Below are 57671 nucleotides of genomic sequence, written 5' to 3'. Positions count from 1 at the left end.
GCGCCGAAGGGCAGGGAACTGGCCCGTATCAAGGTGCAAGGCAAGAATCCGGAACATGCGGTGTTCAGTCCGGATGGCCGCTGGCTTTACGCCAGCGCCGAAGAGGCGGAGCAGGTTGATGTCGTCGATGTGGCGGCGCGCAAGCAGGTGGCGAGTATTCCTGTCGGCAAGCGGCCGCGCGGCATCGGCTTCCTGCCTGATGGTAGCCGCGCCTATGTGGCCAGCGAAATGACCGGCAAGGTTTATGTCATCGATGTGGCGGAGCGTCGTGCCGTGGCAGAAATCACCGCCGGGCAATATCCGGCGGGTATCGCCGTGCATCCGGATGGCAAGCGGGTTTTTGTCTCGAATGGGCGAGATCCGTCGGTGATGGCAATTGATGTTGCCAGCAATACGGTAGTGGCTACCATTGAGGTCGGCAAGCGGCCGTGGAACATGGCGATTACGCCGGATGGCAGCAAGCTCTACGTGGCCAATGGCCGTTCCGGGACGGTTTCGGTCATCGATACCGCCAGCTACCAAAGACGGCTCGACATTGAAGTCGGCGAACTTCCCTGGGGTGTGAGTATCCGATGAACAGTCAGCGTTATACCCTGCCAGCCATCGCCCTGCACTGGGGGCAGGCCATCCTTATCGCCTGGTTGCTCTGGCTCGGCTGGACCATGGTCGATCTGCCCAAAGGGGCTGAGCGCAGCGCCGCCTACGGCCTGCACAAATCCCTCGGCCTGCTGGCCCTTTTGCTGGTTGTTGTCCGACTTGCCTGGCGGCGCGGCCATCCGGCGCCGTCTGCTATTAGTGGGGGATGGGAGGCCAGGCTGGCAATGGTTACTCACTATGGGCTCTACGCCCTGCTCGCCCTGGTGCCGCTGGCCGGTTATCTGGCATCGTCGTTCACCACTTACGCCACCAAGTTTTTCGGTGTTGAGTTGCCGAGAATTGTTGCGCCCAGTGAATCGTTCAATGCCATTTTCAAATTGCTCCACGAAGGATTGGTCTGGGGCATTGCCGCGTTGATCGTCCTGCATGTGGCTGGCGCAGTGAAACACGCCATGTTGCGAGACGGCACATTGCAGCGCATGCTGCCCGGTAGGTTGTTCAGAAATTGAACAGTTGTTCCACAGCGGAGCAATATGTACTGACTAAAGCAATAAGCACATCCGTGCATTCCCCTTAAAAGCCACCTTCGGGTGGCTTTTTATTGTCAATTTCAGCGGGAGAATGGTCACGATATGCCCGTGATACGCTTGGCCGAACGAACGAACGAACGAAAGCAAGGCCATTAAATTTTTTGGCTGCGAGCAAAACCATGCGCTATCAAGGAAAAATCACCCGCTGGAAGGACGTTCAGGGCTTTGGCTTCATCACCCCGAATGGCGGGGGAGAGCTGGTTTTTCTGCACATCAAGGCGTTTACCCGTCGAGACCGACGCCCCTCGCTAGGTGAAATCGTCACCTATACGCTGGCAACGGATGCCACGGGCAGGGTCCGGGCAGAAAATGTCGCATTTGTCGTTGCATCGGTGCCTGCTGCATCTGATCGCAGCAGCAGGTGGAAGGGTGTGTCACCCATGTTGGCCGTGCTGTTTTTGCTGTCAGTCACTGCGTCCGCTGTGTTTGGCAAATTGCCACCCGCGCTTGCCGGGTTATATGCCGTGGCCAGTCTGCTGGCTTTTGTCATGTATGCCTGGGATAAATCGGCCGCCGTGAGCGGTCGATGGCGAACGCAGGAAAGTACCCTGCTCCTGATCGGTCTTGTCGGCGGTTGGCCGGGGGCTTTGCTTGCCCAGAAGGTGTTGCGCCACAAATCGCGCAAGAGATCATTCCAGGTGATCTTCTGGGCGACGGTGTTGATCAACATCGGCATTCTGGGCTGGTTGCTGACCGCCAAGGGGGCGGCTGTCATGCGGACTCTTCTGGTTGGCGGGGCTTAAACACGGGTTCGCTATTTCTCGCGCGCCGCCGGGATGGGGGGCGGAAAATACGCTATATGTATCAAAAACAATTTTACTGGTGAAATTGATTTTTATGGTCCATTATGGAGTCTGCGGGAGAGAAAAAAGGGAGATTACAAATGCGCCAAGGATGCCGCTTAATTCAGATTTTGCTGATCTTGGGGGCAATGCTGCTTGGTCCTCCGGCGTTGGCCGCAGATAAGGTGTTGCGTCTTGGTACCTTGCCTGTTGTCTCGTCTCGCGCCGCTTATGAAATCTACCAGCCCCTGATGGAGAGTCTGGAAAAGGGCTTGGCTTTGTCGTCTGTCCAACTCGAAACGCCACCCAATTTCCGAGGTATGTACCAGCGGATTCAGGAGAATGGCTTCGACCTTCTGATCAGCCCGCCACACATTGCCCGTTTGGCGCAAAAGCGACTGGGCTGGCATCCTCTGGTGATGTTCTTGCCGGAGCACCAAGCGATTCTGCTTGCCAGGGAAGCGGATGGACCGGCTAATCTCGATGCCTTGCGGGGCAGCACGATCGCCGTTCTCGATAACAATGCACTCGTGGCGATTGTCATGATGGACGCCTTGGCCAAGAGAGGTCTGCAAATGGGGCGGGATTTCAAGGTGATTGAAACGCGCAGCTATGACAGCAGCCAGATCGCCCTTACGCAGGGTGTTGCCCAGGCCATGGTTTTTCGCAGCCAGGGGTTTATCGACTCGAATGCTCGCAATCAGTTAAAAATTCTCCTCCAGGCCGGCGTCCTGCCCGGCTACGTGGTGATTGCATCCCCTGGTACGAACAAGCTTGAATTGCAGCGTCTGCGGACGCAATTGCTCGCATTTGGCAAAACTCCCGAAGCGACACCTTTTTTTCAAAAGCTTGGCTATGACTCATTGAGTACGGCGACCGAAGAGGCAATGCGACGCCTCGATCCGTATCTCGCGACGACCGAAGCGAAGCTGAAATAACGTCATCGGACGATCACAGCATGTGGAACCTCTCACTACGTGCGAAGTTGATTTTGGGTGCTGTAGTCATACAGTGCATCGTCCTGTCGCTGATCATCTATAACGCCAGCCGGATCACGCAGGAAGTTCTCAAGGAACAGATGCAGATCCGGATTGAAACGATCCAGCCGCTCTTGAACCTGGCGATCTCCGGCCCGCTTGTCCAGCATGATTACTCAACGCTCAATGACATCCTGCGAGAGCTTCGTCTGGCGCATACGGTTGAGCACATCGAGGTGATTGATACGGATGGCGTCGTTGTAGGGCAGGCCGGTGAAATCCCGCGTGGCGCTTACGATCCGATCCATGGTCGGCATGAAGGTGCTGGGAGCGATGAGCATGTTGATGTTGACATGGTCTTGTCGATCAACGGCGTGAGGGTTGGCAAAGTCAATATCGGCATTTCAACCAGTTTCCTGGTCGCGGCGCGTGAAGCACTGGCCCGCCAGAATGGAATGATTGCCATTGCCGGTTTGATTCTCGCGGGCTTCCTGTTCGCCCTGTTCAGCTGGTGGCTGACCCGCGATCTCCTTCGCCTGCGCGAGGCTGCGGAAAAGATTGGCCGTGGCGAATACGGTGTTCAAACAGGGGTTAAATCCGTCGAACACGACGAAATTTCCCAATTGGCCCAGTCTTTTGATGCCATGAGTTGGCAGATAAAGTTGAGTCATGAAGGCATGTCCCGGGAAATTGAGGAGCGTAAGCGAACTGAAATATTGTTGCGGGAGAACGAGCAGCATTTCCGGACCCTGGCTGATGGTGGATCGACGCTGATCTGGACCTCTGGCCTTGATAAGCTATGCAACTACTTTAATCAGCCATGGTTGCGTTTTACCGGTAGAACGCTGGCGCAGGAGGTCGGCAATGGCTGGGTTCAAGGTCTTCATCCTGACGATCATGAACATTGCCTGCAGACCTACGTGAGGTCATTCGATGCTCAGAAGCCGTTCAGCATGGAGTATCGGATTCATCATGCCGATGGCACGTATCACTGGATCAGGGATGATGGAAATCCGCGCTATGACAGCGATGGCAATTTCATCGGGTATATCGGGTTTTGCGTTGATATCACTGCGCAGAAGGAATCAGCGGCCGAACTCGAACAGCACCGCCATCACCTGGAGTCGCTCGTTGAAGAGCGAACCTCTGCATTGAATCTGGCCAAAGAGTCCGCTGTCGCAGCCAATCTCGCGAAAAGCACCTTCCTGGCAAACATGAGTCATGAACTTCGCACCCCCATGAATGCCATCATGGGCATGACCGATCTGGTGTTGAGGCGGGTCTCCGAACCCAAACAGATTGATCAGTTGACCAAGGTGAAGCAGGCTTCGGCCCATCTCCTTTCGGTGATCAACGACATCCTCGACCTCTCCAAGATTGAGGCCAACAAACTTACATTGGGTCAGGTGCGATTCAATTTCCCTCAGGTTCTTGAAAACCTGAGCATCATGATCGGTCAGCGTGTGGCGGAAAAAGGATTGAAGCTGTTCTTTGACCTGCCCGCAGACATCGCCAGGCTGCATTTGATTGGGGATCCTTTGCGTCTGGGACAGGTGTTGCTCAATTTGGCCGGCAATGCCGTCAAATTTACCGAGCACGGTTCCATCACGGTACGCATCAGGCAGGAGAAAGAGTCCACCGACGAGATTGTTTTCCGTTGCGAGGTGGAAGATACCGGCATTGGCATTTCAGCCGACAATCAGAAACGTCTGTTCGTGGCCTTCGAGCAAGCCGATGTCTCAATGACGCGAAAATACGGTGGCACCGGCCTGGGACTCGCGATCAGCAAGCGACTCGTTGAAATCATGGGTGGGACGCTCGGTATCGACAGTGTGCCGGGGCAGGGAAGTACTTTCTGGTTCATCGTGCCGATGAAAAAAACGAGGGATGCAGCGCCTGCTACGGCACCTGTTGCCGAGCAGTCGACTGAGCTGCTCCTCAAGACGATCCACGCTGGCGCTCGTATACTTCTGGCAGAGGATGAGCCAATCAATCAGGAGGTGTCGTGCAACCTGCTGGAAGATGTCGGGCTCACCGTAGAACTGGCTGAGGATGGGGCTGTCGCTGTCGCCATGGCGCAACGCAGTCACTACGACCTGATCCTGATGGATATGCAAATGCCGCAGATGAATGGTCTTGAGGCGACGCGCGTGATCCGCGCGTTGCCCGGCTATGCCGACACCCCGATTCTGGCAATGACCGCCAATGCGTTTGTTGAAGACAGAGAGCGTTGTATGGCGGCGGGGATGAATGACTTCATTACCAAACCGGTTGATCCAGATCATTTCTTTGAAACGATCCTGAGATGGTTTCAGATCTCCCTGCCTTAGGGGACATCGCTCAATCCCGTCGGTATAAGTAAAACCGATCGCTAAGATTGGGTCGTTCATGGCTTTTGGCGATTTTCCACCGAGGGAATTGCTGTTCTCCCTTGGGCGCCCCTTGGCGGGGCGCGGCATCGCTTATTCGAGAGCCAGGATCCACTGCACGGCGGCTTTCAGGTCGTCGTCGCTGATCTTGTCTGCCGGGTGGGGAATCATCGGGATCTGGCCCCAGTTGCCGGAGCCGCCATGGCGAACCTTTTCGAAGAGGACCGCAGCGATCTTGCTGTCGCCCTTGTATTTGGCAGCGACCTCCTTGTAGGCCGGGCCGACGCGTTTCTGGTCGACGGCATGGCAGGCGACGCAGCGGGCTTTCTTGACGATGGCTTCACCGTCGGCGGCATGGGCCGGCGTGACGCTGGCGAAGGTGGCGGCTGCGAGCAGGGGCAGCAGCAGGGTGGTGTGCAGTTGCTTGTTCATGAGAGTATTTCCTTGGATTAAACGATGCCAGCGGCCTGCAGTTCGGCCCATTCGGCGTCGGTAAACAAGCGCGAACGCGTGTGGAAAGCCTTGCCGGTATTGCCTTCGAGCGAGAAGGTACCGCCCGATCCCTCGATCACATCGATGATCAGTTGCGTGTGCTTCCAGTACTCGTATTGCGAGGCGCTGATATAGAACGGCACGCCGCCGATATCACCCAGATGGACGTCGTAGGGGCCGATGGTCAGGTCCGTGGGCAGGTAGCAGTTGGCAGCGCTGTTGTCGCAGCAGCCGCCGGACTGGTGGAACATCAGTTCCGGCCCGTATTGCTGTTTCAGGAGCGCGATCAGTTCAAGCGTTGCCGGCGTACAGATGACACGGTCGACCATGAAATTCTCCCAAAAGTGAATTTAAAAAAGGGGGGCGGTTACCCGCCCCCAAGAGTTGCCCGCAAAAACAATGCGGCCAGTGGAGGAGATGCTCGGTTTATTCCAACTCAGACCAGCCGTGACTTTGTCGACGCCGCATCGCCGTGCTAATCGCACTGTCTTCGGCCTGTCTTCGCGTCACGAGTGATCTGAGCATGGAATTAGAAGAAGCCCAGCTTGCTTTCGCTGTAGGAAACCAGCAGGTTCTTCGTCTGTTGATAGTGGTCCAGCATGACCTTGTGGGTCTCGCGGCCGATGCCGGATTCCTTGTAGCCGCCGAAGGCTGCGTGCGCCGGGTAGGCGTGGTAGCAGTTGGTCCACACGCGACCGGCCTTGATGGCGCGGCCCATGCGGTAGGCGACGTTGCCGTTACGGCTCCAGACGCCAGCGCCGAGGCCGTAGAGCGTGTCGTTGGCGATGGCCAGAGCTTCGGCTTCGTCCTTGAAGGTGGTGACAGCCAGCACCGGCCCGAAGATTTCTTCCTGGAAGATGCGCATCTTGTTGTGGCCCTTGAACAGGGTCGGCTGGATGTAGTAACCGCCAGCCAGGTCGCCTTCGAGGACAGCGCGGGCGCCGCCGATCAGGCATTCGGCACCTTCCTGCTTGCCTACGTCGAGGTAGGACATGATCTTGGTCATCTGCTCTTGCGATGCCTGGGCACCCATCATGCAGTCGGTATCAAGCGGGTTGCCCTGCTTGATGGCGGCGACGCGCTTGAGCACGCGCTCCATGAACTTGTCGTAGATCGATTCCTGGATCAGGGCACGGCTCGGGCAGGTGCACACTTCGCCCTGGTTGAAGGCGAACAGCACCATGCCTTCGATGGCCTTGTCGAGGAAGCCGTCATCCTTGTCCATGACATCGGCGAAGAAGATGTTGGGCGACTTGCCACCCAGTTCCAGCGTGGCCGGGATCAGGTTGTTGGCAGCGGCCTGGGCGATGACGCGGCCCGTCGAAGTCGAACCCGTGAAAGCGATCTTGGCGATGCGCTTGCTGGTGGCGAGCGGCATGCCGGCTTCGCGACCGAAACCGTTGACGATGTTGAGGACGCCCGGCGGCAGCAGGTCGGCGATCAGCTCGGCCAGGATCAGGATGGAGATCGGGGTCGATTCGGCCGGCTTCAGGACCACGCAGTTTCCGGCACCAATGGCCGGGGCCAGCTTCCAGGCCGCCATCAGGATCGGGAAGTTCCAGGGGATGATCTGGCCGACGACGCCGAGCGGCTCGTGGTAGTGGTAAGCCACGGTGTTCTCGTCGATGTCGGAGAGAGCGCCTTCCTGAGCGCGCAGGCAGCCGGCGAAGTAACGGAAGTGGTCGACGGTGAGCGGGATGTCGGCGTTCAGCGTTTCGCGGATGGCCTTGCCGTTATCAACGGTCTCGGCATAAGCCAGGGTTTCCAGATTGGCTTCGAGGCGGTCAGCAATCTTGAGCAGCAGGTTGGCGCGCTCGGCCGGGCCGGTCTTGCCCCAGGCATCAGCAGCGGCGTGAGCGGCGTCGAGGGCCAGCTCGATGTCTTCGGCGGTCGAACGGGCAGCCTTGGTGTAGACCTTGCCGGTCGTCGGGGTGATCACGTCGAAGTACTCACCCTTGACCGGGGCAACCCACTTTCCGCCGATGAAGTTGTTGTACTGGGCCTTGTAGGCGATCTTTGCGCCTGCGGCGCCGGGAGCTGCATAAACGGTCATATTTGTCTCCAGTGTTCTCGAATTGAATGGCTAACGGGGTAACTCGAAGCCGGCAGATTCGGTTGATTCGCGATGACGACCTGCCGTGGCTCGTGCCAAGTAATGTGCATGCCGTGTGCCAGGCGTTCCGATCAGCCTTCGAAAATAATTAAACTTAATAAAATCATTGTGTTGTGTATGAATCGGCTGGGGAAAAAGGACTTGCCGGGAAGTCGGTGCTGATCATTTGATCAGCAACTGCTCAAATGTGGAGCAGTGCTGGCGCGTGTGAATTTGCCGCTTTTTCCATCGGGCCTTCATCTGGCTCAGCATTTGTTCGGATTCGGCCTTGCCCTGAGCAAGCGTCCGGTGAAAGCAACGGGCGGGGATATCGGTGTCGATAGCAAGCAAGGCTCGGGCAGTGCCTTCTGGCTTACTGTCAGGTTGAGCAAGGCCGCCCGGTAGTTTTTGGCTTGCCGAGATTGTTCCGATATCTGCCAACATCGTGAGCCTTCTGCTGGATAGCAAAGCTCACGGGACTGCGGATTTATTTGGGTTTGCTTATGGCCGCAATAGACCTCAGGGCGGCTGCTGCACGGCTCAGGTTGCCGGCAATTTCTTTCTTGCCGGAGGCAATGCGGCCGAGTTTCTCGCCAAGTAACTTGACGGAGCCCAGATAGGCGGCCAGGGGCTCATCTTTCAGCTGCTTATTGCTTGGAACAGAATTCATGGTCCACTCCTGTGTCACTTGCTGGTGAGCAATCGGTCAGTCGGTCATTGGTAGATGAATAATGACCATGTTATCAGAATGGTTATTCATTTGAAATATGACAAAGGGCGTAAGCAATGAGGGTTTTCGGGTGGTCCGGTGCCTATTCCAGGTCTCGTCGTCACGGCGTCGGCACCTGTTGCCAGACAGCGATTTGTTGTTGGTTTAAGGGCAGGCATTGACGTCGGTCAATCCTGCCTGGGTGCAAATCTGGGGATAATGTCGCAACAGTAATAGGGTCTTTAAAGTGCCTACTCAACACCATGCTCTGGTTTCATTGCTTCTGCGGCTGCAGGGCTGGCGCCTGTGGGTAGTTGTGTCGTCAGGGGCCGTGCTCGGTGCGCTCCTGATCGTATCGGTGATGAGCCTGTTGCTGAAAGGCGAAGTGACCTGGGACTATGTGCTGACCGGTGTCGTCACCGCATGCATCATCGCGCCACCGAGCCTGGGCTTGCTGACTTACCTGCTGCGAGAAGTGGCCCGTAGTGAGTCGAAGATAGCGTTGCAGGAATCCCGCAGTTTATTGCAATCGATCATCGATACCGCGCCGATTCGTGTTTTCTGGAAGGATTGCGAGTCTCGCTATCTCGGCTGCAATCCTGCCTTTGCACACGATGCCGGGCTGCAGACGCCAGTTGATCTCATTGGACGGGACGACTTCGCCATGGGCTGGGCCAAGCAGGCCGAGCTTTACCGCGCCGACGACCGGCAGGTGATGGCGTCGGGAGTGGCGCGCATGAACTACGAGGAGCCACAGACGACGCCGAATGGCCAAACTATCTGGTTGCGTACGTCAAAGGTGCCATTGCTGGATGCATCGGGGCGGGTAATCGGTGTGCTGGGAATCTACGACGATATTACCGAGCGAAAAAATGCCGAGCAGGCCTTGCGGCAACACGAGCGGTATCAGCGCGCCTTGCTCGACAATTTCCCATTTGCGGTCTGGCTGAAGGACACTGAAAGCCGCTTCCTTGCTGTTAACGACCAGTTCGTGAAGCTGTTCGGGGCGAGTAGCGCCAACGATCTGGTGGGCAAGAATGATTTCAATATTGCTCCGCCCGAACTGGCGGAAGGCTATCTGGCTGACGACAGGGCGGTGCTCGCTTCGGGGCAGGCAAAAAATGTTGAAGAGGAAATCATTAACGGCAACGGCCTACGGCAGTGGTTCGAAACATACAAGTCACCGGTGGAACTTGATGGCAAGCTGCTCGGCACCGTCGGTTTTACCCGCGATATTACGGAACGCATGCAGATTGCGCATGAGTTGGCCCACCACCGCGAGCACCTTGAGCAGGAAGTGCTGCAGCGTACTGCCGCCCTCATCGAAGCCAAAATTGCCGCTGAATCTGCCAGTCGAGCCAAGAGCACCTTCCTGGCCAACATGAGCCACGAACTGCGCACGCCAATGAACGGCGTGATGGGCATGATAGACATGGCCAAACGCCGCATGGCCGATCCCAAGGGGCTGGATCAACTCGACAAGGCGCAGATTTCCGCCGAACGTCTGCTGGTTGTCCTCAACGACATCCTCGATCTTTCCAAGATTGAAGCCGAGCGCATGGTGCTTGAAGACGTGCCGCTGCGCTTGAGTCAGAGTGTGGAAAGCGTTGTCAGTATGCTTGAGTGCAAGGCCATGGAGAAAGGACTGCGCCTGGCTGGCGACATGCCCGTCGAGCTTGCACAAGCGCCGCTCAAGGGCGATCCGTTGCGGCTTGGCCAGGTACTCTCAAATCTTGTCGCTAACGCCATCAAATTTACGCAACAGGGCGCGGTCGATCTGCGCGTCCGCTCGGTCGGCGAAACAAGCGAGTCGGTACAAGTGCGTTTCGAAGTCCGTGACACTGGCATCGGTATAGACGCCGATACGCAGTCGCGTCTGTTCCAATCCTTTGAACAGGCCGACAACAGCATGGCCAGAAAGTTTGGCGGCACCGGACTCGGGCTGGCGATCTGCAAGCGGCTGGTCGCGCTCATGGGTGGGGAAATCGGCGTGGAAAGCTTCCCGGGGCAAGGCAGCAACTTCTGGTTCGTCGTTCCGTTCAAGAAGCGCGAACCCGCTGTCATGGTACCTGCAGCAAGCGCTGAAACCTTCTCGGCGGAGCAGGCGCTGGCCAAATATGCCGGCACACGTATCCTGCTGGCGGAAGATGAGCCAATCACCCAGGAAATATCGCGCGAACTGCTTGAAGATGCGGGATTGGTGGTGGATGTTGTCGGGAATGGCCAGGAGGCCGCCGAGATGGCCGGTCAGAACCGTTACGCCCTGATCCTGATGGATATGCAGATGCCGGTCATGAACGGCACGGAGGCCACGCAAGCCATCCGCGCCGGCTTGCTTAACCAGACTACGCCCATCATCGCGATGACAGCGAATGCCTTTGATGACGATCGCGAAGCCTGTCTAGCCGCAGGTATGAATGAGCACGTCAGCAAGCCCGTTGAACCGCAAAAGTTGTATGCGACTTTGCTCGATTGGCTAGTGAAACGCGGCGACTGATCATGCGCTTTGTTCGGCATGCCTGCGGTGCCAACAATACACGCTACGGATACCTAAAATGCAAAACCGGCCACACGGGCCGGTTTGTTGTTTCATCCTGCAAGTTGCAGCTTACATGGCGAGAATCCAGTTCACCAGCAGGCGGGCATTGCCTTCCGTGATGGCGACGGCATTGGGCGGCATGGAGAGGCCGCTGACCTTGTCTTTCCAGTGGCTGCTATAGGGGTTCGAGCCTTCGAGGACGACGCGGGTCAGGAATTCCGTGGCGCCGGGCTTACCCTTGTATTGCTTGGCGACATTGATCCAGGCCGGGCCGATCGGCTTGAGGCCATCCGGGCCGGGCTTGTCTTTTTCGATGCCGTGACAGGTCATGCAGCCGCTGGCAGTGGCCAATTTCTTCATCTCGGTGTCGTTCTTGGCATCGGCCATGGCTAACGGGCTGATCAGAAGGCTGCCCAGTAGCACGGCGGCGAGTTTGCGGTGACGGAACATGACTGTTTTCCTTATCGATATTGAATGAAGCAGAGAATGTCGGGCCGCTGTTCTGGCGGCCCGACATTAGCCTAGTTTAGCCCTTGTGGAGCTTGAAGACCCAGACGGAACCGCCTTGTTCGAGGTAGTTCACACGCTTGGCAACGTCGCCGCCCCAGAGCGGAACAGCACCGCCCCAGCCGGTCGTCACGGCGATCATCTGCTGGCCATCCTGTTCCCAGCTGACCGGCGGTGCAACGATGCCGGTGCCGACGTTGAAGGACCACAGTTCCTTGCCGGTCTTGGCATCAACACCCTTCAGGAAGCCTTCCGGGGTACCGTAGAACACCAGGCCACCAGCGGTGGTCAGGACGCCACCCCAGAGCGGAGCGTAGTTCTTGTTTTCCCAGACGATCTTGCCCGTGGCCGGATCAACGGCGCGCAGGGCACCGATGTAGTCGTCGTGAATAGCCTTGATGGTGAAGCCGGCGCCAAGGTAAGCCGCACCCTTCTTGTAGGAAACCGGCTCATTCCAGATGTCCATGGACCATTCGTTGGCCGGCACATAGAAGAGGCCGGTCTGCGGGCTGTAGGCCATTTGTTGCTGGTTCTTGCCACCCAGGAAGGACGGAGCCGAGAAGACGACCTTGCCCTTCTTGCCATCGGTACTGGCGGTCGGGTCGCCCGGACGGCCTTCTTCGATGTAGTTCGGACGGCCGGTTTCAAGATTGATGCCGGTGGCCCAGGTGATCTTCTTGACGAAGGGGAAGGCGTTGAGCAGCTTTCCGTTGGTGCGGTCATTCACGAAGAAGAAACCGTTACGGTCGGCCTTGCCGCCGGCCTTGATGATCTTGCCAGTCTTCGGATCCTTGTAGTCGAAGGAGACGAATTCGTTCACACCGTCAAAGTCCCAGCCGTCGTGCGGGGTGTTCTGGTAGTGCCAGGCAATCTTGCCGGTGTCGGCGTCGATGGCCACGGTGGAGGACGAGAACAGGTTGTCGCCCGGACGCAGGTGGCTGTTCCACGGGGCCGGGTTGCCGGTGCCGGCGAAGATCAGGTTGGTCTCGGGGTCGTAGGTGGCGCCATTCCAGGTGGCTGCGCCGCCGGTTTGCCAGAGGTCGCCGGTCCAGGTGGCGTTGGTGGTGCCGGAGATGCCGTTGTCAATGGCCTTGCCTTCGGCGTCGTAGCGATAACCCATGTGGCCTTCGACGGTCGGACGCGACCAGATCAGCTTGCCGGTCAGCGGGTCACGGGCGTCGATGCGGCCGACGGCGCCGAATTCACCACCGGAAATGCCGGTGATCAGCTTGCCGCGAGCGATGATCGGGGCAGCGGAGGCGGAGTAGCCAGCGGCGTAGTCGCCGATCTTTTCCTTCCAGACGACCTTGCCGGTCTCCTGGTTCATGGCGACGAGCTGGGCGTCGAGCGTGGCGAAGATGACGAGGTCGCCGTAGAGGGCGGCGCCACGGTTGATCACGTCACAGCAAGGCATGATGCCGTCGGGCAGGCGGTGTTCGTACTTCCACAGCTTCTTGCCGGTCTTCGCGTCGATGGCGAACAGGCGGCTGTACGAGGCGGTGACGAACATCTTGCCGTTGGCGATGACCGGTTGCGATTCCTGGCCGCGCTGCTTTTCGCCGCCGAAGGACATCGACCAGGCCGGGACCAGGTTCTTCACCGTCTTGGCGTTGATCTGGGTGGACGGGCTGAAACGCTGGCCCTGGGTGCCGAGGCCGAAGCTGACGACGTCACCGGGGGTCTTGGCATCATTGAGGATGTCGGCGTCGGTAACGCCGGCGCTGGCCTGGGTGCCAGCAAACGCTGCCGACATCAAAAGCGCGAGGGTAATGACTCTCCGCTTGAAAGGGGTATGACTGTGCATGGATTGTCTCCTTGATTATCCAATGGTTCCATCTCAGCAAATCGTGCTTTACACGGCCCGGCCGGATGGAATGACATGCTGGCGAGCCACCTCCATTCCCTGAATCGGCTCGCTGGCAGGGAACACAATCTGCAAGGGCTGTGCCAACCCGGGTCGAAATCGCCGGCGCTCCTGTTGGCGGGGCTGTAGAAGGGATGCCGGTGGATTTTCCGGGAGCAGTGGCATTGGCCGGCCGGCTGTTCCAATTGTCACCACCTGCTCCAAAGTTGCACAGCAGGGTTGCTCAGAGGCGACCCCCGTACCACGGCAACGGGCGAATTGGCACGCCAGATCGAGGATTCCGCAAAGTGGGCAGGTCTTGGCACGCGCTTTGCACACATGTTTGCTCAAAGAGCCCAACGGGCATTATGGAGCGAGACAAGGATGAAATACCCACTGACCATTGCGGCGATTGCGCTGGCGGCGCTGCTGTCACCAGCCGAAGCAGCTGCGCTGCGCGAGAGCGGTGATCCGCTCGACTCGGCGCGCTGGTCGGATATGCAGAAAGCCTTTCTGGCTGGCGCGCCGGTTCTCTTCGATCCACGCGTCAAGGTCAATTCGCCGTCCATCGCTGAAAATCCGATGCAGGTGCCGGTCACCGTCGACGCCACGGCGCTGCCGGGGGTGGTCGAAGTCCTGGTCTTTGCCGATTTCAATCCGATTGTCCAGGTGCTGCGCTTTTTTCCCGACGGTGCTCCGGCCTATCTCGGCTTTCGCGTCAAGTTGCAGCAATCGACGCCAGTACGTGCGGCAGCGCGTACCGCCGACGGCATCTGGCATGTGGGCGGGACCTGGGTGAATACGGTCGGGGGCGGGTGCACCGCACCGTCAGCCGCCGGTGGTTCGAAGGAGTGGCAACAGCGCCTCAATGAGGTGACCGGTCGCCAGTGGAGCGAAGGCCCGAATGCCGGGCGTGTCCGCCTGCGCATCGTGCATCCGATGGATACCGGGCTGGTCGCCGGGACGCCGGCCTTTCACCTGGAAGAGATCAATTTTACCGATGCCGCCGGCCAGCGCCTGATGCGCGTTCAGACCTACGAGCCGGTCAGCGAAAATCCGGTGTTTACGCTCAATCGTGGTGGGGCGGAGGGGGCGGTTGAAGCCTCGGGGCGCGATAACAACGGCAATGCCTTCAAGGCGAGGATCGGGCAATGAAGCAGCTACTCTGCGCCTTGCTCATGCTGGTCGCCATTCGGGCCGGGGCCGTTGATTTCGACTATCGGCTGAGCGCCACGCCGATTGCCGACAAGGTCTATGCGTTTATCGGCAGGAGCGAGGATTTCACCACGACCAACGGCGGCAACATCGTCAACACGGCCTTCATCATTGCGCCGCAGGGCGTCATTGTCATCGACAGCGGACCGTCGCTGCGCTATGGCCAGCAGATGCGCCGGGCCATCTCGGCAATTACCGCGCTGCCCGTCGTGCTGGTTATCAATACCCATCATCACCCCGATCATTTTCTCGGCAATCTGGCGTTCGCCGATATACCCATCGCAGCGCTGGCCGAAACCCGCCAGGGCATCGTCAGTGAGGGCAATGCCTTTGCCGAAAACCTCTTCCGGATGTCGGGCGACTGGATGAAGGGCACTGAAGTACTGGTGCCGGGCCGGACGTTGACGGCGGGTCGCCTTGAGGTGGCTGGGCGCAGCCTCCGTCTGGTTGCCCTTGATGGCCACACCGATGCCGATCTGGTCATCGTCGACGACGCGAGTGGCGTTGTTTTTGCCGGTGATCTGGTCTTCAATGGTCGGGCCCCGACTACGCCGCATGCCGACGTGGGGCACTGGCTGGCTGCGCTTGACCAGCTTGAGGCGCTGACCCGCCAGGCTGGCTTCAAGGTCCTGCTGCCCGGTCATGGCATGGCAACGAGCGACGCAGCACCGATTGGTCAGACGCGGGACTGGCTCAACTGGCTGAGTGCGACGATGCATGAGGCGGCAAAAGCCGGGCTGGACATGAACGACGTGCTGATGCGTCCCTTGCCGGCGGCATTCGCCAATCTGCCCCTGGCCACGAGTGAATATCGCCGCTCGGTCGGTCACCTGTTCCCGGCGGCGGAGCAGTCCGCCCTGGCAGGGGATAAGTGATGCATGCCGCGACCATAGACGCGCCAGAAATTCGTCCCGTGGACCGCCGATTCTGGATCATTCTGGGCGGCTCGATACTGCTCCACGCCATCCTCTTTGCCGTTACGTCATGGCAGCGCCAGCATGGCCCGGTCAGCCTGCCGCCGATACTCGCCTCGATCCGCCTGATGAACGTTTCCGAATTGCGACCCGTTGCCGTGACCACGCCGGCAAGTGTCCCCGAGAAGGCCCGGCCAGAAGCAAACCGGACGGAGCGGCCGACACCCTCCGTCATGCAGACTGCTGGGCCGTCCACCAGGCCGCTCCAGGTGCCGTCCCCCCAGTCGGTGCCGGTGACGGAAAGTGTCGCGGCAACAGCCATACCATCGGCACCCGCCCCCGAGTCGCCCCGTCCGGCCGCCCCGCTGCAACGTCCGCAAAGCGAGGTGCTGGATGGCTATCGCCAGCGCCTCGGCGAACTGTTGGCCCGTCATCAGGAATACCCCAGGGTGGCCGCCATGCGCGGCTGGGAGGGCGAGGTTCGCCTGCGCCTCAAGGTGGCCCGCAAGGGCAATCTGATCGGTGTGGTGCTCGATCATTCGAGTGGATTTGATGTCCTCGATCAGCATGCGCTGGCCATGCTCGAAGCCCTGGCCGGCTTGCCGCCCTTGCCCGAAGCACTGGAAGCCAATGAAATTTCGGTCGTCGTGCCGGTTAACTACAAGCTCAAGAAAACAACATGAAGTGCCAGACACCCCAACCCTCGCTGCTATCTGTCGCCCTTGCCATCGCTATTGCCCCGGCCTTCGCGGCCGATCCGGTCGTTACCACAGCGACCGTCGAAGTTATCGGTACCACACCGCTCTCTGGTATCGGCGTGCCGCGCCTGCATTTGCCAGCCAACGTTCAGACAGTCAGCGGCCAGCAACTGGAAGACCAGGAAAGCCTGAATCTGCCGGAATTCATGGCGCGGCAATTGCCCAGCGTGACGGTCAATGAAATCCAGGGTAACCCTTTCCAGCAAAACATCAATTACCGTGGCTTTACGGCATCTCCCTTGCTTGGCACCCCGCAGGGGCTGTCGATATATCTCGATGGCGTGCGCATCAACGAGCCCTTTGGCGATACGGTTAATTGGGAACTTCTGCCCAATTCGGCGATTGCCGGCATGGACCTGATTCCGGGTTCGAACCCGGCGTTTGGCCTGAATACGCTGGGCGGGGCGATTGCCATTCGTACCAAGGATGGTTTCAGTCACGCCGGCAGCAAGATGGAATTATCCGGTGGCAGTTTTGGTCGCAGCAATCTTGAACTTGAGCACGGCGGTCATAGCGGTGCCATTGGTTGGTACGTCGGGGGCGATTGGTTCCGCGAAGATGGCTGGCGCGATTTTTCCCATTCGGATGCCAAGCAGCTCTTTGGCAAGCTGTCGTTCCGACATGCGGCCGGTGAACTTGATCTCAGCCTGACCCGGGCGGTGACGCGGATGACCGGCAACGGCCTGGTGCCCGAGTCGATGCTGGCGGCCCGGCGGGAGCAGATCTTTACCCAGCCGGACATCACCCGCAACAATCTGACCCAGGTCGCCCTGAATGGCCGCCTGTGGTTGAGCGATGCACAAAGTTTGAGTGGCAACGTCTATTTCCGTCACAACAAGATCAGCACCCTGAATGGTGATCTCAACGACGAGTTTGCCGGTGGGCCATTCGATGGCTTGTCTGATGACGATTCCGGTGCCAACAACCGGACCCGCACGACCCAGCGCGGCACGGGGGCTTCGGGCCAGTGGAATCTGACCACCGAGCGCCAGCAACTGGGGGTTGGTGCATCGATTGATGTTGCCCGGATGAGCTTTGCGCAAACGCAGGAAATTGGCGTGATCAATGCCGCCCGGGGCGTCACCCCGACGGCCGATCCGGTCGTCGAAAACGCCCTGCACGGTACGACGCGAACGAGCAGCATTTTCGTCACTGATACGTTTGCCCTGGCCAAGAATCTTCATCTGACTGGCGCTGCACGCTACAACATGAGCCGGGTGACGACCCATGACGAGTTGAACCTCTCTCCGCCCAATCTCGACGGCGACCACAGTTATCACCAGCTCAATCCGGCCCTCGGACTGAGCTGGCAAGTCCTTCCGGCCCTCAACGCCTACGCCGGCTTCAGTCAGGGCAACCGGATTCCGACGCCGATCGAACTCGGCTGTGCCGACCCGGCCAATCCCTGCACCCTGCCTAATTCGATGGCCTCCGACCCGTACCTCAAGCAGGTCGTCGCCCGGACGCTGGAGGCTGGCCTGCGCGGCAAGATGGCCGGCGGCATTGACTGGAATGCCGGCGTCTTTCGCACATTGTCGCGCGACGATATCCTGTTCGTCGGCACCTCCCATAGTGCCGGCTATTTCACCAATTATGGCAAGACCCGGCGTCAGGGGCTGGAGCTTGGCCTCAATGGCAGCCAGCATCGTGTCGACTGGCAGATCAACTACAGCTACCTGAAGGCGAGCTTTCAGTCCGAAGCCTGCCTGCTCGCCGCCAACAACAGCTCGGCCGGCAGTGCCGCCGAGTGCCCGGCCAGCGACGAAATCTTCGTCAGGAAGGGTGACCAGATGCCCGGCCTGCCGAACCACAGCCTGAAACTCGGCCTGTCGTGGCGAGCGGTCGACTGGTTGCGTATCGGCGGCAATGTTCAGGCGTTTTCCGGCCAGATCGCCCGGGGCAACGAAAACAACCAGCATCAGGCCGGCACCGTCGCTGGTCAAGCCTTTGAAGGCGATGGCAAGATCCCCGGCTATGCCATTCTCAACCTGAACGCTGAAGCCCGCTTGGGTGGCGGTTGGCAGGTCTTTGCCAAGATCAATAATGTTTTCGACAAGCATTACGCGACGGCGGCGGCGCTGGCGATCAACCCCTTTGACGCAGCCGGCAGTTTTACCAACAGTTCTCCCGCCTGGCGCCATGAAACCTTCGTCGCACCCGGCGCTCCGCGTTCTGCCTGGGTCGGTGTGCGCTACAGTTTTGGCGACAAATGACCATGCCTGTCTGGCCGCTTTCCTCGACTAATCGCCGGCCCGCCCCCCTGAGTCTGCACACCCGGGTCGGCCTGGTCCTGACGGCGCTGGCCGCCAGCCTGCTGATCGTTCTGGCTGGTCTGTGGCTGCACGGCACGCGCAGTTCGATTCACGAAGAAGTCGAGGCGGCGAGCCGGGTGTCGGAGCAGTGGTTGCATGCGGTGCTTGGCGAGATGCACGATGTGCCAGCTGCGCAGCGCGGCGAACGGCTGGTTGGTGTGGCCCGCGCCATCGGCCGGGTGCGCGCCAATGCGATGGAGGTCCGCACGGTCGCCGGTGACACCATCTACCGCTCGCCGGGGCCGACCTACAAGGCCGGGCGTACCGTACCGGAATGGTTCGCCGGAATGCTGGCCAGTGAACTGCCGCCCCGCACCATCGCCATTCAAGGCTACACCCTGATCTTGCATCCCGATGATTCGCGTGCCGTGATCGACGCCTGGGACGATCTCCTGGCCATGGCTGGTTGGGCGCTCGCCTTGCTCGGTCTCATTTTTGTCGCGACGCGCAGTGCGCTGGGGCGGGCCCTGCATCCACTTGCCCAGATCATGCGCGCCCTCGATCGCACCGGGCGCGGTCGTTTCGATACCCGCCTTCCCGTCTTTCCGACACCTGAACTCGGCCGCATCTCACGCGCCTTCAACGGCATGGCTGACCGGCTGGGTGAGGCGGTCGACGAGAATGTCCGTCTCGAAAGTGCCCGCGAAGTGGACCGTCGCATGCAGGCCGGCCTGGAGGACGAGCGGCGGATCATTGCCCGCGAACTGCATGACGAACTGGCTCAGGGCATTACGGCAGTCCGCGCCCTGGCTGGCGCCATTGTCCAGCGCACGTCAGACGCACCAGCCTTGCATATTCCGGCCCAAGGCATCGTTGCTGTGACCGGGGAAATGCAGGATGGCGTGCGCAATATTCTCCAACGTCTGCGCCCGGTCGCCGGTAACGGGGTGGTGACGACGCTCGAACGCCTGCTCGCCAGCTGGCAAAAGCAGCATCCGGAGATCAGGCTGAACAGTCATCTGGTCTTGGGGGCGCTACCGGTGGCCGATGATCTGGCACTTACCGTTGTCCGCATCGTTCAGGAAGGCTTGACCAACATCATCCGCCACGCTGACGCTTCGCAGGTCGATCTGGCTATCAGGCGCGATGCGGGCTGGCTGCAGCTGACCCTGGTCGACAACGGCCGTGGACGTTCCGGCCAGCCTTCTGTCCAGGCTGGATGTGGCCTTGGTCTGGCCGGTATGGGCGAGCGTATCGCCCTGCTGGGCGGCCATCTTCAGTTCGAACAACCGGATGGGGGCGGCTTCGGTCTGGTCGCCCGCCTGCCGGATTCGTTGCCCCAACACTCCCCGGAGGAATTCGCATGAACAACACGCTGCAAGGCAAGCGCATCCTGCTCGCCGACGACCATGCGATGGTGCGCCTTGGCTTTCGTTGTCTGCTCGAAGGCGCTGGTGGCTGTGTGGTCGGTGAGGCCGAGAACGGTGAAAATGCGGTACGGCTATATGCCGAAACGACGCCTGACGTTGTCGTCATGGATGTCTCAATGCCCGGCATTGGCGGTCTGGCGGCGCTGGAGCGGCTGCTGGCCTGGGACGCCAGAGCCAGAGTCCTGATGCTTTCGGCGCACCACGACGATATCGTGCCTGTGCGCGCGCTTCGCCTCGGGGCCCGCGGCTACCTGTGCAAGCGGGCGGCGCCGGACGAGTTTCTGCGGGCTGTTGCCCAGGTGGCGAGCGATCGTCGCTATCTTGATCCCGAGTTGGCTCAGTCGGTCGCACTGGCCCAGCTTTCCGGCTCGGCCAGCCCGGTTGAGTCGTTGACCGAAAAGGAACTCGCTGTTTTTATGAAACTGGCCGAGGGTCGTTCGGTTAACGATGTGGCCGATGATTTCTGCCTGAGTCCGAGCACTGTCGGCACCCATCTTTACCACATCAAGCAGAAACTTAATGTCCAGAACGCCGCCGAACTGACGCTGGTTGCCGTGCGCAACGGACTGATTGAGGCCTGAGTGTCCGCGGATCCCTTGTTCCCGGCCTGTCGGCCACGCTGTGTCCGGCAGATGGCGGTTGGCGACGGGCACATCCTGTATGTCGAGGAGTGTGGCCCGGTCGACGGTGTGCCGGTTCTTTTTCTGCACGGCGGGCCGGGCGGCGGTTGTCTGGCTGAGCACCGGCGGCTGTTCGACCCCGGCATCTATCGCGTGGTCATGATCGATCAGCGCGGGGCTGGGCGCAGCCTGCCCAGTGGCGAGCTGGAGGCGAACACGACCCCCGATCTTGTGGCCGATCTCGATTACGTGCGTCAGGCACTGGGTATTTCCAGCTGGATTGTTTTTGGCGGCTCGTGGGGTAGCCTGCTGGCCCTGACCTATGCCCAGATTTATCCGGAAACTGTGCAGGGCTTGGTCATGCATGGCATCTTTCTTGGGTCGCACGATGAAATCAGTGCTTATGGCAGCGGTCTGGCTAGCCTGTTGCCACGTCTTGAGCAGGGCGATCCACTGGCCGCCTTTGCCCGGCGCATTCTTGGTGATCATCCTGAAACCGCCGAATTGGCTGCCCGCGTCTGGCTCAACTACCAGCGCAAGCTGATCGGCAAGGAGCCGCTGGTTGCACCTCCCGATGCCATGCAAATGGCCCGGGCACGCATCCAGATGCATTACCTGACGCGTGACTGCTTCCTGATGCCGGGCCAGTTGCTGGCCGGCATCGAGCGCATTCGCCACCTGCCGGCAGTGATTGTTCAGGGGCTGGCCGATCCGGTTTGTCCGCCGATGGCAGCCGAAGCGCTACACCGGTCCTGGCCGGAAACGACCCTGGTGCCGGTGGTCAGTGCCGGCCATGATGCGCTGTTGCCAGCCATGGCCCGTGCCTGCATCAAGGCGCTTGGCTGGGTGGCCGAATGCGCTGAGAGTATCGACTGAGGCTTTCCAGACCTAGCCCGATGGTGAACGGTATGATGCCGCCATGACCTCCATAGATATCGTTTCCGATCTCGTCTGCCCATGGTGTTTCATCGGCCTGCGCCGCCTTGATGCGGCTATCGCCGAGGTGACCCGGGCAATTCCCGATTTTGCCTGCGAGAAACGCTGGCGACCGTTTTTCCTGAATCCCGATACGCCGCCCGAGGGGGAGCCCTACCGGCCGTTTCTGGAAAGGAAATTTGGCGGGCCGGCGCTGGTCGAGGCACTCTTCGAGCGGGTGCGTGCGGCTGGCCGCTCCTGGGGTATCGACTATGCCTTCGAAAAAATCGGCATCCGCGCCAATACCCTGCAGGCCCATCGCCTGATTCACTGGGCGCAGCAGAGGGGCGATGCAGCCCCTCTGGTCGAACGGCTGTTTGTCGGCCAATTCCAGCGGGGCGAACATGTCGGCGATGTGGCCTTGCTGGTCAGGGTGGCCGTCGAATGTGGCTACCCCGAACGCGAGGTCGAGAATTATCTGGCTTCCGGCCAGGATACTGACCTGGTTCGCGCCATGGAACGCCAGTTCCGCGCCATGGGCATTTCAATGGTGCCGACCTTCATCGTCGATGGCCGGCATGTCATTGTGGGTGCCGAAGATCCATCCGTTCTGGCGGCAGCAATTCTCCAGTCGCTGGCCGGCAACCGGACGTAAAAAAGCCGGCTGGCGCCGGCTGTTTTTTACTTGGCGATGTCGAGCAATTCGACTTCGAAAATCAGCGTTGAGTTGGGTGGAATCCCCGGCACGCCGCGCGCGCCGTACGCCAGGTTGGACGGGCAGACCAGTTTGGCCTTGCCGCCCACCTTGATCTTCTGAACGCCTTCGGTCCAGCAAGGAATCACGCGGTTGAGCGGGAAAGTGGCGGGTTCGTTGCGCCGGTAGGAACTGTCGAATTCCTGACCGGTGGTCAGCGTGCCGCGATAGTGCACCTTGACCGTGTCGCTGGCTTTCGGGCTGGCACCGTTGCCTTCCTTGAGCATGGTGATGCCGATACCGGAAGCGGTCATTTCTTCCTTTGGTTCGGCTGCAGTGGCCTGACAGGAGAGCGCGAAGAGGAGGGCGGCGCTGGCGACGGAGAGTTTCTGCATGGGAGGGGCCTTCGTTGCGGTGGTTGAAAGAGATTGAGGTCGCACGTTAGCGGGAAGTTGCGCCGGTGGCAATCGGTGGGCGGCAGAAAGTCGGCCTGGATGGAGGTTGGGCCATCTCATGATTTTCATGAGGGCATTCTGGCGAAACCATCGTGGTGGTTGAATCGTCTTGTGCCGATAATCAGATTGAGGTCGGCGGTGATGGTCGACCAGAACATTTGGCGACAACCAGACTCTCGCATCAATCGGAAAAAGACAATATCATGAGACATACCCCCAAGCGCCTTGCTGTCATTCTGGCTGCTACCTTTCCCTGCCTGGCTGTTGCTGCAGAACCGGCGGCGCTGACGCTCGATTCGGTCGTGGTCAGCGGTAGCCGGGTTGAGCACAATTCGTTTGATTTGCCGGCGGCGGTGGATGTCGTCGATGCCGCGCGCCTTGGGGCCGATCAGGCGCGGGTCAATGCCTCTGAAGCGCTGGTCGCAGTGCCGGGCATAACGGTACAGAACCGCCAGAACTACGCGCAGGATCTGCAAATTTCGTCGCGTGGCTTCGGCGCCCGTTCGGCTTTTGGTGTACGTGGCATCCGCCTGATGGCCGACGGCATTCCGGCCTCGATGCCGGATGGTCAGGGTCAGGCGGCCACCTTCAATCTTGATCGCGCCGCGCGCATTGAGGTCCTGCGTGGGCCGATGGCGGTGGTGTATGGGAACCATGCTGGCGGCGTCATCCAGATGTTTACGCCCGATGGCAAGGGCGCACCGAGCGTTGAGGGCGGCTTCGTGGCTGGCAGCAACAACACCTGGAAGACCGATGTCAGCGCTCAGGGCGAAGTCGGCGGTCTCGGCTACGTGATCGATGCCTCGCATTTTGCCACCGATGGATATCGTGACCACAGTAAGGCCGAACGTGACCAGACCATGGTCAAGCTGACGTACAAGCCGAGCCAGGATGGCAAGCTGACCTTCGTCGCCAACACCTTCAAGCAGGATGCGGACGACCCGCAGGGCCAGAGCTGGGCTGGTTACCTGGCTAATCCGCGCAGCGTTTCACAGCCGACCCTGGACTACAACACCCGCAAGAGCATCGATCACATGCAGAGTGGGCTGACCTATGAGCATCGCTTTGGTGACCACTCAATGGTGCTGTCAGCCTACGCCGGGCAGCGCTCAACCATTCAGTTCCAGTCAATTCCGAAGTCGACGCAAACATCATCGGTCAAGCAATCGGGGGGCGTTATCGATTTCGACCGCGATTTTGCCGGTACGTCGGCCCGCTGGGTCGGCCGCTTTCAATTGGCCGGCGGCAAGCTGACGACGACGGTTGGCGTCGAGTACGAGCAATCGAGCGACGATCGGCGTGGCTATAACAATTACGTTGGCAGCGGTACGGTGTGTGGGGTTAACCTGAGTTGTGGCGTCATCGGCACGCTGCGCCGCAACGAGCGGGACCGCGTCAACAGCTTCGATCAGTACGCCCAGGCCGAGTGGCAGGGTGAGCGCTGGACATTCAGTGGTGGCGTTCGGCATAGCAAGCTCTCCTTCAATGTGGATGATGCCTATCTGAGCAATGGAAACGATGGCGGTAGTGTCAGCTACGACAAGACGACGCCGACCGTTGCAGCGATGTTCCGCCTGACCCCGACGGTCAATCTCTACGCCAGTGCGGCGCAGGGTTTCGAGGCGCCGACCTTCAATGAGCTGTTCTATTCCGGTGTCGGCGGAACCTTCAGCTATACCCTCAAACCGTCGACCAGCACCCATTACGAAACCGGCCTGAAGGCCTTTGTCGGTAGCGATAGCCGGGTTGACGTGGCTGTCTTCCAGATCGAGACGGCGGATGAACTGGTGGTTGATTCCAGCGTCGGCGGTCGCACCATCTATCGCAATGCCGGCCAGACGATGCGCCGCGGCATTGAAGCGGCGGTTGATAGTCGTTGGGCAGGCAATTTCACCAGCCGTCTCGCCTATACCCTGCTCGATGCGCGTTACGACCAGACTTTCTCCTCATCCTCCGGGGTCATTGCCGCCGGCAACCGCCTGCCCGGGGTCGCTGCCCAGAGCCTGTTCGGCGAACTGGCCTGGAAGCATCCGGCCAGTGGCTTCCATGCGGCTGTCGAGGGCATTGCACGCAGCAAGGTCTATGTCGAGGACACTAATGCCAAGCAGGCCGCTCCGGCCTACGCCATCGCCAATCTACGTTTCGGCGTCGATCGCCAATACGGCCAACTGAACCTGAGAACCTTCGTTCGTTTCGACAATATTTTCGATCGCCAGTACGTTGGCTCGGTCATCGTCGGCGACGGCAACAACCGATTCTACGAGGCGGCACCGGGTCGTACCTGGCTGGCTGGTGTCAGCGCCCGATATACCTTTTGAGCACCTCCATTCCCCCGCTCAAGCCCGGCCCCGGCCGGGCTTTTTTGCGTCTGATGAAACGATGAATACTGTTTATGGAGTGCTCAGTAATGCAGCAGTTGTCCAGAAACTGAGCGTGCCGAAAGTACTTTTCGATCTTCGCCGCCAAGGGGAAAAAGAACGTAAGTCCTGATGAGCCAAGGGTTTTCAGGGAATGGAGGCGGGTTTTTGAAGGCTGGCACGGGCTTCGCAATGGAATACCGCTGAACACTTTTCTCAGGGATGAGGGAGGGGTGCTTCGTATGGGGCGGATACGCGTCCAGATTTATCTACACAAAATGATTGAGGAGCAATTCAATGCAGAAAAAACTAATCGCGCTGGCCATTGCGGCGGCCACTTCCGGTGCGGTATTCGCACAAACCAATGTCACGATCTACGGTAACGTCGATATGGGTGCCATGTTCCGCCAGGGGCATAACGGCACGGTTGCCAACGGCCAGTCGCAGTACAGCCTGCAGAGCTCTTCTTCTCTGAGCTACATCGGTTTCAAGGGTGTCGAGGATTTGGGTAATGGCACGAAAGCCCTGTTCGACCTGCAATATCGCATCAGCCCGGACACCAGCACCGGTCTGTCGACGGCAGGCCACCAGTACGTTGGCCTGACCGGCGGATTCGGTACGGTAGTCGCCGGCTACCTGGATGGTATTCGTTACGGCATCTACGGCAAGTACAATCCGTTCGGCAACTACTCGATCGGCAGCCTGACGTCGATGACCACTCAGTACGACCGCGCGGCTAATGCGCTGGCCTACATCTCGCCTGCCTTTGCCGGCTTCACGGTGATCCTTGCTACAGCCACCAATACGCAGGGCGCCGAAGGCAGCCTGAACACCGTCCACTCGCCGATGACCGCGCCTACCCGCGGCAATAACGGTGACGACCGCTTGTTGTCCGCCAACCTGATTTATGCGAATGGCCCGCTGAGCATCGATCTTGACTACGAAACCACACGTGCTGTTGGTTATGACAAAGACCGCCTCTATGTTGCAACCACTGGCGCTTCATACGACTTTGGCGCAGTGAAGGTCAGCGGCGTCTACGACGTCATCAAGGGTGATGTAAACTCGTTCATCGGCGGCAACGCAGTGGGTCCTCTCCTGGGCGTTCCTGCTGGTCAGAGATATGATCGCCGCAACTGGTTCGTCGGCGCCACGGTGCCGCTCGGCAAGTTCTCCGTGCTGGGTTCGTTCGGTCAGGTCAAGGACAAGACCGTGTCCAACGCCGATGCATGGAAAATCGGCGTCGGCGCACGCTACGCCCTGTCCAAGCGCACTGAACTGTACGCTGACTACGCGCATATCAAGAACGACAGCGCTGCAGGTTACTCCATTGGTAACAATATCGTCGCGGGCGTTGGCGTCAACGGCCTGGCGATGGGTATGAAGCACTCGTTCTAAGCAATCGAATTGCCCGGACGCCTTGCGTTATTGTGAGTCGTCCGGGAGCAGGAATCTTGCGTCAGATGTCTTCATTACATCTGTTTGGGGCACCCTTCGGGGTGCCCCATTTTTTGTCTTGCTCAGACCGCCCGGTGATTCATCAGGGCCTTGAGCCCGTTCACGTTGAGAATCCGGATGTGTTTCTGCTGGACGGCGATGTGGCCTTCTTCCTGGAAGCGGGAGAAAGCGCGCGACACCGTTTCCAGCTTGAGGCCGAGATAGCTGCCGATTTCCTCGCGCGTCATGCGCAGGTAGAACTCGGCATGCGAGAAGCCGCGTGCGGTAAAGCGTTGTGAAAGGTTGAGCAGAAAGGCGGCCAGTCGCTCTTCAGCACGCATTGTGCCGAGCAGCATCATGACGCCGTGGTCGCGGACGATTTCGCGGCTCATGACCTTGTGGAAATGGTGCTGCAACGTGTGGATTTCCCGCGACAGTCCTTCGAGCCGCGAAAAGGGAATAGCGCAGATCTCGCTGTCTTCCAGGGCAATGGCGTTGCAGGTGTGGTGTTCGGTGCTGATGCCGTCAAGGCCGAGCAGTTCGCCGGCCATCTGGAACCCTGTTACCTGGTCGCGGCCGTCTTCGAGCAGCACGTCGGTCTTGAAAAAGCCGCTGCGGATGGCGTAGATGGCGTCGAAAGCCTCGCCGGCCCGGTAGAGATGGTCGCCGCGCTTGATCCGGCGCCGGGTCGACACCATGTCGTCGAGCTTTTCCAGCTCCTCGAGGCTAAGGCCAAGCGGCAGGCATAGCTCGCGCAGGTTACAATTGGAGCATGCCGTCTTGATGACCGACAGCGTGACTTCTTGATTTAACGGGTGTGTTTGAGGCATTCGCAACCTGCGTTCGCTTGATCCATGTCAACCATAAATTCGAACCTTCCGAACATAATCAGACCTACTTTTTTTGGCTGGCCCAATGAATTTCGCAACCGAAAACCTCGTCTTCGATCCCCAGATCATTCGCCGTTTTGACGTCAACGGTCCACGTTACACGTCTTATCCGACGGCCGACCGCTTCGTTGAAGCCTTTGATGCCGAGGCCGCCAACCTGTGGCTGGGCAAACGCAACATCGGCGGGATTAGTCGACCGCTCTCATTATACTTCCACATCCCTTTCTGCAACACCATTTGCTACTACTGTGCGTGTAACAAGATCATTACCAAGGATCATGGGCGCAGCGGCAAATATCTGAAATATCTGGCCAAGGAGCTGGATATGCAGGCGGCGGCGCTGGAAGGTCGCGATGGCGAGCACGAGGTCATCCAGTTGCATTGGGGCGGCGGTACGCCGACTTTCCTGTCGCATGACGAAATGCGACAGCTCATGGGCGAGACGCGCAAGCATTTCAAGCTGCTGGATGGCGGCGAATATTCGATCGAAGTCGACCCGCGCAAGGTCGATACGGCGACTGTTGCCCTGCTCGGCGAACTCGGCTTCAATCGGATGAGCGTCGGTGTTCAGGATTTCGACGAGCGCGTTCAGGTCGCGGTCAATCGTGTCCAGAGCGAGGAAGAAACCTACAGCGTGATCCGCGATGCGCGCGCCAATGGCTTCAAGTCGGTTTCGGTTGACCTGATCTACGGTCTGCCGCACCAGACCGTCATGGGTTTCAACCGGACCATCGAACGGGTTCTGGCGATGGACCCGGATCGCCTGTCGATCTACAACTACGCCCACATGCCAAGCATGTTCAAGCCGCAGCGCCGGATCAATGATGCCGACCTGCCGTCGGCCGATACCAAGCTGCAGATTCTGGCGCTGGCCATCAAGAAGCTGACTGATAACGGTTATGTCTTCATTGGCATGGATCACTTCGCCAAGCCGGATGACGAACTTGCCGTGGCTCAGCGTCAGGGCCGCCTGCATCGCAATTTTCAGGGCTATTCGACCTACGCCGACTGCGACATGCTGTCTTTCGGCATTTCGTCGATCAGCAAGGTCGGACCGAGCTACTACCAGAACGTCAAGACTGCCGACGAATACTACGATGCCATCGATACCGGTTCGCTGCCGGTGTTCCGCGGCATTGAGCTGACGGCTGACGATATCCTGCGCCGTTCCATCATCCAGGCACTGATGTGTCATTTCGAACTGTCTATCGAAAGCATTGAAAGTGCCCACCTGATCGACTTCCGCAAGTATTTTGAGGCCGAACTGGACGACATGAAGGAAATGGAGCGAGCCGGCCTGCTCAAGATTGACCGCGAATGGATTACCGTCCTGCCGCCGGGTCGCCTCCTCGTGCGCATCATTTCGATGGTTTTCGACCGCTATCTGCGGGCCGGGCGTCAGCGGGCGACGTACTCGAAGGTTATCTGATCGGTGGCGGGCGAGCGGTGTACACTGCTCGCCTCGCTTTGCCTGATTCCGCCCGATGCCTGATTCCGGCTTCCTTGCCCTTTTTCTCGTTGGCCTGCTCGGCGGCACCCATTGCGTCGGCATGTGTGGCGGCATCGTCGGAGCCCTGTCGATGGGTGCCACCGCCCGCTGGTCGATGCACCTTGCCTACAACGGCGGGCGCATCCTGTCCTATGCCGTGGCAGGTGCCATCGCCGGTGCTCTGGGTGCCGCCAGCATGGGGCTGGAGGGGCAGGTTCCGGCCCGGCTGTTCCTCTATTTTGTCGCCAACCTGATGCTCGTTGCGCTCGGGCTGTATCTGCTCGGCATCACCCGTGCGCTGGCCTTTACCGAACGAATCGGACAAAAACTCTGGCGTCATCTGCAACCGCTGACCCGACGCTTTATCCCGGCCCGCACTATTGCCCAGGCGTTCCCGCTTGGCTTGCTGTGGGGCTGGCTGCCTTGCGGCTTGGTGTATAGCGCATTGGCCAGTGCGCTGACAGCCGGTTCGGCGACGCGTGGCAGTCTGATGATGCTGGCTTTCGGTCTGGGGACGCTGCCCAATCTCCTGCTCGCCGGCATGGTACTGGCCCGATTGAACGAATTTTTGCATCGCGCTGTCATACGTATCTCGTCCGGCCTCTTGGTGCTAGGCTTTGGGCTATATGGATTTATTGGCTGGCTGAGATTGGCAGGTTGGCTTTAATCGGGACGTACATCATGAAAATTCTTTTGCCGGTTGACGGCTCGACCTGCTCCTTGCGCGCCGTAGACCATTTGATTACGCACGTCAGTTGGTTTCGCGAAGTGCCAGAGATTCACCTGCTGCATGTCCATGCCCCCATTCCAATCGGACGGGTTCAGGCCCATGTCGGCAAGGAGACGCTGCATGGCTACTATCTCGAAGAGGGGCAGGAACATCTGGCCGAGGCGCAAATGAAACTCAATGCGGCGGGACGCTTTCATACGACGCACATTCATGTTGGCCAGCCGGCCGAAGTGATCACAAGGGTGGCCGGTGAATTGGCTTGCGACCTCATCGTGATGGGATCGCACGGTCGGGGTGGCATGGCCGAGCTGATCATGGGCTCGGTGGCCAGTCGTGTCCTGCATCTGACCCCTTGCCCGGTTTTGCTCGTCAAATGACCGAGTCCGATGCCAGCCGGGTCGTCGAGTTTGCCATCGGCGGCATGACCTGTGCCGCTTGTTCGGCCCGACTGGAGAAAGTCTTAAACCGCCAGACTGGCATGCAGGCCAATGTCAATCTGGCCGCTGAACGGGCGCGAGTCCGTCTGTCGGCGGCCGCTGATGAGGCGGCGGTGCTAGCTGCCGTGGCCAAGGCCGGGTTCTCGGCGGCGGTGGTCGATAAGCAGACCCGGGAGCGGGAAAAGGCCGAAAAGCTGCAAGTCTATCGCCGTGAACTCCGCCGCTTCTGGATTGCCGTGGCCCTCAGCCTGCCGCTGGTTGGCCAGATGATATTCATGGTCGGCGACCATGGCGCCATGAACGAGTTGCCGCGCTGGCTGCAACTTGCCTTGGCGACGCCGGTGCAGTTCTGGATCGGCTGGCGTTTTTACGACGGTGCGTTCAAGTCCTTGCGTGGGGGGGGCGCCAATATGGACGTGCTGGTCGCCCTCGGTACCAGCATGGCCTGGGGATTTTCGACCGTGGTGACGGTGTTCGGGCTCAATCAGCATGTCTATTTCGAAGCCGGGGCGGCAGTCATTACGCTGGTCCTCCTTGGCAAACTGCTGGAGGCGCGCGCCAAGGCGCGGACTTCCGAGGCCATCGAGTCGCTGATCCGCCTGCAACCGAAGACGGCGCGCGTCGAACGGGATGGGCAGTGGGTAGACCTGCCGGTGGACAGCCTGATGCCAGGCGACGTCTTTCTCGTTCGGCCGGGTGAAAGCGTGCCGGTCGATGGTGAGTTGATCGATGGCGAATCGAGCGTTAACGAGTCGATGCTGACCGGAGAGAGCATGCCAGTGGGCAAGCACGTGAGGGACAAGGTTTTTGCCGCGACGACCAATGGTCATGGGGCGATGCGCTGTCGCGCCACCGGCGTGGGCGAACATACCTTGCTCGCCGGGATCATCCGCATGGTCGGCGAGGCGCAGGGCTCGAAGGCCCCGGTGCAGCGGCTGGCCGACCAGATTTCGGCGATTTTCGTGCCGACGGTGTGCGTCATCGCACTCCTCACTTTTGCCGGCTGGTGGTGGACTACCGGGCTGTTTGCCGAGGCGCTGGTCAATGCCGTTGCCGTGCTCGTCATTGCTTGTCCTTGTGCGCTTGGTCTGGCAACGCCGACGGCGATCATGGTCGGCACCGGGCAGGGAGCGCGGGCCGGCATCCTGGTCAAGAATGCCGAGGCTCTCGAGCGGGCCGAGAAAATCACCGTGCTTGCCCTCGACAAGACGGGAACGCTGACTTGCGGCACGCCGCAGATCACCGATGTGGTCTCCTACGGCATGTCGCGCCAGGAGGCGCTCAGTCTGGCCGCCGCACTCGAAAGCAATTCCGAGCATCCCCTGGCCAGGGCGGTGATTGCGGCGCACGGCGCGGGCGCTCTGGAGAAAGCGGATAATTTCAAGGCGCTTCCCGGGCATGGTGTCCACGGTAAAGTCGGTGGCCGCAGCTTGCGCCTCGGATCGCCGGCCTGGTTGGGGCTGGATGCCGATCCTGCCGTGGTCGATTTGCAGCGGACCGGCAAGACGGTCGTGGTGCTCGCCGAGGGCGAGGTTGTGCTGGCCTTGCTGGCCATCGCTGATGCCTTGCGGCCAACGTCGCGGGCGGCTGTCGAGCGTCTGCGTGAGCGGGGTATCCGGGTGGTCATGCTGACCGGCGACAATGCGGCAACGGCCGCCGCGATTGCTGCCGAGGCAGGTATTGCCGAGTTCCGGGCTGGCATCCTGCCCGGCGACAAGGCAGCCGCCATTGCTGAATTGAAGACTACTGGCGGCCTGGTGGCGATGGTCGGTGATGGCATCAACGATGCTCCGGCTCTGGCTGCAGCCGATGTCAGTTTTGCTATCGGCGCCGGTTCAGATGCGGCCGTCGAGGCAGCCGACCTCACCCTGATTCGTGGCGACCTGCTCGGCGTGGTCGACGCAATCGACCTATCGGCGGCCACCTTGGGGAAAATTCGGCAAAATCTTTTCTTTGCCTTCATCTACAATGTGATGGGAATTCCGCTAGCTGCGTTGGGTCTACTCAACCCGGTGGTGGCGGGGGCTGCGATGGCGATGAGTTCAGTGTCGGTCGTGTCGAACTCGCTGCTGTTGAAGCGCTGGCGACCAGGGCGCTGAATGGAAGCAGGTATTAGGGGTCTGGATGGTCACAGGCGGTGCGGGAACAACAGTCGGGCAGAGTGATGCCGGAGAGGGCGACGAAAACGTTGCCGTCCCAGGCAATCCAGCCCCGTTGACCGAGCGCGAGGCAATTTTCCAGACAACGATGGAGGCCGCGCTGGTTGGTATCTACATCTTGCAGGATCAGCGCTTCAAGTACGTCAATCCATGCATGTCACGCCTCTTCGGGTATGCCAGCGAGGAAATGGTGGCTGGCATGGGGCCACTCGACGTCATCGTTCCCGAGCAGCAGGCCGCCGTTGCCGAAGAAATGCTGGCGCGGGCAGCCGGCACTCCCGGGAGTCGCTATGAAGTGACAGCGGTGCGCAAGGATGGCTCGACCTTCCCGGCCATGGTGTACGGCGCGCCATCGGCATTTGAGGGGCGTCCAGCTTCGGTCGGTACCCTGCTCGACATATCGGTGCAGAAGGCGGCCGAACAGCGCATCAGCGAGTTGGCCGATTACGATGCACTGACCGGCCTCCCCAATCGGCGTCTATTACGCCAACGTTTCGTCCAGTTGATTGCTGCGGCTGAGCGCGAGCAGAGCCAAATTGCCGTCATCTTTCTCGATCTCGACCATTTCAAGCGGGTCAATGACTCCCTTGGGCACAGTGTTGGTGACGAGTTGTTGTGCCAGGTGGCGCATCGCTTAGATAGCGCGGTACGGCGCATCGATACCGTGGCTCGCCTGGGGGGCGACGAATTCATATTTTCCATGCCGGGGTTCCATTCGGCAGCAGCGGCCGAAGTGGCGCGTCGCCTGATTGACGTCTTCGCCCGGCCGTTCAAGGTGGTGGGGCACGAACTGACGGTGACGCCCTCACTCGGCATCTGCATTTACCCGCATGACGGGCTTGATCTCGAAACCCTGCTCAAGAATGCCGATACGGCGATGTATCGGGCCAAGGAACTGGGTCGTAACGCGTTCCAGTTTTACGCCGCCGAGATGAACACGGCGACGCTTGATCGTCTGCTCATGGAAAGCAATCTCCGCCGCGCCCTGACGCAGAACGAATTCATTCTCCACTACCAGCCACTGGTGCACCTTGAATCGGGCGTGGTGATCGGCGTCGAGGCCCTGATCCGGTGGCAGCACCCTGATCTTGGCCTGATCATGCCGGATAGTTTCATTCATATTGCCGAAGAAACCGGACTTATCAATCCGATTGGCGACTGGGTCCTGTGCGAAGCCTGTCGTCAGGCCAAGGCCTGGTACGACGAGGGCCTGCCGCCGTTGGTCATGGCCGTCAACGTGGCCCCCGTCCAGTTTCGCCAGCAGGGGTTTGTCGAGATGGTCGCCGGCGCGCTGGCCTCGACCGGGCTTGATGCCGGCTTGCTTGAACTTGAACTGACGGAGCGTACCGTGATGCACGATGCTGACGTCAATCTGGGCATGTTGTCGGCGCTGCATCGCATGGGGGTCGAGTTGTCACTCGACGATTTCGGCACGGGTTATTCCTCACTGGCTTATCTCAAGCGCTTCCCGGTGGGCAAACTGAAAATTGACCGTTCCTTCGTCAATGATCTGGAAACCGACCCGGACGACTGGGCCATTGCCTCGACCATTGTCAGCATGGGGCGTAGCTTGCGCATCACGGTGCTGGCCGAAGGCGTTGAAACTGGCGAACAGTTGGCGCAATTGCGTAAAATGGGCTGTGACATGGCGCAAGGCTATTATTTCAGTCGTCCGATTGCGGCGGCAAAAATGACGGAAATCCTTCGTCAGCAACCCTTCAGAAACAGGTAGATGGCATGGAAAATACGGTAATCAAGGTGGGTGGCATGAGTTGCCAGGGGTGCGTCAGGAATATCACCGGTGTGCTGAGCAGCCTGTCCGGCGTGAGCGGCGCTGAGGTGTCGCTGGAAGCGGCGGAAGCCAGAGTGGCTTTCGATGCGCAGGTGGTGAGCCGTGATGCGCTGGTCAATGCCATCGAGGATGCCGGTTTCGACGCCGAATAAAAATAATTGCAGTTTGACGAGAGAACAGCCGTGCCCGAAGAAAAAATCAGATTGACCCAGCTCTCCCACGGAGGAGGCTGCGGCTGCAAAATTGCGCCCGCCGTATTGCAGAAGATTCTCGCCGGAGCGCCATCCGGCATCATTCCGCCGCAATTGCTGGTTGGTACCGAAACCTGTGACGACGCAGCGGTTTACCAGATCAATGCCCAGCAGGCGATTGTCGCGACGACCGATTTTTTCATGCCTATCGTCGACGACCCCTATGATTTCGGCCGCATCGCCGCCACCAATGCCATCTCCGACGTGTACGCCATGGGCGGCACCCCGCTTTTTGCCCTGGCCATTGTCGGCATGCCGGTCAATACCCTGCCGCTTGAAACCATCGGCAAGATCCTGCAAGGGGGCGAGGCCGTCTGCCGCGCCGCCTGCATACCGATTGCCGGCGGTCACACCATCGACTCGGTCGAGCCAATTTACGGGTTGGTCGCCATTGGTATCGTCAATCCGGCTCATCTCAAGCGAAATTCGGGAGCCCGGCCGGGTGACAAGCTGATTCTCGGCAAGCCGCTTGGCGTCGGTGTCTATAGCGCCGCGCTGAAGAAGGATCTGCTCCATGCCAGCGATTACGAAGCGATGGTCGTCACCACCACCCAGCTCAATACGCCGGGGCCGATGCTGGCCTGCCTTGACGGCGTAAACGCCGTGACCGATGTCACCGGTTTTGGCCTGGCCGGACATCTGATGGAAGTCTGCAAGGGCAGCGGCCTGCGTGCCATGGTTAACTATGCCGACCTGCCGCTTTTGCCGCGCGCCCGCGAATTCGTTGAGGCTGGCCATATGACGGGTGCTTCGGGCCGCAACTGGACCAGCTACGGCGATGGCGTTACGCTGGCCGCCAACCTGGACAACGCGGCGAAAACACTGATCACCGATCCCCAGACGTCGGGTGGCCTGCTTGTGTCATGTACGCCCGATACCGTCACCGAAGTGTTGTCGCTGTTCCTGCAACAGGGCTTTTCGCATGTGTCGGTGATCGGTGAGGTCAGTGAAGGTGTGCCAGGGATTGACTTCGTGTGACCCACTGACTGACTTTGGGTAGTCGACTGATTGGCTTGGGGTTCCGCCTTGCTGGCGGGCGTATTTTCTTTTGCTTCGCCAAGAAAAAGTGAGACGCCCCTCAAGGGCGGAGTTCAAAGGTCATGCCACGGGAATTGCCATAGTTCCAAGACATCCCCGTGACCCATAAAATGGCTGGATAGCAGTCAGGCTGCTGGAGGAAATTTCTCCACCCAGATATGTCTGGCTACGGCATGTTCCAAGGCCAATTCGACCTCGTCAGCCAGGATCACCGTCATCGGGCGTTGCTGGAGCACCCGGAGTGGGCGATTCTCGGCCAGGCCATAGGCGGTCAGTTGTTCGCGCTGGAGCGGGTCGATTTCTTCGCCCAGTGCAGCGAGACGGACTTCGGTGCCGGGCGGGATGAAGGCCAGGGGTAGGCGGGCTTCGTGTTTGGGGCTCATGACCAGACTGCCCGCAGAAGAATATTGAACAGGCCGCCGATGAGGAAAGCGAAGGGTACGATGACGGCGACCATGCCGATGGCGACCTTGGCGCCCTGTTCCTTGACCATCATCATGAGGCTGGCGAAGCAGGGGATGAACAGGGTAATGGTGATCATGCCAACGACCGCCTGGATCGGGTCGAGGCTATGGGCCATGGCGAACAGGCCGGTGGCGCCGAAGTCGCGACGCAGGAAACCCATGACGAAGGCGGCCGAAGCTTCCTTGGGCAGACCAAGCCAGCCGGAAACCAGCGGCTCGCCAGCTTCGATGATGGCCGGCAAGGCGCCGGACTTGTCGAGGGCGAACATGATGAAGGTGCCGAGCAGGAAGAGCGGGATAACTTCTACCAGATACCACTTCAGCCGACCGCCGGTCTTCTTGAGGACATTGGCGATGATCGGCAGGCGCATCGGGGGCAGTTCGGTGACCAGCGGGATGCGCCGCCCGGGAATGAGTTTGGCGGCGAGGAAGCCGGCAAGCAGGAGGATGCCGACCATGGCCAAAGCCCAAATCAGAACAGCAGTAAAGGAAACACCGCCAAGCATGCCGAGCACCACCCCCAGTTGGGCCGAGCAGGGAATCGCCAGAGCGAGCAGGAAGATGGTGATCAGCCGCTCGCGCGGGCTATGCAGGATGCGCGTCGTCAGCGTCGCCATGGTTACACAGCCCAAACCGAGGACCATGGGCAGCACGGCGCGGCCGTTAAGGCCGATCAGCGCGAAGAGCCGGTTGGCGATGACGGTCAGGCGGGGCAGGTAGCCGGAATCCTCAAGCACGCCGAAGGCGAAGAAGAAGGTGGTGACGATGGGCAGGATCAAGGCGAGCGCGTAGGTCATGCCCATGGTCCACAGGCCGTACTGGCCGACCAGCAGTTCCTGCAGCCAGCCGGCGCCGAGCGCCGCGTCGACTATATCGGTAAAGGCCGGATTGAGAATGCCTTCGAAAAGATCCTTTTCCATCAGGCCAACCAGTACGCTGGCCCCAAATACGCCGACGAACTGGTAGACGGCATAGAGCACGGCAAGCAGGATGGGCACGCCCCAGAGCGGATGCACGACATATTGCCCGAGGCGTTGCGAGAGCAGCGGACTACCCCGGACAGCACGCTGGATGACGCTGGCTGCCAGCGTGTCGGCAGCTTCCGTGCGTTCGCGGGCGAGGAGGGCAGGAAGATCGCCTTCGGCACGGTCGGAGGCCGCCTGGCGCAGATTTTCCAGTTGCGTGAATTGACCGCCGGCGTGTTCGGCCAGCCAGTCGGCGACGACCGAGTCGCCACCGAGATAGAGAATGGCCAGACCGCGGGCGGCGAGTTGCGGGTGGGGGGCGAGGCGGGTGATGGCATCGGCCATCCGTCCGATGTCGGCCTCGATGTCCGGATCGTAGCGCAGCAGCGCTTCGGCCCGGGTGGCGTGGCCGAGGCCGTGGGTCAGTTCGCCGATGCCCTCGCCGCCAGTGGCGACGGTGGCCAGCACAGGAATGCCAAGTTCTTCGGCCAGTCCCGGAATATCGACCATGACGCCGCGGGCAGCAGCCTCATCGTGCATGTTGAGGGCTAGTACCATCGGCACGCCGAGTTCGCCGAGCAGGGCGGTCAGGGTCAGGGTACGGCGCAGGTTTTTGGCGTCGCCGACCTGAATCAGGCAACGCGACGATTCGTTGAGCAGAGCCTGCATGGTCGCCCGTTCGTCATCGCTGCGCGAGGGCAGGGCAAGCACACCGGGCGTGTCGAGAAGCACCGCCTCGCGGTCGAAGCGGGCGTTGGCGCGGGTAACTTCGACGGTCGTGCCGGGATAGTTCGAGACATTGACGTAGGCGCCGGTCAGGCGATGAAAAAGGACCGATTTTCCGACGTTGGGATGGCCGACAAGCAGGATGGCGTTGGCGGCGGATAAAGGATTATTCACGTTCTATGGATTTCAGGTGGGGCCGGATGCCCGGAAGTGCCGGGCCGAGCGATACTTTACGCCGGATTGACGTCCTATAGCGGTGCATTTCCAAGCATTCTTGCGGCAATTTATAAAAATGGCGAGAAATCATATGTCAGGGGTTCGCGCACGGGATTCGTGCTGGGCGACTGCCGCTTCGATCAAGCGCCGTGAAATGCTGATCGGTTCGGGTAACAAGGGCAGGGCATCGAGGTGGAACCAGTTGGCAGCCTCGATCTCGTTGGGGTCCGGGGTGATCGTGCCGCCGGCATAGTCGGCAAAGAAAGCGACCATCAGCGAATTGGGGAAAGGCCAGGGCTGGCTGTGGAAATAACTCAGGTTGGCGATTTCTATGCCGACTTCCTCGCGCACTTCGCGGACGGCACACGCTTCCAGCGTTTCTCCCGCTTCGACAAACCCGGCTAGGGCGCTGAAGACACCCGGCTTGAAATGCGGGCTGCGGCTGAGCAGCAGTTTGTCACCATCACGGACCAGGACCATGACCGCAGGTGAAATGCGGGGATAGGCCAGCAGCCCGCAGTTTGGGCAGTGCATGGCCAGTTCGTCGGGCTTCCGGGCGGTCGGCGTGCCGCACTTGCCGCAGAACCGGTGATTGTTCTGCCAGTCGAGCAATTGCGTGGCGCGGCCGGCCAAGGCAAAGGATTCGTGGCCGGCCAGCAGGAAAATGTTGCGCAGGGGGGTTGCCTCGCTGCCGGGCAGATCGGGGTGTTGCACCACATCGGCCGCATAGCAGGGCCGGCCATTGAGTTCACCGATATGCAGGGCGTTTTCAGGCGGTCCAAAGTCGCCAGCCAGACCACTGGGAAAGACCGAACCGGCGTCGTCGCCGGCAACCGTGAGCAGGCGATGCTCGGCGCGCAGAATCCAGTAGGCGATTTGGGTCATAAGGAGAGGGCTTACGTAGAAATGACGTGGGGCGACGAGTCGGGCAGCCGGTAGATGGTGGTCTCGGCATTCGGGGCCAACGTACCGATCGCCATGCTGAGTATGGAAATGAACAGGCTGGCAAAAAAGGCCGTCCAGAACCCCGAGACCGTGAATCCCCGGACCACCCTGGCGACCAGTAGCAGCATCAGGGCGTTGATGACGAGCAGGAAGAAACCAAGGGTGACGAGGGTCAATGGCAGGGTCAGCAAAACCAGCAAGGGGCGCAGCACGGCATTGGCGAAACCGAGCAGGAGGGCCGACACAATGAGTGAAGCGCTACTGGAAAAACGGATGCCATTGAAGACCAGGCTGGCTGCCCACAGGGCCAGGGCGGTGATGGCCCAGTGGATGAAAAATCCGGCCAGATTGTCGAACATGTCTTTGCCTTGCTTGATATAGGGGCGCCGGGGTGGCGTCAGGAGGCCTCCAGAATACCGGATTGTCGGCCGGCGATGGTCGCGCTAGAGGTTCTTCCCGTGCATGTCGATGCGTGACACAAACCAGATTGCCAGCAGATTGGCAGTGACAGCGACGTAGCCGACGAGCGGGAAGTCGACGATGCGGCCGCTGGCATCGAGGGAGGTCAAAAAGCCGGCCAGTGTTGTCGCCAGGCCCATGGCCAGTGACTGGGTGGTGGCGTGCAGCGACATGAATGTGCCACGCAGGCGAGGCTGAGCTGCCGAGGCGATGATCGCCATGGCCGGGATCATGCGCCCCGAGATGAGGACGAAAAAGCTGGCCGAGATGATCAGCCAGATCCACAGCGGCAGTGTCCCGACGTGGGTCAGCAGCAAGGTCGGGACCATGGCCAGCAGGGCCACCCGACGATATACCTCCATCTTGCCGTGCTTGTCGGCCCAGTGCCCGATCAGCCGGGCGCTGATGAAGGTGGCCGAGCCGCCAACCAGATAGACAATGGGAATGTCGCTCTGGGCGATACCGACATTGTTGACTGCGTAAACGGTGATGTAGGGAATCACCGTGAACCCGGAAAAAATGATCAGCGCCGAGAAGAGCAGCGCGCGCAGGTGGTTGCTGTCGCCAAGTACGCTGAAGGTGGCCGAGAGCAGGTGGGCGCGTTTCTCCTCGCTGAGGTGGTGGCGCAACTCGGGCAGGAAGCGCAGGCCGATGGCGAGAAAGGCGACGGTCAGCACAGCGATCAGCACGAATGGTGCGCGCCAGCCGAAATGGTTGGCCAGCCATAGCGACAAGGGGACGCCAGCAATGGTGGAAATCGAAAAGGCGCTGGATACCACGCCACTGGCCCGGGCTCGCCGCGAAAAAGGAATGGCATCGGCGATCATGGTCTGCACCAGTGCCCCCATGATGCCGCCGAACACGCCGGCCAGGCCGCGTGCCAGAATCAGTGTCGAATACCCCGGGGCCAGCCCGCAGGCCAGCGTGGCCATGCCAAACAGGGCAAAGACGATGAGTAACAGTCGCTTGCGCTCGAAAAGGTCGACAAAGGTCGCCGCCAGAATGCCGGAAGCCGCTGCGCTGAAGCTGTAGGATGCGACCAGCAGACCAAACTCGTGTGTCCCGATACCGAAGGCCGCCATCAGGATCGGCCCGAGCGGCATCATGATCATGAAGTCAAGAATATGGCTGAACTGGATACCGGCCAGCGTCAGCAGGAAGAAGCGTTCGGTACGAGGTGGGAGGGCGGTGGACATGAGGTAGGTAGGCCTAGCGAAGGAGCAAGGATACGCTGCCTGGTAGCGTATCCCCGGCTTCGACCGGATTGGGCCGAATAATTCAATGAATCCGAATGGCTTGTTTCCGGCCAGTGGCGTATGCCCGATATTGCCGGGCGGTGTTTTAGCTGGCTCGGCTAGCCGGTCCCAGCGTGGCGCCCGACGCCATTACCCAGTCACCCAGCGTCAGCAGCATGCCCTGTGCCTCCTCGGCGGCTTCCTGCATTTCGTCCTGGGACAGCGGCCTGAGCAGTGCTTCCAGTTCGATGCGCTGGATGTTCGGGCATTTCGCCACGATGCTGTGGAGAAGGCTATCGACCTTCCGGCTGCCGAGGGCGAAAAGTACCTTTTCCAGCACGAACAGGCGGACGATGATGATGTCCTCGGCATGCTGAGCGCTCGCCTGGATGGCCTCGATTTCCCGGCGCACATGGCCGCGGAACTTGAGCGGCGTGACCTCCTCGGGTGACTGCAGGATGGCGTAACGATATTGGCCTTGGATCATGATCGGGCAAAAAGCGGGAAAGCGGCCATTCTCCCAGAAGTGGTCTTGCCAACAAAGCTTGAACCCGGTACCGCTGTGCTCAGGAGGCTATTGGCTGGTCCGATAGCCAGTGCAGTATGGTCCGGTAGAGACGCTCCGGATCGACTGGTTTGGTGAGATAGTCCTTCATGCCGGCATCCAGACAACCTGCCCGGTCTTCGGTGAAGGCGTTGGCGGTCATGGCGATAATGGGGGTCTGGGCGTTTTTGCTCCCGGCCAGGATTGCTCGCGTTGCCGAAAGGCCATTCATGACCGGCATCTGGACGTCCATCAAAATCACTGCATAGTCTTCGTTGGTGGCCATTTCAACGGCCTGCTGGCCGTCCTCGGCCACATCAACGACCAGGCCGACGTGCTCCAGCATGTCGCGGGCGACCTCCTGGTTGATCAACTCATCTTCAACCAGAAGGACACGTTTCCCGACGTGCAAGCGGAGAATCTGGCTGGCCTGTGAGGCGATTGTTTTGCGGTCGTCATCCGAGACTGCCCGGGTCGACTTCGGCAATTCGATTTCAAACCAGAACGTGCTGCCCACGCCTGGCGTGCTGTCGACATCGATTTCGCCGCCCATCAGCGCGACCAGGCGCTTGCTGATGGCCAGCCCCAGCCCGGTGCCGCCATATTTCCGGCTCATCGAACTGTCTGACTGTTCGAATGGGGAAAAAATACGCGTCTTTTCTTCGCTGTCCAGACCGATCCCGCTATCCGTTACTTCAAAGCGTAGCCGGGCCACGCCCGGGGTTGAAGGCTGTTCAATGGTGCGGATGGAGACGCTGCCGTGCTCGGTAAATTTGACCGCGTTGGCGACCAGATTGATCAACACCTGGCTCAGACGCAGGGGGTCGCCGGTGAACGTCTGGTCGATCAGGTTCGGGGGGAGCGTGGCATGCAATTCCAGTCCCTTGGCTTGGGCCTTGTCGCCGAGCAGGCTGCGCAGACTTTCGAAAATGGGCAGGAGTTTGAAGTCGGTGGCTTCGAGCACGAGGCGCTCGGCTTCGATCCGCGAAATATCGAGGATGTCGTTGATCACCGAAAGGAGATGATCGGCGGCAAATTTGGCCTTGTCGAGCTGATCGAGGCCTTTTTCATCGGTCATTCTGGTGCGGGCCAGGCGGATCATGCCGGTGATGCCGTTGAGCGGCGTCCGCAGTTCATGGCTCATGTTGGCCAGGAAGGTACTCTTGGCCCGGCTAGCCGCTTCCGCCGCATCCTTGGCTGAGCGAAGTTCAGCCGTGCGGGCCTTGACCAGGTATTCCAGATGTTCGCGATAAGCTTCCAGCTCGGTTTCTGTCTGTTTGCGTGTCGTGATGTCGCGGGTCACCGCGAGATGGGCGACTTCACCGGCAACCTCGATGGGAACGGCGTGCGATTCCATGCTCAGGCGGCGGCCATTGAGTCCGATGATGGCGAATTCGAGCATGGCACTTTCGCCATTGATTACCCGTTGATGCAGTTCGATAAAGGCTTGGCGACTTTCCGGGGCAATAATGTCGAAAACCGAATGTCCAGCAACCTGCTCGAGAGAACTCGCTTCGATCATCGCCAGGCCGGCCGAGTTCATCTGCAACAGGCGCCCTTCCTTGTCGAGCAGTTTGACGCACTCGGGTTCGGTCTCGATGATGGCGCGCAACCGGCCTTCGCTCAGGGCCAGTTGTTTCTGGTCCCGCTCCGAGCGCACCAGCATGCGGAGAAGGCTGGCCCCGAGCAGGATGGAGAGCAGGAAGAAACCGGCAACCATGGTCGCCGTCTTGGCCACCTCGGCCCGCCAGCCAGCCAGATAATGGTCGCTGGATACCCCGACGATGGCGATCATGGGTGCATTTTTGAGGCGACGGAATGAAAGTACCCGATCAAATCCATCCGGCGAATTCGAAATATGGTACGTGGCAGACTGAACCCCCGATTCGATCCGGGCACGAAACTCCGGTGAAACGTTGGCATCGCCGACCTGGCCGGCCGGACGATCAGCGATGGCAGGATGGCGGGCGACCAGACCGAGATCAGCATCGCGGAGGATGACGGTGCTGTCCGGGGGGAGTTGATATTGCTGGAGGAGTTCGGCGAAATAGTTGACGGCAATTGGGGCGGAAATCACGCCGGCAAAATTTCCGTTACGATCATTGAAGCGCCGTGAAAAATTGATGATGTACTGCTTGGCGACCCGTCCGAACCTGGGTTTCCGGAAGCGCATTCCCCGATCAGCATTATCCCGGTGTTCGATAAAGTAATCGCGATCCGCCCATGACACCGCCTCCTGCTTGTTCACCCCTGTGCCCAGAATGACCTGACCGGAAGCATCGGCGATACGCAACCCTTCCATTTCAGGGAGCCGTTCCCGGCTACGGGCGATAACCGCGCTGGTCAACCCTTCATTGAGTTGTCCCGAAACCAGTTGTTCTTCAATTTCATCGACGACGGCATGGAGCGCCAGGTCGATGCTGCGAATGCTGCTGGAAACGGATTGGTCGAGCGAACTGACGACGTTTTCGGTCAGTGTCCGGGCTTGTTCTTCATAGAGTGCCTGGCTGCGATCAAGGGAGTAAAGGGCCAGGATGGCGACGAGCAGATTGGCACCGACCAGCGCGATAAGCAGGAGTGTTCGAGCGCGTCGGGTCGGAGTCATGTAGGCAAGGCCGGTCGACATTGGTGCAATGATAGTGGGGATGAGATTTAGTAATTTGCGATATTTTCCCAGAATTTTTGGAGTTTGTTGTCATATTTGTATTACTTTAGATATACCATCCCTGCGCAATGGTTTTTTATTATGCGTTTTGGGTAATTGTGGCTCGCAATAGGACGTGCCCTTTGCCGGGCTTCCGGCATCTCGTCTGGAGCAGCAGATACGCTACCCCGGACGAGATCACCGCTTGTTCAGGCAGCAGCCTGAGGATTAGCGTGAGTTTCCGAGCCGCTTTGTATTGGGTAGCAGCGTCTGGTGCCCCAGTTCAAACTTGCCGACATTTGCCGCCAGGCGATGCGCCTGCTCCTCGAGGGATTCCGCCGTGGCGGCCGCCTGTTCGACCAGGGCGGCATTCTGCTGTGTTACTTCGTTCATTAGTCCCAGGGCGTGGGTGACCTGGTCTATGCCTGCGCTCTGCTCCCGGCTGGCCAGCGCGATATCCGTAACAATTGCCGCCAGATGCTGGAAGGAGGCGACCAGACCTTCGATGGCCTGGCCGGTTTCGCGGACTTGGGCGACACCACCATCGACCTTGGTCACTGAGTCGGAAATGAGGTTGCGAATTTCCTTGGCGGCGGTTGCACTGCGTTGGGCCAGATTCCTCACTTCTGTCGCAACGACAGCGAAGCCACGCCCCTGTTCGCCAGCCCGGGCGGCCTCGACGGCGGCATTGAGGGCCAGGATGTTGGTCTGGAAGGCAATATTGTCGATGACGCCGATGATGTCAGCAATTTTGTGGGCACTGCGCTGAATCTCGGCCATCGTCTGCTCGGCCCGTTTGATCATCTCGCCGCTTTTTGCCGTGACATGGTTGGCGTCTGTTGCCAGTTGATTGGCGACATGGGCGTTTTCGGAGTTCTGCTGCACCGTGGTGTTGATCTGCTCCATCGAGGTCGATGTTTCTTCCAGGGTAATCGCCTGTTGCTCGGTGCGCCGCGATAGGTTCTGGTTGCCGGCGGCCATTTCGCGGGCGGCAGAATTGATGTGCTCGGCGGCCTCCTTGATTTGCCAGACGGTGGCTTTGAGCCGGGTAACGGTGGAATTGGTATTGCTTTTCAGTTCTCCGAATACGCCGTGGTAATCAGAAGAAATGCGGGCTGTCAGATTGCCCTCGGCAATCTCCGAGAGAACCCGTGACAGCTCGTTGAGGGCATTTTCGCCGTTTTCCAGAAGCTGATTGATCAGGCCTTCGATTCGGATGAAGAATGGATCTTCGGAGTTCAGCGAGAGGCGCACCGAAAAATCACCTTCGGCCGCCTGATGAATGACTTCCGTGAGCCTGTCCTGGGCGCGCAACTGGTCAGTCATGTCGAGCCACTCGCCAACAGAACCCAGGCGTTCGCCGTTTTCACTGAGTACCGGGGTGGTGACGACCTGGTATTTCCTATCGGCCAGGTCCATTTTCGACTGCACGGGGCCGGTCAGGCTTTGCAGCCGTGTGATGGCCTCGGCCGGGTCGGGATAGAAACGCCCGACACTGGTCCCGACAATCTGAGCGGGGTCGAAGTTCGGGTCACCCTTACGTAGCGCCGGGGCATCACGCTCGAGGGTTTTTTGCAGGGCGTGATTGATATAGAGGATGCGGCCATCGTTATCGGCAATCCGGACATTGGTTGCGACATTGTCGAGGCCGATCTTGATTCGCGTCATCTCATCCGACAGTCGCTTGGCTTGTGTCACCTCGAAACCCTGGCGGGTCTGCATGCTTTCCAGGCCGTGCAACACCTGGCCGAGTTCATCGCTGGCCGAAACATCAATCTTGCTGTTGTAGTTACCGGTCGACAGGGTGCGCAAGGTTTCCAGGACTCCGGTCAGACGTCTGGTCAGCACATAGCGGGAAACCCAGACCATGACCATCACCAGCGCTCCGGCCATGATCAGCCCGGCGATCGACAGGCTGCGGTAGAGTTGCCGGGAAATGCCGTCGAATTCGTCCAGGTAGGTGCCGCCGCCAATCAACATCTTCCACTTGGGCATGGTTTCGAAGGCAACGACCTTGACCCGTTCGTTCGTCTCGCCCAGCTCGGTATTGATCCACGGATAGGTGATCACGCCCGTTTCACGGTCGAGCATGTCTCGGACAAATTCGCGACCATCGGCATCCTTGGCCTCGAGGATGTTGCTGCCTTCCTTGCTTGGATGGATCAACAAGTCGCCCCGGCGCTTTCCCGGTTGGGCATCAAGTACGTAGATGTAGCCTGTTTGGCCGATCTTGTTGCTTTTCACCCGCTCCCGCATCGTGCTCATTTCCTGGGTGATGAAATAGCCGATGCCAAAAGCCCCAATAACTTTTCCTGACTCATCCTTGACCGGCTTCAGGGCAGAAATCCGGTCTTTCCCCTGGCTGCTGGTTCTGCCGATATAGGTTTCGCCGGCCAGGAGGGTCGATGTCGCTGGTCCGACCTTGTCGAGAACGGTGTTGATGACCCGCTCACCCTTGTCGTTCTTCTGGGACGTGGCGATGCGGACAAATTCGTCGCCCCGCCGGACCAGCAGTGTGGCCGTCGGCCCCCGGGTGATGCTGGCAAAGGCATCTTCTTCGTCATGGTGTCCGTTCACCACGAGTTTGTTGTGTTTAAGGATCGGTATGCCGCCGTCGACCGGTTCAACGGAAAAGGTGCCGGGATAGCGTGCGGCATAAAACTCCAGCAAGCGGGTAGCCTCGCGCTCCAGTGCATCGAGCGTTGTTTCCATCATGGCGCGAACGAGATGGACCTCTTGGGCCAGTTCCCTGTCGGTCTGCTGACGCAGGATGTGGTTGATCTGCTGGCCGGCCAGCACAGCGGTAAGGGCGATGATGAGGAGCAGGATCGACAGGCTGGGAATGAGGAATTGCAGCGCCATCGGCATGTTCGACAGGCGGCCACGCAAGCGGCCAATGAGTCCGCCACTGACGATTTTTCCGTGCTTGATCGTCCACCCGGCGGAACGGCCTTCACGCAAGGCCTGGTAAGCGGCTTCGGCTGTATCGATCTGATCCTGTGTCGGCTGGCGTCGAACCGACAGGTAGCCGGTTATCTGGTCGCCTTCCCAGATCGGTGTGATGTGCGCCTCGACCCAGTAATGGTCGCCGTTCTTGCAACGATTTTTGACCACGCCAACCCAGGGTCTTTGCGCCTTGAGGTCGTTCCAGAGGTCGGCGAAAACCTCGGCCGGCATGTCGGAGTGGCGTACCGCGTTATGCCCGTGACCAATCAGATCATCCTCAGTGAACCCGCTGACTTCGAGGAATTCCTGATTGACATAAGTAATGCGCCCCTCGAGGTCGGTTTTAGAGACGATCAGGCAGTTTGGCTGGACCTCGACGGCACGATCGGTCAGTGCTTGATTGACGCTCATGTCTTGTTTTTTCTCTAGAGATAGCGATTCTGGTCTTGCATCTTGCGTGGCTTGGCGCTGGAACGAGGAGCGTGGCCGGGAAAATGCAAATAAGTACAACTTTACCGGAGAAACAGGCTTTGAATATAGCTATTCGCTAATGGGGGAGAAGCCCTTCTTTAGCCGCTGTGCAGGTTATGGTCAGCCCCGGGGAACTCCACAGCGTATAGACTGCCTGAAGCCCATCTTTTTACGGAATCAGGTCATCATTCATGAAAACAGTCGTCAGAGCTTTCTTCAAAACCCTGCGTGTCATTCTCGGCCCCTTCATGCTGCTCGGCGAATTCGTCACCCGGCCGAAGGCCATGGTACGGCCAGCCGCGAGTCAGGCCAACGTTGAACAGCAGTGCAGCAGCATCGTCCTCTATCAGTACAAAACCTGCCCGTTTTGCATCAAGGTGCGCCAGGAAATGCGCCGTCTGGCCCTCAACGTACAACAGCTTGATGCGCAACAACCGGGGGAAAACCGGGATGATCTGGTGCGCGGCGGTGGCAAGGCGAAAGTGCCCTGCCTGAAAATCACCGACCCGGCCGGCAAGACGCAGTGGCTGTACGAATCCGGCGAGATCATCAAATACCTCCGCAGCCGTTTCGCCAGCGCCTGATGTACTGGCGATACTGAACGCCCCGCCTGTCAGGATGTGTGAGCAGCAGCCTCGGCTTCTTTGAAGTCAGGCTGCTGTTTATTTATTTGATGTTCGACACATAGGTGCCGATTGCTGGTATCAGCGCAGCCAAGGCTGCCCTCTTATGTATTTGTATTAGGCTGATTATGCCATTCAAAAGCTGAGGGGAGCGTCGCTAATTGGCCATTAACGCCTTGCCTGACAAAGAAAATCAGCGTCCAGACTGTCGCCATCAGCCCGACTGGCCACAGCATTGCGATTCCGGCTGTCTATTTTTCGCCGCTTTTTGTGAATGAGCGCGCGGGTAACGACGTGCGTGCCGATGAGCAGCTGGCTGGTCGCCTACAACGGAGTCTGCGAGGTCATTGCCCACAACAGCAGTGCGCCCGCAATTGAAATATGGGTAATCAGGCTAGGCATGACAAAACTCCAAATGAGAACCGTTCCTATTGTTGCGGATGTGCGTTAGTGTTGTAAATAGGAATTGCTCTCATTTGTGCGTGGGGCGTAAAAAAGCCACGGTCACGCCGTGGCTTTTTGCTGAGCAAGGCCGTGATTAGCGGTCGAAGCTCTTTTTCTTGAAGCTGCGTTCGCCGTCGAACTTGCGCTCGGTGCTGCCGCCGCCATCCTGACGACCTTCGTCCGGACGCAGGTTGATCGGCACGCCGCGGACGCGGGTGCGCTTCAAGGCATTGGAGGCTTCACTGGGCATGCCGCCCGGCAGTTCGACCGTGCTCGATTCGTCGTAGAGCGCGATGCGGCCGATGAAACGGCTTTCGATGCCGGCTTCGTTGGCGATGGCGCCGACGATGTCCTTGACCTGGACGCCATGGTCCCGGCCCACATCGATGCGGTAGCGCACCATGTCGCCGCTCGGCGCCGAACGGGCCGGGCGCTCTTCACGGCGCGGGCGTTCGCCACGGTTTTCAAAGCTCGGCTTGTCGCCACGTTCGTTGAAACGCGGCTTGCGCTCTTCGCCAAAGCTGCCCGGACGCGGCGGCCGGCTGTCACGGCTGTCGTAGGCGGCAGCCGGCGGGGCCGGGCGCGGGTCTTCGCCGGCGATCTGCAAGGGCTTGCCTTCCTGCGCCATCATGGCGAGGGCAGCAGCGACTTCTTCGGCGCCGACATTTTGCTCTTCGGCAATTTGCGAGACGATGTTGGCGAAGAAATCGAGGCCTTCGGCGTTGAGCACTTCCACGACTTTTTGCTTGAAGTCGGAAACGCGCTTGTTGGTGACGTCGGCGCGGCTGGGCAGGGTGAGCGGCGCAATCGGCGACCGGGTGGCGCGCTCGATGGTGCGCAGCATGCGGATTTCCCGCGGTGCGACAAACAGGATGGCGTTGCCGGTACGACCGGCGCGGCCGGTACGGCCGATACGGTGCACATAGGCTTCGGTATCGTAGGGAATGTCGTAGTTCACGACGTGGCTGACGCGCGGCACGTCGATGCCTCGGGCGGCAACGTCGGTGGCGATGACGATGTCGAGGGCGCCGGACTTCAACTGCTCGATGACGCGTTCGCGCATCTGCTGGTTGAGGTCGCCGTTCAGGGCAGCGGCGGCGTAGCCGCGGGCCGAGAGCTTGTCGGCGAGTTCGACGGTGGCGGTCTTGGTGCGCACGAAGATGATGGCGGCGTCGAAGTCTTCTTCGACTTCGAGGATGCGGGTCAGGGCATCGAGCTTGTGCATGCCGGAAACCTGCCAGTAAACCTGACGGATGGCAGCGACGGTAGCGGTAGCCGACTTGATCTTGATTTCACGCGGCTCGACCAGGTATTTCTGGGCGACACGGCGAATCTGCTCGGGCATGGTGGCCGAGAAGAGGGCGGTCTGGTGCTGGGCCGGGGTGCGTTCGAGAATCCATTCGACGTCGTCGATGAAGCCCATGCGCAGCATTTCGTCGGCTTCGTCGAGAACCATGGTCTTCAGGTTGTCGAGGTTGAGCGTCTTGCGCTCGAGGTGGTCCATGACGCGACCCGGGGTGCCGACGATGACGTGGGCGCCGCGCGACAGTTGCTTCAACTGGATGGTGTAGCTCTGGCCGCCGTAGATGGGCAGGACGTGGAAACCAGGCAGGTTCTTGGCGTAGGTTTGCAGGGCTTCGGCAACCTGGATGGCGAGTTCGCGTGTCGGGGTCAGGATCAGGGCCTGCGGCTTGGTCAGCTTGACGTCGATCTGTTCCATGAGCGGCAGTGCAAAGGCGGCGGTCTTGCCGGTACCGGTCTGCGCCATGCCGATCAGGTCATGGCCTTCGAGCAGGACGGGAATACATTGGGCCTGGATGGGCGACGGGGTTTCGTAGCCGATTTCAGTGAGGGTTTTGAGGAGCGTTTCGCTTAAGCCGAGATCGGCGAAGCTGTCGGGAGTAGACGACATAGATGCTGTTTCCTTTCATCGTCGCCATTCACATTGTTATAACCGGCGACGGATTGGCCCGATGGTCGGGCGGCCTGAGTACCCCGATGCAGCCATACCGGGGGCGAATCAATGGGGTGAACCTGCAAACGAAACCTACTTGAACCGGGGGCTGCTCGGAACTACTGCGGGCGGTGCATCAACGCATTGATTTGATTATTCTACCTTTTTTTTGCCAGCGCCGCCAGTTCACCGGCGCTGAAACCGGCCTCGAGGCGCGCCGCTTCGTTCATTTTGCCCTGCGGCCAGGGTGCCTGGTAGTCAATCAGCAGGGTGCGGTAGGTGCTTTCCGGTTCCAGTCCGCGCTCGGCGCAGAGGTGGCGATACCACCGATCGCCGAGGCCAACGTGGCCGATTTCGTCGCGCAGGATAATGTCGAGGGCGCGGGCGCTTTCGTGGTCGCCAACCTGCTCGAGTTTCATCTGGATGGGCGGCGTCGCATCGAGGCCCCGTGCTTCGAGCAGGCGCGGCACGAGTGCCATGCGGACCAGTACATCGTCGGCGGTTTTTTCAGCCATGTCCCATAGCCCGGCATGGGCCGGGAAGTCGCCATAATCGTAGCCAAGGCTTTGCAGGCGATCACGAAGGAGCATGAAATGCTCGGCTTCTTCGGCGGCGACGCCGATCCAGTCGGCGTAATAGGCTTCGGGCAGGCGACGGAAGCGGGCGGCGTGATCGAGGGCAAGGTTGATCGCCGAAAACTCGATATGGACAATGGCGTGAAGCAGTCGGGCGCGTCCTTCCGGTGTGCCGGGGCTGCGATTTGGCACATCCTTGTGAGGCAGAAGGTCGGGCTTTTCCGGGCGGCCGCATACCAGGGTGACTGGCGCAGTGTCGCGCCAGTCGAGTTTCCCTGCCTGCCAGTCGGCGGCGATGGCTGAGGTTAGCCGGATTTTTGTGGCGATATCAGCAACGGCCAGGGCTTCGGCCAGGCGAGTGAACAGTGAATCCATCAGGGGGCCGGGTTGGTGTAGCGCAGGTGGATGGCGTCGATTTCGGCGAGTATTTCGGGCGACAGTGTGGTCTGCATGGCGGGCAGCGTTTCTTTCAGCTGGGCCAGCGAGGAGGCGCCGATGATGGTGCTGCTGACGAACCAGCGTGAACGGGAGAAGCCCAGGGCCAGTTGGGTTGGCGTCAGGCCATGTTTTTCGGCCAAGGCAACATAGGCTTGTACGGCCGGGAGGACGTTCGGTTTGGTGTAACGCTGGCCGAAACTTGGCCAGCGGGTGATGCGCCCGGGGGCCTGCGGGTCGCTCAGATACTTCCCGGTCAGGTGGCCGAAAGCCAGGGCCGAATAGACGAGGAGGCCAACTTGCTGGCGGTGACACACTTCGGCCAGGCCGGTTTCGAAGGTCCGGTTTAGGAGGCTGTAGGCATTCTGCGTCGAGACGATGCAGGGCAGGCCCAATTCATCCGCCAGTCGGGTGAATTCCATGATGCCCCAGGGGTGCTCGTTGGAAACCCCGATGTGCCGGATCTTGCCTTCGCGCACCAGTTCGCCGAGCGCCTCAAGTTGCTCGCGGATCGGCGTGCCCGCGCGTTCTTTATCCGGTTCGTACTGCCATTGCCCGAACATTGGCTGATTGCGTTCCGGCCAGTGCAATTGGTAGAGGTCGACATAATCTGTTTGCAGGCGCTGCAGCGAACCTTCAAGCGCCAGACGGATATTGGTCCGGTCCAGCGCTGGCGGGCCATTGCGGATCCAGCCCAGGTTGCGGCTGGGGCCGGCGACCTTGGTGGCGATTTGGAGCTGGTCGCGCCGCTGGTGTTTCAGCCAGCGCCCGACGATGCTTTCTGACGCCCCGAAGGTTTCGGCTCGTGGCGGCACGGCATACATTTCGGCTGTGTCAATGAAGCCGATGCCGGCCGAAAGGGCGAAATCGAGCTGGGCGTGGGCGTCAGCCTCGCTGGTTTGTTCGCCGAAGGTCATGGTGCCGAGGCAAACCTCGGGAACGATAAGCTCGCTGCGGCCAAGTTGGCGGGTGGTGAACGGTGTCATTGGCAAGCTCCGGAATCAGGGTTGAGCGCAAAGAACGCCATAGATAAGTATGTGGCGCTGAAATACAGGGTCGTAACCGGCCGGCACGATGGCCAGGCGGTGTTCATTGGGGTCAGGGCAGTGTCTTTCCACCCACGCCTGGGCCACGGCATGGGCGGCGTCGAAACTATCGAAGAGTCCGTTGAGGGCGGGCGAGCGGATGGGCAGAAAATCGCCGGTGACCCGGTCGATGAGTTGGTCGCTGCCGAGCATCTGCACGGCGTAACCGGTAGCCCTGCGGGCTAGCGGCAAGTGCTCGAGGACAAAGCGGTCACCGAAAGCATCGGGTGGAAGTGAATAATTGACCATACGACATTTTAGCGGGAAGGATTGCCTCAAGCGCCAATCGGATTGTCGGTGACAGGTGGCGAAGTGGTAGAATCTACGGGTTGTAATAAAATCTTAACAGGACTGTCATGTTCGCTCGTCTGATGCCCAGGGAGGGCAAGTATTTCGATCTTTTCAATGCGCATGCCGAATTGATTGCGCAGGGTGGAAAGGCTTTGTCCAACATGATTGCCGCGCTCGTCGATCATCCCGAGCAGGCCCCCCGTTTTGCCGAGGAAATCGATAATCTCGAGCGCAAGGCTGATGCGATTACGCACGACACCTTGTCGCAACTCCATACGGCCTTCATCACGCCTTTCGATCGCGATGAGATCCACCAGCTGATCAATGGCATGGACGATATTCTCGACATCATGCAGGACGTTGCCGAGTCGATGTCGCTCTACGACATCAATCGTGTCCCCTCGGATGCCAAGGCCATGGCCATCGTCACCGAAAATTGCTGTGTCTGTGTCCAGTCGGTGATCAAGCTGCTGAACAGCATGGATAATGCCCCGGCGATTCTCAAACTTTGCCATGAGATCGATGGGCTGGAGTCCGAGGCTGATCGCTCGTTGCGCTCGGCCATGTCCAAAATCTTCCGCGAAGAGCCGGATGTCCGTGAAGTCATCAAGCTCAAGGAAATCTACGAGTTGCTCGAGTCGGTCACCGACCGCTGCAAGGACGTGGCCGGTACGATTGAAGCCATCGTTCTTGAAAACTCCTGAGCGGATAGCTCGGTATGGATACCCTTAACATCAGTCTCGGGGTCGTCGTCACCCTGGTGATTGTCGCCCTGCTGTTCGATTTCATGAACGGCTTTCACGATGCAGCCAATTCGATCGCCACCATCGTGTCGACGCGGGTGCTCAAACCGCACCACGCGGTTCTGTGGGCCGCCAGTTTCAATTTCATTGCCTATTTCCTGTTTCAGCTCAAGGTAGCCTCAACCATCGGCAAGGGCACCATCGACCCGTCGATTGTTGATCACTATGTGGTTTTTGGGGCGCTGGTAGGGGCGATTATCTGGAACATCATTACCTGGTACTACGGCATCCCGTCGTCGTCTTCGCACGCGCTGGTTGGTGGCCTGGTTGGTGCTGCTGTTGCCAAGGCCGGGCTGGCCAGCCTGATTTCCTCTGGCGTCCTGAAGATTGTCGCCTTTATTTTTGTCGCGCCCTTCCTCGGGTTCATGATCGGTGGAACCCTGATGGTGATTGTTTCGTGGATTTGCCGAAACATGGCGCCACGCAAGGTGGACAAGCATTTTCGCCGTTTCCAGTTGATCTCGGCGGCGGCTTATAGTCTGGGGCATGGTGGAAATGACGCGCAGAAAACCGTCGGCATCATCTGGATGCTGCTGATTGCTGCCGGTATCTCGACGACCTCGGATCCCATTCCGGGCTGGGTTGTCCTGTCCTGTTATACCGCTATGGGTCTCGGCACGATGTTTGGTGGCTGGCGTATTGTTAAAACCATGGGCAATCGCATTACCAAACTCAATCAGGCTCGCGGTTTCTGTGCCAATACTGGTGGGGCCATCACGCTGTTCCTGGCTACGGCATTTGGTATCCCAGTTTCCACTACCCACACTATTACTGGCGCTATCGCTGGTGTTGGTTCTACCCGTGGCGCACGTGCCGTGCGCTGGGGGGTAGCCGGCGGGATTGTCTGGGCATGGATTCTGACCATCCCCTGTAGTGCTGCCATGGCCGCCCTGGCCTGGTATCTCGGCTCGCTGATTCTCTGATCGCCAGAGTCGCTACCTTTACACTCCTGCTGGTCGTGCTGGCAGGTGTTGTATGGATGGTTCCGGTGTTGTGGGAACTGGCCGTGGCCGCCACCATCGGGGCTGTTTACTGGATATTCTTCCGTCTGCCACCCAGCGCCGACTAGGCAGGGATGTCGGGGATCAGCAGTGTTTCCAGCTGAATGATGCGATCCTTCAGCAAAAGCTTGCGCTTTTTCAGTCGGCGAATAAGCAAATCTTCCGGTGGCGGGTTCTCGATCAGGTGGGTAATGACCTGGTCGAGGTCACGATGTTCTACCTGCAGTTCATGCAACTGAGCGTGAATCTCGCTGATCTCTGCCTCGGTCAGCGGATGAAGGGACATTTTCGGCTCCTGAATGCTTCGGTTGTTTTGCTAGAATACCCTGAACCGATGATTCTTGGAGGAGAGAGAAATGCAACATCACGTAATTGTCTCGTTCGGCAAGGAAAGCGAATTCGAATTCAAATTTTCCGGTGGTGCTCAGGCGGACGTGGCACGCAAATGGTTTGATCACGAGTTCACCGTTCTGGAATGCGACGTCGCTACCCCGACTGGCAAGATACTCGCCGTAGACCGCATTCTTAGTGTGGCCAAATACGCCGGTGAAAATCGCTTTCGCGACCAAAGGACCTGGGCCGACCAGTTTGCCAAAAATACGGCAGCCTTGCTCGGGCGCGAACTGATCCGCGTCGACGTCGAGCACTACAGCATCGGCTATTGATGAACAAGGCGTTCGTGCGGGAGAGCGACAGTGACGATGAAGAGAATCTCTCGCCAGCACTGAAGCTTCCCCCCGGAACGCGTAACTACATTAGCCCGGCCGGTCATGCTCGGTTGAAAGATGAACTCGAGCATCTGGTCAAGCGTGAACGGCCGCATGTGGTCGAGGTGGTTTCCTGGGCGGCGTCGAATGGTGACCGCTCAGAAAATGGTGACTATATATATGGCAAACGTCGCCTGCGGGAAATTGATCGCCGCATCCGCTTCCTGACCAAGCGTATTGAAAATGCCGAAGTCGTCGATCCTTTGCGCCAAGGCAACAATGACCAGATCTTCTTTGGCGCGCGAGTCACCATCGCCGATACAGACGGGGTCGAAAACACCTACACCATCGTCGGCGTAGATGAGACAGATGTAGCCAAGGGGCGAATCAGCTGGATTTCTCCCTTGGCCCGCGCCTTGATCAAGGCGCGTGAAGGCGACTCGATTCGATTTCAAAGCCCCTTGGGGGTGCGAGAGATCGATATTCTTGAAGTTGTCTATGAAGTAATTGACTGATTTCAAGGCTTTCCTGGTTTCGATAAAGTGGTTTTTTCAAATTAGTGTTGACGGTGTGTTTTTAATCGGTAGAATGCGCACCTCTCCTGCGGTGCCGGGCGTTTTCGGCGGTTGTAGGGGAGTCAGGCGGTGCAAGAAATTTTGCAGAATAGCTTGACGGGGAGTTGGGATTGGTTCATAATCTTGCCTCTCTGCTGCAGACGAAGCGAAAGCGACGGCGCGGTGAAGTGAATGATCTTTAACAATTTGGACAACCGATAGGTGTGGGTGCCTTGATGCGTAAGCGACGCAAGTCGCAAAAAGTATTATGGCAATCACACGGATAGAGAAATCTATTGAAGTAATGAGAATTACTGTCAGTGAATTGTGAGTTGTTTTGTTGGATTGAACTGAAGAGTTTGATCCTGGCTCAGATTGAACGCTGGCGGCATGCCTTACACATGCAAGTCGAACGGCAGCACGGGGCAACCTGGTGGCGAGTGGCGAACGGGTGAGTAATGTATCGGAACGTACCTTTCAGTGGGGGATAACGTAGCGAAAGTTACGCTAATACCGCATATTCTGTGAGCAGGAAAGCAGGGGATCGCAAGACCTTGCGCTGATTGAGCGGCCGATATCAGATTAGCTAGTTGGTGAGGTAAAGGCTCACCAAGGCGACGATCTGTAGCGGGTCTGAGAGGATGATCCGCCACACTGGAACTGAGACACGGTCCAGACTCCTACGGGAGGCAGCAGTGGGGAATTTTGGACAATGGGCGCAAGCCTGATCCAGCCATGCCGCGTGAGTGAAGAAGGCCTTCGGGTTGTAAAGCTCTTTCAGCCGGGAAGAAAACGCATGGGTTAATACCCTGTGTGGATGACGGTACCGGAATAAGAAGCACCGGCTAACTACGTGCCAGCAGCCGCGGTAATACGTAGGGTGCGAGCGTTAATCGGAATTACTGGGCGTAAAGCGTGCGCAGGCGGTTTTGTAAGACAGGCGTGAAATCCCCGGGCTCAACCTGGGAACTGCGTTTGTGACTGCAAGGCTAGAGTATGGCAGAGGGGGGTGGAATTCCACGTGTAGCAGTGAAATGCGTAGAGATGTGGAGGAACACCGATGGCGAAGGCAGCCCCCTGGGCCAATACTGACGCTCATGCACGAAAGCGTGGGTAGCAAACAGGATTAGATACCCTGGTAGTCCACGCCCTAAACGATGTCAACTAGGTGTTGGGTGGGTAAAACCATTTAGTACCGGAGCTAACGCGTGAAGTTGACCGCCTGGGGAGTACGGCCGCAAGGTTAAAACTCAAAGGAATTGACGGGGACCCGCACAAGCGGTGGATGATGTGGATTAATTCGATGCAACGCGAAAAACCTTACCTACCCTTGACATGTCCAGGAGCCTGAAGAGATTTGGGTGTGCTCGAAAGAGAACTGGAACACAGGTGCTGCATGGCTGTCGTCAGCTCGTGTCGTGAGATGTTGGGTTAAGTCCCGCAACGAGCGCAACCCTTGTCGTTAATTGCCATCATTTAGTTGGGCACTTTAACGAGACTGCCGGTGACAAACCGGAGGAAGGTGGGGATGACGTCAAGTCCTCATGGCCCTTATGGGTAGGGCTTCACACGTCATACAATGGTCGGTACAAAGGGTTGCCAAGCCGCGAGGTGGAGCTAATCCCAGAAAGCCGATCGTAGTCCGGATCGTAGGCTGCAACTCGCCTGCGTGAAGTCGGAATCGCTAGTAATCGTGGATCAGCATGTCACGGTGAATACGTTCCCGGGTCTTGTACACACCGCCCGTCACACCATGGGAGCGGGTTCCGCCAGAAGTAGGTAGCCTAACCGCAAGGGGGGCGCTTACCACGGCGGGGTTCGTGACTGGGGTGAAGTCGTAACAAGGTAGCCGTAGGGGAACCTGCGGCTGGATCACCTCCTTTCTAGAGAAGCATCTGTGGCACCCACAACCTATCGGTTGTTCATGAGTAGCAAACAGACGAGGGTCTGTAGCTCAGTCGGTTAGAGCACCGTCTTGATAAGGCGGGGGTCGTTGGTTCGATTCCAACCAGACCCACCAACGTCAAATCAAGGGGGATTAGCTCAGCTGGGAGAGCACCTGCTTTGCAAGCAGGGGGTCAACGGTTCGATCCCGTTATCCTCCACCAAAACCCAAAGATAAGCAGTGGTGTTTATCTTTGGCTTTTGAGCAATCAATTGCTACGTTCTTTAACAAAATGGAAGAAGGTTGTGTTGCGGCGCTGATGAGGCGTTGGCAACACGTTGTGATTGCATCTGTAATGTCTTCGGACGA

The 57671-nt window shown here is 59.3% G+C and carries 50 protein-coding genes, 2 tRNA genes and 1 rRNA gene (1 of these 53 only partly in view); 31 read left to right on the top strand and 22 right to left on the bottom strand.

Features of this window, described 5'->3' with window-relative positions; all coding sequences use genetic code 11:
* The 5 genes from HYN24_RS10990 to HYN24_RS10970 all read left to right on the top strand — a co-directional run.
* Positions 1-576: the 3' portion of a beta-propeller fold lactonase family protein gene (locus tag HYN24_RS10990; protein ID WP_117609289.1), read on the top strand. It extends 369 nt beyond the left edge of the window; 576 of the gene's 945 nt are visible here — the last part of the coding sequence; the start codon falls outside the window, past its left edge; the stop codon is at positions 574-576.
* Positions 573-1106 (top strand): cytochrome b, encoded by a 534-nt coding sequence (locus tag HYN24_RS10985; protein WP_117609288.1) that lies wholly within the window; start codon positions 573-575, stop codon positions 1104-1106. The genes HYN24_RS10990 and HYN24_RS10985 overlap by 4 nt, the downstream gene beginning before the upstream one ends.
* 92 nt (positions 1107-1198) lie before the next feature.
* Positions 1199-1930, top strand: a complete 732-nt coding sequence (locus HYN24_RS10980; RefSeq protein ID WP_371413210.1) for a DUF1294 domain-containing protein — start codon at positions 1199-1201, stop codon at positions 1928-1930.
* Between the two features lie 140 nt (positions 1931-2070).
* Entirely contained in the window at positions 2071-2907 is an 837-nt protein-coding gene (locus tag HYN24_RS10975) for a PhnD/SsuA/transferrin family substrate-binding protein (protein ID WP_162888710.1), read from the top strand.
* Positions 2908-2927: 20 nt separating this feature from the next.
* The gene (locus HYN24_RS10970) at positions 2928-5276 is read left to right on the top strand and encodes an ATP-binding protein (protein ID WP_117609285.1); all 2349 of its coding nucleotides are present in this window, start codon (positions 2928-2930) and stop codon (positions 5274-5276) included.
* Between the two features lie 132 nt (positions 5277-5408).
* Here HYN24_RS10970 and HYN24_RS10965 read toward each other — a convergent pair whose 3' ends face one another.
* From HYN24_RS10965 to HYN24_RS10945, 5 genes are all read right to left on the bottom strand, one after another.
* Positions 5409-5747, bottom strand: coding sequence for a c-type cytochrome (locus tag HYN24_RS10965; protein ID WP_117609284.1), 339 nt, complete (start codon positions 5745-5747; stop codon positions 5409-5411).
* A gap of 17 nt (positions 5748-5764) precedes the next feature.
* Positions 5765-6136, bottom strand: a complete 372-nt coding sequence (locus tag HYN24_RS10960; protein WP_117609283.1) for a DUF779 domain-containing protein — start codon at positions 6134-6136, stop codon at positions 5765-5767.
* Positions 6137-6336: 200 nt separating this feature from the next.
* Positions 6337-7860 carry an aldehyde dehydrogenase gene (adh, locus tag HYN24_RS10955; protein WP_117609282.1) on the bottom strand — a complete coding sequence of 508 codons (1524 nt, stop codon included), beginning with the start codon at positions 7858-7860 and terminating at the stop codon, positions 6337-6339.
* Between the two features lie 222 nt (positions 7861-8082).
* Positions 8083-8343, bottom strand: coding sequence for a hypothetical protein (locus HYN24_RS15940; protein WP_162888709.1), 261 nt, complete (start codon positions 8341-8343; stop codon positions 8083-8085).
* Between the two features lie 43 nt (positions 8344-8386).
* Positions 8387-8569, bottom strand: coding sequence for a hypothetical protein (locus HYN24_RS10945; RefSeq protein ID WP_117609280.1), 183 nt, complete (start codon positions 8567-8569; stop codon positions 8387-8389).
* A 286-nt stretch (positions 8570-8855) separates the two neighbouring features.
* Here HYN24_RS10945 and HYN24_RS10940 point away from each other — a divergent pair, with 286 nt between their 5' ends.
* A complete protein-coding gene (locus tag HYN24_RS10940) occupies positions 8856-11105 on the top strand; it encodes a PAS domain-containing hybrid sensor histidine kinase/response regulator (protein WP_162888708.1) in 2250 nt (749 codons plus the stop codon).
* Positions 11106-11216: 111 nt separating this feature from the next.
* Here the strand turns inward: HYN24_RS10940 and HYN24_RS10935 are convergent, their stop codons facing one another.
* A complete protein-coding gene (locus HYN24_RS10935) occupies positions 11217-11597 on the bottom strand; it encodes a c-type cytochrome (protein ID WP_117609278.1) in 381 nt (126 codons plus the stop codon).
* A 76-nt stretch (positions 11598-11673) separates the two neighbouring features.
* Positions 11674-13407 carry a PQQ-dependent methanol/ethanol family dehydrogenase gene (locus HYN24_RS10930; RefSeq protein ID WP_240327779.1) on the bottom strand — a complete coding sequence of 578 codons (1734 nt, stop codon included), beginning with the start codon at positions 13405-13407 and terminating at the stop codon, positions 11674-11676.
* A gap of 474 nt (positions 13408-13881) precedes the next feature.
* Here HYN24_RS10930 and HYN24_RS10925 point away from each other — a divergent pair, with 474 nt between their 5' ends.
* Genes HYN24_RS10925 through HYN24_RS10890 form a run of 8 tightly spaced genes read left to right on the top strand, consistent with a single transcriptional unit; the run spans position 13882 to position 22256 of the window.
* A complete protein-coding gene (locus tag HYN24_RS10925; RefSeq protein ID WP_117609276.1) occupies positions 13882-14652 on the top strand; it encodes a quinoprotein dehydrogenase-associated SoxYZ-like carrier in 771 nt (256 codons plus the stop codon).
* Positions 14649-15587 (top strand): quinoprotein relay system zinc metallohydrolase 1, encoded by a 939-nt coding sequence (locus tag HYN24_RS10920; protein WP_117609275.1) that lies wholly within the window; start codon positions 14649-14651, stop codon positions 15585-15587. Before HYN24_RS10925 ends, HYN24_RS10920 begins: the two co-directional genes overlap by 4 nt.
* 38 nt (positions 15588-15625) lie before the next feature.
* Entirely contained in the window at positions 15626-16309 is a 684-nt protein-coding gene (locus HYN24_RS10915; RefSeq protein ID WP_162888707.1) for an energy transducer TonB, read from the top strand.
* The gene (locus tag HYN24_RS10910; RefSeq protein ID WP_117609273.1) at positions 16306-18597 is read left to right on the top strand and encodes a TonB-dependent receptor; all 2292 of its coding nucleotides are present in this window, start codon (positions 16306-16308) and stop codon (positions 18595-18597) included. The genes HYN24_RS10915 and HYN24_RS10910 overlap by 4 nt, the downstream gene beginning before the upstream one ends.
* Positions 18594-20003, top strand: coding sequence for a HAMP domain-containing protein (locus HYN24_RS10905; RefSeq protein ID WP_117609272.1), 1410 nt, complete (start codon positions 18594-18596; stop codon positions 20001-20003). The genes HYN24_RS10910 and HYN24_RS10905 overlap by 4 nt, the downstream gene beginning before the upstream one ends.
* Positions 20000-20647 carry a response regulator gene (locus HYN24_RS10900; RefSeq protein WP_117609271.1) on the top strand — a complete coding sequence of 216 codons (648 nt, stop codon included), beginning with the start codon at positions 20000-20002 and terminating at the stop codon, positions 20645-20647. The genes HYN24_RS10905 and HYN24_RS10900 overlap by 4 nt, the downstream gene beginning before the upstream one ends.
* Positions 20648-21562 carry an alpha/beta fold hydrolase gene (locus tag HYN24_RS10895; RefSeq protein ID WP_162888706.1) on the top strand — a complete coding sequence of 305 codons (915 nt, stop codon included), beginning with the start codon at positions 20648-20650 and terminating at the stop codon, positions 21560-21562.
* A 43-nt stretch (positions 21563-21605) separates the two neighbouring features.
* On the top strand, positions 21606-22256 hold the full coding sequence (locus HYN24_RS10890) for a DsbA family oxidoreductase (protein ID WP_117609269.1): 651 nt from the start codon (positions 21606-21608) through the stop codon (positions 22254-22256).
* Between the two features lie 26 nt (positions 22257-22282).
* Here HYN24_RS10890 and HYN24_RS10885 read toward each other — a convergent pair whose 3' ends face one another.
* Positions 22283-22690, bottom strand: coding sequence for an FKBP-type peptidyl-prolyl cis-trans isomerase (locus tag HYN24_RS10885; RefSeq protein ID WP_117609268.1), 408 nt, complete (start codon positions 22688-22690; stop codon positions 22283-22285).
* Between the two features lie 263 nt (positions 22691-22953).
* On the opposite strand from HYN24_RS10885, the gene HYN24_RS10880 reads away from it, so the two are divergent.
* Both HYN24_RS10880 and HYN24_RS10875 read left to right on the top strand, forming a co-directional pair.
* Complete coding sequence (locus HYN24_RS10880) at positions 22954-25068, top strand: TonB-dependent receptor (protein WP_117610328.1); 2115 nt, start codon at positions 22954-22956, stop codon at positions 25066-25068.
* A 336-nt stretch (positions 25069-25404) separates the two neighbouring features.
* Positions 25405-26505: a porin gene (locus tag HYN24_RS10875; protein ID WP_117609267.1), complete on the top strand. Its 1101-nt coding sequence runs from the start codon at positions 25405-25407 to the stop codon at positions 26503-26505.
* Positions 26506-26627: 122 nt separating this feature from the next.
* Here HYN24_RS10875 and fnr read toward each other — a convergent pair whose 3' ends face one another.
* Positions 26628-27374, bottom strand: coding sequence for a fumarate/nitrate reduction transcriptional regulator Fnr (gene fnr / locus HYN24_RS10870; RefSeq protein ID WP_117609266.1), 747 nt, complete (start codon positions 27372-27374; stop codon positions 26628-26630).
* 85 nt (positions 27375-27459) lie between these two features.
* Here fnr and hemN point away from each other — a divergent pair, with 85 nt between their 5' ends.
* The 7 genes from hemN to selD are packed head-to-tail and all read left to right on the top strand — an operon-like array spanning position 27460 to position 35270.
* A complete protein-coding gene (hemN, locus tag HYN24_RS10865; protein ID WP_117609265.1) occupies positions 27460-28863 on the top strand; it encodes an oxygen-independent coproporphyrinogen III oxidase in 1404 nt (467 codons plus the stop codon).
* Positions 28864-28918: 55 nt separating this feature from the next.
* The gene (locus HYN24_RS10860; RefSeq protein ID WP_117609264.1) at positions 28919-29590 is read left to right on the top strand and encodes a sulfite exporter TauE/SafE family protein; all 672 of its coding nucleotides are present in this window, start codon (positions 28919-28921) and stop codon (positions 29588-29590) included.
* Positions 29591-29604: 14 nt separating this feature from the next.
* Positions 29605-30030, top strand: coding sequence for a universal stress protein (locus HYN24_RS10855; protein WP_117609263.1), 426 nt, complete (start codon positions 29605-29607; stop codon positions 30028-30030).
* Entirely contained in the window at positions 30027-32189 is a 2163-nt protein-coding gene (locus HYN24_RS10850; RefSeq protein ID WP_117609262.1) for a cation-translocating P-type ATPase, read from the top strand. Before HYN24_RS10855 ends, HYN24_RS10850 begins: the two co-directional genes overlap by 4 nt.
* Positions 32190-32214: 25 nt before the next feature.
* Positions 32215-33981, top strand: a complete 1767-nt coding sequence (locus tag HYN24_RS10845; protein WP_117609261.1) for a bifunctional diguanylate cyclase/phosphodiesterase — start codon at positions 32215-32217, stop codon at positions 33979-33981.
* 5 nt (positions 33982-33986) lie between these two features.
* Positions 33987-34193: a heavy-metal-associated domain-containing protein gene (locus tag HYN24_RS10840; RefSeq protein WP_117609260.1), complete on the top strand. Its 207-nt coding sequence runs from the start codon at positions 33987-33989 to the stop codon at positions 34191-34193.
* A gap of 30 nt (positions 34194-34223) precedes the next feature.
* Positions 34224-35270: a selenide, water dikinase SelD gene (gene selD / locus HYN24_RS10835; RefSeq protein WP_117609259.1), complete on the top strand. Its 1047-nt coding sequence runs from the start codon at positions 34224-34226 to the stop codon at positions 35268-35270.
* A 185-nt stretch (positions 35271-35455) separates the two neighbouring features.
* Here the strand turns inward: selD and HYN24_RS10830 are convergent, their stop codons facing one another.
* The 8 genes from HYN24_RS10830 to HYN24_RS10795 form a co-directional block, all read right to left on the bottom strand.
* Positions 35456-35713 carry a ferrous iron transport protein A gene (locus tag HYN24_RS10830; RefSeq protein WP_117609258.1) on the bottom strand — a complete coding sequence of 86 codons (258 nt, stop codon included), beginning with the start codon at positions 35711-35713 and terminating at the stop codon, positions 35456-35458.
* A complete protein-coding gene (gene feoB, locus HYN24_RS10825; protein ID WP_117609257.1) occupies positions 35710-37659 on the bottom strand; it encodes a ferrous iron transport protein B in 1950 nt (649 codons plus the stop codon). Before feoB ends, HYN24_RS10830 begins: the two co-directional genes overlap by 4 nt.
* A gap of 129 nt (positions 37660-37788) precedes the next feature.
* Positions 37789-38586: an NAD(+) diphosphatase gene (nudC, locus tag HYN24_RS10820; protein ID WP_117609256.1), complete on the bottom strand. Its 798-nt coding sequence runs from the start codon at positions 38584-38586 to the stop codon at positions 37789-37791.
* Between the two features lie 11 nt (positions 38587-38597).
* Positions 38598-39005, bottom strand: coding sequence for a phage holin family protein (locus tag HYN24_RS10815; protein ID WP_117609255.1), 408 nt, complete (start codon positions 39003-39005; stop codon positions 38598-38600).
* Positions 39006-39089: 84 nt separating this feature from the next.
* Positions 39090-40301 carry an MFS transporter gene (locus HYN24_RS10810; RefSeq protein WP_117609254.1) on the bottom strand — a complete coding sequence of 404 codons (1212 nt, stop codon included), beginning with the start codon at positions 40299-40301 and terminating at the stop codon, positions 39090-39092.
* 145 nt (positions 40302-40446) lie between these two features.
* Positions 40447-40827: a hypothetical protein gene (locus tag HYN24_RS10805; RefSeq protein WP_117609253.1), complete on the bottom strand. Its 381-nt coding sequence runs from the start codon at positions 40825-40827 to the stop codon at positions 40447-40449.
* A 79-nt stretch (positions 40828-40906) separates the two neighbouring features.
* Positions 40907-43510, bottom strand: coding sequence for an ATP-binding protein (locus tag HYN24_RS10800; protein ID WP_117609252.1), 2604 nt, complete (start codon positions 43508-43510; stop codon positions 40907-40909).
* A 246-nt stretch (positions 43511-43756) separates the two neighbouring features.
* Positions 43757-46885: a Cache 3/Cache 2 fusion domain-containing protein gene (locus HYN24_RS10795; RefSeq protein ID WP_117609251.1), complete on the bottom strand. Its 3129-nt coding sequence runs from the start codon at positions 46883-46885 to the stop codon at positions 43757-43759.
* A gap of 251 nt (positions 46886-47136) precedes the next feature.
* Here HYN24_RS10795 and HYN24_RS10790 point away from each other — a divergent pair, with 251 nt between their 5' ends.
* Positions 47137-47529 (top strand): glutathione S-transferase N-terminal domain-containing protein, encoded by a 393-nt coding sequence (locus tag HYN24_RS10790; RefSeq protein WP_117609250.1) that lies wholly within the window; start codon positions 47137-47139, stop codon positions 47527-47529.
* Between the two features lie 577 nt (positions 47530-48106).
* Here HYN24_RS10790 and HYN24_RS10785 read toward each other — a convergent pair.
* The 4 genes from HYN24_RS10785 to HYN24_RS10770 form a co-directional block, all read right to left on the bottom strand.
* Positions 48107-49924: a DEAD/DEAH box helicase gene (locus HYN24_RS10785; RefSeq protein WP_117609249.1), complete on the bottom strand. Its 1818-nt coding sequence runs from the start codon at positions 49922-49924 to the stop codon at positions 48107-48109.
* Positions 49925-50124: 200 nt separating this feature from the next.
* On the bottom strand, positions 50125-50916 hold the full coding sequence (locus HYN24_RS10780; RefSeq protein WP_117609248.1) for a ferritin-like domain-containing protein: 792 nt from the start codon (positions 50914-50916) through the stop codon (positions 50125-50127).
* Positions 50916-51962 carry an aldo/keto reductase gene (locus HYN24_RS10775; RefSeq protein ID WP_117609247.1) on the bottom strand — a complete coding sequence of 349 codons (1047 nt, stop codon included), beginning with the start codon at positions 51960-51962 and terminating at the stop codon, positions 50916-50918. Before HYN24_RS10775 ends, HYN24_RS10780 begins: the two co-directional genes overlap by 1 nt.
* A 15-nt stretch (positions 51963-51977) precedes the next feature.
* Entirely contained in the window at positions 51978-52310 is a 333-nt protein-coding gene (locus tag HYN24_RS10770) for a hypothetical protein (protein WP_117609246.1), read from the bottom strand.
* 107 nt (positions 52311-52417) lie between these two features.
* On the opposite strand from HYN24_RS10770, the gene HYN24_RS10765 reads away from it, so the two are divergent.
* Both HYN24_RS10765 and HYN24_RS10760 read left to right on the top strand, forming a co-directional pair.
* Positions 52418-53056 carry a DUF47 domain-containing protein gene (locus tag HYN24_RS10765; protein WP_117609245.1) on the top strand — a complete coding sequence of 213 codons (639 nt, stop codon included), beginning with the start codon at positions 52418-52420 and terminating at the stop codon, positions 53054-53056.
* A 14-nt stretch (positions 53057-53070) separates the two neighbouring features.
* Positions 53071-54078, top strand: a complete 1008-nt coding sequence (locus HYN24_RS10760; protein WP_117609244.1) for an inorganic phosphate transporter — start codon at positions 53071-53073, stop codon at positions 54076-54078.
* A gap of 142 nt (positions 54079-54220) precedes the next feature.
* Here the strand turns inward: HYN24_RS10760 and HYN24_RS10755 are convergent, their stop codons facing one another.
* A complete protein-coding gene (locus HYN24_RS10755; RefSeq protein WP_117609243.1) occupies positions 54221-54442 on the bottom strand; it encodes a DUF465 domain-containing protein in 222 nt (73 codons plus the stop codon).
* Positions 54443-54512: 70 nt separating this feature from the next.
* Between HYN24_RS10755 and HYN24_RS10750 the strand changes: the two genes are divergently transcribed.
* The 5 genes from HYN24_RS10750 to HYN24_RS10730 all read left to right on the top strand — a co-directional run bounded on the left by HYN24_RS10750 (position 54513) and on the right by HYN24_RS10730 (position 57525).
* Positions 54513-54821, top strand: coding sequence for a hypothetical protein (locus tag HYN24_RS10750; protein ID WP_117609242.1), 309 nt, complete (start codon positions 54513-54515; stop codon positions 54819-54821).
* Positions 54821-55378 (top strand): transcription elongation factor GreB, encoded by a 558-nt coding sequence (gene greB / locus HYN24_RS10745; protein ID WP_117609241.1) that lies wholly within the window; start codon positions 54821-54823, stop codon positions 55376-55378. Before HYN24_RS10750 ends, greB begins: the two co-directional genes overlap by 1 nt.
* A 386-nt stretch (positions 55379-55764) precedes the next feature.
* A 16S ribosomal RNA gene (locus tag HYN24_RS10740) occupies positions 55765-57300 on the top strand.
* 60 nt (positions 57301-57360) lie between these two features.
* Positions 57361-57437: transfer RNA gene (locus tag HYN24_RS10735), tRNA-Ile, on the top strand.
* Positions 57438-57449: 12 nt separating this feature from the next.
* Positions 57450-57525, top strand: a tRNA-Ala gene (locus HYN24_RS10730).
* The last annotated feature ends 146 nt before the right edge of the window (positions 57526-57671 follow it).

Origin of the sequence: Dechloromonas sp. HYN0024 (genome assembly GCF_003441615.1) — a bacterium.
Taxonomy (GTDB): Bacteria; Pseudomonadota; Gammaproteobacteria; order Burkholderiales; family Rhodocyclaceae; genus Azonexus.
The sequence above is the reverse complement of the archived record's forward strand: the minus strand, read 5'-3'. Positions and strand labels throughout refer to the sequence as shown.

Excerpts from the sequence above, each read along its gene's own strand:
- HYN24_RS10890 (WP_117609269.1), top strand. The coding sequence starts at position 21,606 with ATGACCTCCATAGATATCGTTTCCGATCTCGTCTGCCCATGGTGTTTC.
- HYN24_RS10760 (WP_117609244.1), top strand. The coding sequence starts at position 53,071 with ATGGATACCCTTAACATCAGTCTCGGGGTCGTCGTCACCCTGGTGATT.
- HYN24_RS10880 (WP_117610328.1), top strand. The coding sequence starts at position 22,954 with ATGAGACATACCCCCAAGCGCCTTGCTGTCATTCTGGCTGCTACCTTT.
- HYN24_RS10810 (WP_117609254.1), bottom strand. The coding sequence starts at position 40,301 with ATGTCCACCGCCCTCCCACCTCGTACCGAACGCTTCTTCCTGCTGACG.
- HYN24_RS15940 (WP_162888709.1), bottom strand. The coding sequence starts at position 8,343 with ATGTTGGCAGATATCGGAACAATCTCGGCAAGCCAAAAACTACCGGGC.
- HYN24_RS10855 (WP_117609263.1), top strand. The coding sequence starts at position 29,605 with ATGAAAATTCTTTTGCCGGTTGACGGCTCGACCTGCTCCTTGCGCGCC.
- HYN24_RS10815 (WP_117609255.1), bottom strand. The coding sequence starts at position 39,005 with ATGTTCGACAATCTGGCCGGATTTTTCATCCACTGGGCCATCACCGCC.
- HYN24_RS10930 (WP_240327779.1), bottom strand. The coding sequence starts at position 13,407 with ATGTCGGCAGCGTTTGCTGGCACCCAGGCCAGCGCCGGCGTTACCGAC.
- fnr (WP_117609266.1), bottom strand. The coding sequence starts at position 27,374 with ATGCCTCAAACACACCCGTTAAATCAAGAAGTCACGCTGTCGGTCATC.
- HYN24_RS10750 (WP_117609242.1), top strand. The coding sequence starts at position 54,513 with ATGCAACATCACGTAATTGTCTCGTTCGGCAAGGAAAGCGAATTCGAA.
- HYN24_RS10805 (WP_117609253.1), bottom strand. The coding sequence starts at position 40,827 with ATGATCCAAGGCCAATATCGTTACGCCATCCTGCAGTCACCCGAGGAG.
- HYN24_RS10900 (WP_117609271.1), top strand. The coding sequence starts at position 20,000 with ATGAACAACACGCTGCAAGGCAAGCGCATCCTGCTCGCCGACGACCAT.
- HYN24_RS10875 (WP_117609267.1), top strand. The coding sequence starts at position 25,405 with ATGCAGAAAAAACTAATCGCGCTGGCCATTGCGGCGGCCACTTCCGGT.
- adh (WP_117609282.1), bottom strand. The coding sequence starts at position 7,860 with ATGACCGTTTATGCAGCTCCCGGCGCCGCAGGCGCAAAGATCGCCTAC.
- HYN24_RS10755 (WP_117609243.1), bottom strand. The coding sequence starts at position 54,442 with ATGTCCCTTCATCCGCTGACCGAGGCAGAGATCAGCGAGATTCACGCT.
- HYN24_RS10785 (WP_117609249.1), bottom strand. The coding sequence starts at position 49,924 with ATGTCGTCTACTCCCGACAGCTTCGCCGATCTCGGCTTAAGCGAAACG.
- HYN24_RS10840 (WP_117609260.1), top strand. The coding sequence starts at position 33,987 with ATGGAAAATACGGTAATCAAGGTGGGTGGCATGAGTTGCCAGGGGTGC.
- nudC (WP_117609256.1), bottom strand. The coding sequence starts at position 38,586 with ATGACCCAAATCGCCTACTGGATTCTGCGCGCCGAGCATCGCCTGCTC.
- HYN24_RS10905 (WP_117609272.1), top strand. The coding sequence starts at position 18,594 with ATGACCATGCCTGTCTGGCCGCTTTCCTCGACTAATCGCCGGCCCGCC.
- HYN24_RS10985 (WP_117609288.1), top strand. The coding sequence starts at position 573 with ATGAACAGTCAGCGTTATACCCTGCCAGCCATCGCCCTGCACTGGGGG.
- HYN24_RS10775 (WP_117609247.1), bottom strand. The coding sequence starts at position 51,962 with ATGACACCGTTCACCACCCGCCAACTTGGCCGCAGCGAGCTTATCGTT.
- HYN24_RS10960 (WP_117609283.1), bottom strand. The coding sequence starts at position 6,136 with ATGGTCGACCGTGTCATCTGTACGCCGGCAACGCTTGAACTGATCGCG.
- HYN24_RS10830 (WP_117609258.1), bottom strand. The coding sequence starts at position 35,713 with ATGAGCCCCAAACACGAAGCCCGCCTACCCCTGGCCTTCATCCCGCCC.
- HYN24_RS10845 (WP_117609261.1), top strand. The coding sequence starts at position 32,215 with ATGGTCACAGGCGGTGCGGGAACAACAGTCGGGCAGAGTGATGCCGGA.
- HYN24_RS10860 (WP_117609264.1), top strand. The coding sequence starts at position 28,919 with ATGCCTGATTCCGGCTTCCTTGCCCTTTTTCTCGTTGGCCTGCTCGGC.
- HYN24_RS10885 (WP_117609268.1), bottom strand. The coding sequence starts at position 22,690 with ATGCAGAAACTCTCCGTCGCCAGCGCCGCCCTCCTCTTCGCGCTCTCC.
- HYN24_RS10780 (WP_117609248.1), bottom strand. The coding sequence starts at position 50,916 with ATGGATTCACTGTTCACTCGCCTGGCCGAAGCCCTGGCCGTTGCTGAT.
- HYN24_RS10770 (WP_117609246.1), bottom strand. The coding sequence starts at position 52,310 with ATGGTCAATTATTCACTTCCACCCGATGCTTTCGGTGACCGCTTTGTC.
- HYN24_RS10920 (WP_117609275.1), top strand. The coding sequence starts at position 14,649 with ATGAAGCAGCTACTCTGCGCCTTGCTCATGCTGGTCGCCATTCGGGCC.
- HYN24_RS10765 (WP_117609245.1), top strand. The coding sequence starts at position 52,418 with ATGTTCGCTCGTCTGATGCCCAGGGAGGGCAAGTATTTCGATCTTTTC.
- HYN24_RS10795 (WP_117609251.1), bottom strand. The coding sequence starts at position 46,885 with ATGAGCGTCAATCAAGCACTGACCGATCGTGCCGTCGAGGTCCAGCCA.
- HYN24_RS10800 (WP_117609252.1), bottom strand. The coding sequence starts at position 43,510 with ATGTCGACCGGCCTTGCCTACATGACTCCGACCCGACGCGCTCGAACA.
- HYN24_RS10910 (WP_117609273.1), top strand. The coding sequence starts at position 16,306 with ATGAAGTGCCAGACACCCCAACCCTCGCTGCTATCTGTCGCCCTTGCC.
- HYN24_RS10925 (WP_117609276.1), top strand. The coding sequence starts at position 13,882 with ATGAAATACCCACTGACCATTGCGGCGATTGCGCTGGCGGCGCTGCTG.
- greB (WP_117609241.1), top strand. The coding sequence starts at position 54,821 with ATGAACAAGGCGTTCGTGCGGGAGAGCGACAGTGACGATGAAGAGAAT.
- HYN24_RS10965 (WP_117609284.1), bottom strand. The coding sequence starts at position 5,747 with ATGAACAAGCAACTGCACACCACCCTGCTGCTGCCCCTGCTCGCAGCC.
- HYN24_RS10945 (WP_117609280.1), bottom strand. The coding sequence starts at position 8,569 with ATGAATTCTGTTCCAAGCAATAAGCAGCTGAAAGATGAGCCCCTGGCC.
- HYN24_RS10970 (WP_117609285.1), top strand. The coding sequence starts at position 2,928 with ATGTGGAACCTCTCACTACGTGCGAAGTTGATTTTGGGTGCTGTAGTC.
- HYN24_RS10790 (WP_117609250.1), top strand. The coding sequence starts at position 47,137 with ATGAAAACAGTCGTCAGAGCTTTCTTCAAAACCCTGCGTGTCATTCTC.
- HYN24_RS10975 (WP_162888710.1), top strand. The coding sequence starts at position 2,071 with ATGCGCCAAGGATGCCGCTTAATTCAGATTTTGCTGATCTTGGGGGCA.
- hemN (WP_117609265.1), top strand. The coding sequence starts at position 27,460 with ATGAATTTCGCAACCGAAAACCTCGTCTTCGATCCCCAGATCATTCGC.
- HYN24_RS10850 (WP_117609262.1), top strand. The coding sequence starts at position 30,027 with ATGACCGAGTCCGATGCCAGCCGGGTCGTCGAGTTTGCCATCGGCGGC.
- HYN24_RS10935 (WP_117609278.1), bottom strand. The coding sequence starts at position 11,597 with ATGTTCCGTCACCGCAAACTCGCCGCCGTGCTACTGGGCAGCCTTCTG.